The 57,671-nt window shown below is 68.6% G+C and carries 48 protein-coding genes (2 of these 48 cut by a window edge); 41 read left to right on the top strand and 7 right to left on the bottom strand.

Annotated elements, in window-relative coordinates; all coding sequences use genetic code 11:
• The 21 genes from rsmH to sigJ form a co-directional block, all read left to right on the top strand.
• Positions 1–878 carry the 3' portion of a 16S rRNA (cytosine(1402)-N(4))-methyltransferase RsmH gene (rsmH, locus tag GKZ92_RS14520; protein WP_035752675.1) on the top strand. The gene continues 109 nt to the left of window position 1, outside the view, so 878 of the gene's 987 nt are visible here — the last part of the coding sequence; its start codon lies off the left edge, out of view; its stop codon occupies positions 876–878.
• Positions 879–880: 2 nt separating this feature from the next.
• Positions 881–1,789, top strand: a complete 909-nt coding sequence (locus tag GKZ92_RS14515) for a hypothetical protein (protein ID WP_035752672.1) — start codon at positions 881–883, stop codon at positions 1,787–1,789.
• Between the two features lie 103 nt (positions 1,790–1,892).
• Positions 1,893–3,827: a peptidoglycan D,D-transpeptidase FtsI family protein gene (locus GKZ92_RS14510; protein WP_006356871.1), complete on the top strand. Its 1,935-nt coding sequence runs from the start codon at positions 1,893–1,895 to the stop codon at positions 3,825–3,827.
• 170 nt (positions 3,828–3,997) lie between these two features.
• Entirely contained in the window at positions 3,998–5,683 is a 1,686-nt protein-coding gene (locus GKZ92_RS14505; protein WP_035752773.1) for a UDP-N-acetylmuramoyl-L-alanyl-D-glutamate--2,6-diaminopimelate ligase, read from the top strand.
• Positions 5,680–6,204, top strand: a complete 525-nt coding sequence (locus GKZ92_RS14500; RefSeq protein WP_075864063.1) for a UDP-N-acetylmuramoyl-tripeptide--D-alanyl-D-alanine ligase — start codon at positions 5,680–5,682, stop codon at positions 6,202–6,204. The genes GKZ92_RS14505 and GKZ92_RS14500 overlap by 4 nt, the downstream gene beginning before the upstream one ends.
• Before the next feature lie 94 nt (positions 6,205–6,298).
• On the top strand, positions 6,299–7,396 hold the full coding sequence (gene mraY / locus GKZ92_RS14495) for a phospho-N-acetylmuramoyl-pentapeptide-transferase (protein WP_035752668.1): 1,098 nt from the start codon (positions 6,299–6,301) through the stop codon (positions 7,394–7,396).
• A complete protein-coding gene (gene murD / locus GKZ92_RS14490; RefSeq protein WP_035752666.1) occupies positions 7,389–8,975 on the top strand; it encodes a UDP-N-acetylmuramoyl-L-alanine--D-glutamate ligase in 1,587 nt (528 codons plus the stop codon). The genes mraY and murD overlap by 8 nt, the downstream gene beginning before the upstream one ends.
• A 5-nt stretch (positions 8,976–8,980) precedes the next feature.
• Complete coding sequence (ftsW, locus tag GKZ92_RS14485) at positions 8,981–10,843, top strand: putative lipid II flippase FtsW (RefSeq protein ID WP_035752664.1); 1,863 nt, start codon at positions 8,981–8,983, stop codon at positions 10,841–10,843.
• An 18-nt stretch (positions 10,844–10,861) separates the two neighbouring features.
• Complete coding sequence (gene murG / locus GKZ92_RS14480) at positions 10,862–12,124, top strand: undecaprenyldiphospho-muramoylpentapeptide beta-N-acetylglucosaminyltransferase (protein WP_372512875.1); 1,263 nt, start codon at positions 10,862–10,864, stop codon at positions 12,122–12,124.
• 71 nt (positions 12,125–12,195) lie between these two features.
• Positions 12,196–13,806, top strand: coding sequence for a UDP-N-acetylmuramate--L-alanine ligase (murC, locus tag GKZ92_RS14475; protein WP_155225381.1), 1,611 nt, complete (start codon positions 12,196–12,198; stop codon positions 13,804–13,806).
• Positions 13,803–14,504, top strand: a complete 702-nt coding sequence (locus GKZ92_RS14470; RefSeq protein WP_006356879.1) for a cell division protein FtsQ/DivIB — start codon at positions 13,803–13,805, stop codon at positions 14,502–14,504. The genes murC and GKZ92_RS14470 overlap by 4 nt, the downstream gene beginning before the upstream one ends.
• A 293-nt stretch (positions 14,505–14,797) precedes the next feature.
• On the top strand, positions 14,798–15,973 hold the full coding sequence (gene ftsZ, locus GKZ92_RS14465; RefSeq protein WP_006356880.1) for a cell division protein FtsZ: 1,176 nt from the start codon (positions 14,798–14,800) through the stop codon (positions 15,971–15,973).
• A gap of 5 nt (positions 15,974–15,978) precedes the next feature.
• The gene (pgeF, locus tag GKZ92_RS14460) at positions 15,979–16,704 is read left to right on the top strand and encodes a peptidoglycan editing factor PgeF (RefSeq protein WP_155225380.1); all 726 of its coding nucleotides are present in this window, start codon (positions 15,979–15,981) and stop codon (positions 16,702–16,704) included.
• A 26-nt stretch (positions 16,705–16,730) separates the two neighbouring features.
• Positions 16,731–17,495, top strand: a complete 765-nt coding sequence (locus GKZ92_RS14455) for a YggS family pyridoxal phosphate-dependent enzyme (RefSeq protein WP_040003905.1) — start codon at positions 16,731–16,733, stop codon at positions 17,493–17,495.
• Positions 17,496–17,617: 122 nt separating this feature from the next.
• A complete protein-coding gene (locus GKZ92_RS14450) occupies positions 17,618–18,331 on the top strand; it encodes a cell division protein SepF (protein WP_006356883.1) in 714 nt (237 codons plus the stop codon).
• A gap of 56 nt (positions 18,332–18,387) precedes the next feature.
• Positions 18,388–18,729 carry a YggT family protein gene (locus GKZ92_RS14445; RefSeq protein ID WP_006356884.1) on the top strand — a complete coding sequence of 114 codons (342 nt, stop codon included), beginning with the start codon at positions 18,388–18,390 and terminating at the stop codon, positions 18,727–18,729.
• Positions 18,730–19,030: 301 nt separating this feature from the next.
• Positions 19,031–19,840, top strand: coding sequence for a DivIVA-like cell division protein Wag31 (gene wag31 / locus GKZ92_RS14440; protein ID WP_040003893.1), 810 nt, complete (start codon positions 19,031–19,033; stop codon positions 19,838–19,840).
• Positions 19,841–19,874: 34 nt separating this feature from the next.
• Positions 19,875–20,672 carry a hypothetical protein gene (locus GKZ92_RS14435; protein ID WP_006356886.1) on the top strand — a complete coding sequence of 266 codons (798 nt, stop codon included), beginning with the start codon at positions 19,875–19,877 and terminating at the stop codon, positions 20,670–20,672.
• Between the two features lie 307 nt (positions 20,673–20,979).
• Complete coding sequence (gene ileS / locus GKZ92_RS14430) at positions 20,980–24,183, top strand: isoleucine--tRNA ligase (protein WP_155225379.1); 3,204 nt, start codon at positions 20,980–20,982, stop codon at positions 24,181–24,183.
• An 86-nt stretch (positions 24,184–24,269) separates the two neighbouring features.
• The gene (locus tag GKZ92_RS14425) at positions 24,270–25,472 is read left to right on the top strand and encodes an NAD(P)/FAD-dependent oxidoreductase (protein WP_006356888.1); all 1,203 of its coding nucleotides are present in this window, start codon (positions 24,270–24,272) and stop codon (positions 25,470–25,472) included.
• A gap of 29 nt (positions 25,473–25,501) precedes the next feature.
• Complete coding sequence (sigJ, locus tag GKZ92_RS14420) at positions 25,502–26,419, top strand: RNA polymerase sigma factor SigJ (protein ID WP_006356889.1); 918 nt, start codon at positions 25,502–25,504, stop codon at positions 26,417–26,419.
• A 4-nt stretch (positions 26,420–26,423) separates the two neighbouring features.
• Here the strand turns inward: sigJ and GKZ92_RS14415 are convergent, their stop codons facing one another.
• Complete coding sequence (locus GKZ92_RS14415) at positions 26,424–27,116, bottom strand: TetR/AcrR family transcriptional regulator (protein WP_006356890.1); 693 nt, start codon at positions 27,114–27,116, stop codon at positions 26,424–26,426.
• Positions 27,117–27,236: 120 nt separating this feature from the next.
• Between GKZ92_RS14415 and GKZ92_RS14410 the strand changes: the two genes are divergently transcribed.
• Positions 27,237–27,692 (top strand): nitroreductase/quinone reductase family protein, encoded by a 456-nt coding sequence (locus GKZ92_RS14410; protein WP_006356891.1) that lies wholly within the window; start codon positions 27,237–27,239, stop codon positions 27,690–27,692.
• Between the two features lie 39 nt (positions 27,693–27,731).
• Entirely contained in the window at positions 27,732–29,291 is a 1,560-nt protein-coding gene (locus GKZ92_RS14405; protein ID WP_042377403.1) for a DNA polymerase IV, read from the top strand.
• Between the two features lie 25 nt (positions 29,292–29,316).
• Here the strand turns inward: GKZ92_RS14405 and GKZ92_RS14400 are convergent, their stop codons facing one another.
• A complete protein-coding gene (locus GKZ92_RS14400; RefSeq protein WP_006356893.1) occupies positions 29,317–30,291 on the bottom strand; it encodes an asparaginase in 975 nt (324 codons plus the stop codon).
• 238 nt (positions 30,292–30,529) lie between these two features.
• Here GKZ92_RS14400 and GKZ92_RS14395 point away from each other — a divergent pair, with 238 nt between their 5' ends.
• The gene (locus tag GKZ92_RS14395; RefSeq protein ID WP_006356894.1) at positions 30,530–31,021 is read left to right on the top strand and encodes a hypothetical protein; all 492 of its coding nucleotides are present in this window, start codon (positions 30,530–30,532) and stop codon (positions 31,019–31,021) included.
• 38 nt (positions 31,022–31,059) lie between these two features.
• On the opposite strand, the gene GKZ92_RS14390 is transcribed toward GKZ92_RS14395, so the two are convergent.
• Positions 31,060–32,004, bottom strand: coding sequence for a hypothetical protein (locus tag GKZ92_RS14390; RefSeq protein ID WP_196222008.1), 945 nt, complete (start codon positions 32,002–32,004; stop codon positions 31,060–31,062).
• A 40-nt stretch (positions 32,005–32,044) separates the two neighbouring features.
• Here GKZ92_RS14390 and lspA point away from each other — a divergent pair, with 40 nt between their 5' ends.
• From lspA to GKZ92_RS14365, 5 genes are all read left to right on the top strand, one after another.
• Complete coding sequence (gene lspA / locus GKZ92_RS14385; RefSeq protein ID WP_155225378.1) at positions 32,045–32,728, top strand: signal peptidase II; 684 nt, start codon at positions 32,045–32,047, stop codon at positions 32,726–32,728.
• Positions 32,721–33,647 (top strand): RluA family pseudouridine synthase, encoded by a 927-nt coding sequence (locus GKZ92_RS14380; RefSeq protein ID WP_006356897.1) that lies wholly within the window; start codon positions 32,721–32,723, stop codon positions 33,645–33,647. Before lspA ends, GKZ92_RS14380 begins: the two co-directional genes overlap by 8 nt.
• An 88-nt stretch (positions 33,648–33,735) precedes the next feature.
• On the top strand, positions 33,736–35,109 hold the full coding sequence (locus GKZ92_RS14375) for a serine/threonine-protein kinase (protein ID WP_155225377.1): 1,374 nt from the start codon (positions 33,736–33,738) through the stop codon (positions 35,107–35,109).
• 175 nt (positions 35,110–35,284) lie between these two features.
• A complete protein-coding gene (gene dnaE / locus GKZ92_RS14370) occupies positions 35,285–38,827 on the top strand; it encodes a DNA polymerase III subunit alpha (RefSeq protein WP_155225376.1) in 3,543 nt (1,180 codons plus the stop codon).
• Positions 38,828–38,938: 111 nt separating this feature from the next.
• Positions 38,939–39,208 carry a hypothetical protein gene (locus GKZ92_RS14365; protein ID WP_006356900.1) on the top strand — a complete coding sequence of 90 codons (270 nt, stop codon included), beginning with the start codon at positions 38,939–38,941 and terminating at the stop codon, positions 39,206–39,208.
• Here the strand turns inward: GKZ92_RS14365 and GKZ92_RS14360 are convergent.
• Positions 39,151–40,059: an SMP-30/gluconolactonase/LRE family protein gene (locus GKZ92_RS14360; RefSeq protein WP_155225721.1), complete on the bottom strand. Its 909-nt coding sequence runs from the start codon at positions 40,057–40,059 to the stop codon at positions 39,151–39,153. The genes GKZ92_RS14365 and GKZ92_RS14360 overlap by 58 nt on opposite strands.
• Before the next feature lie 112 nt (positions 40,060–40,171).
• Between GKZ92_RS14360 and GKZ92_RS14355 the strand changes: the two genes are divergently transcribed.
• Together GKZ92_RS14355 and ilvA are read left to right on the top strand one after the other, a co-directional pair.
• The gene (locus GKZ92_RS14355; protein WP_155225375.1) at positions 40,172–40,348 is read left to right on the top strand and encodes a hypothetical protein; all 177 of its coding nucleotides are present in this window, start codon (positions 40,172–40,174) and stop codon (positions 40,346–40,348) included.
• Positions 40,349–40,352: 4 nt separating this feature from the next.
• On the top strand, positions 40,353–41,732 hold the full coding sequence (gene ilvA / locus GKZ92_RS14350; protein ID WP_155225374.1) for a threonine ammonia-lyase IlvA: 1,380 nt from the start codon (positions 40,353–40,355) through the stop codon (positions 41,730–41,732).
• 1 nt (position 41,733) lies between these two features.
• Here ilvA and treZ read toward each other — a convergent pair whose 3' ends face one another.
• The gene (gene treZ / locus GKZ92_RS14345; protein ID WP_155225373.1) at positions 41,734–43,458 is read right to left on the bottom strand and encodes a malto-oligosyltrehalose trehalohydrolase; all 1,725 of its coding nucleotides are present in this window, start codon (positions 43,456–43,458) and stop codon (positions 41,734–41,736) included.
• A 350-nt stretch (positions 43,459–43,808) separates the two neighbouring features.
• Between treZ and GKZ92_RS14340 the strand changes: the two genes are divergently transcribed.
• From GKZ92_RS14340 to GKZ92_RS14295, 10 genes are all read left to right on the top strand, one after another.
• On the top strand, positions 43,809–44,666 hold the full coding sequence (locus GKZ92_RS14340) for an MlaE family ABC transporter permease (protein ID WP_035752628.1): 858 nt from the start codon (positions 43,809–43,811) through the stop codon (positions 44,664–44,666).
• A gap of 1 nt (position 44,667) precedes the next feature.
• Positions 44,668–45,534 carry an MlaE family ABC transporter permease gene (locus GKZ92_RS14335; protein WP_035752627.1) on the top strand — a complete coding sequence of 289 codons (867 nt, stop codon included), beginning with the start codon at positions 44,668–44,670 and terminating at the stop codon, positions 45,532–45,534.
• A gap of 10 nt (positions 45,535–45,544) precedes the next feature.
• The gene (locus GKZ92_RS14330) at positions 45,545–46,867 is read left to right on the top strand and encodes an MlaD family protein (RefSeq protein ID WP_035752626.1); all 1,323 of its coding nucleotides are present in this window, start codon (positions 45,545–45,547) and stop codon (positions 46,865–46,867) included.
• On the top strand, positions 46,864–47,898 hold the full coding sequence (locus GKZ92_RS14325; protein WP_042377405.1) for an MCE family protein: 1,035 nt from the start codon (positions 46,864–46,866) through the stop codon (positions 47,896–47,898). Before GKZ92_RS14330 ends, GKZ92_RS14325 begins: the two co-directional genes overlap by 4 nt.
• On the top strand, positions 47,895–48,884 hold the full coding sequence (locus tag GKZ92_RS14320) for an MCE family protein (RefSeq protein ID WP_075864074.1): 990 nt from the start codon (positions 47,895–47,897) through the stop codon (positions 48,882–48,884). Before GKZ92_RS14325 ends, GKZ92_RS14320 begins: the two co-directional genes overlap by 4 nt.
• Entirely contained in the window at positions 48,878–49,981 is a 1,104-nt protein-coding gene (locus GKZ92_RS14315) for an MCE family protein (RefSeq protein WP_155225372.1), read from the top strand. Before GKZ92_RS14320 ends, GKZ92_RS14315 begins: the two co-directional genes overlap by 7 nt.
• Entirely contained in the window at positions 49,978–51,135 is a 1,158-nt protein-coding gene (locus tag GKZ92_RS14310; protein ID WP_442903309.1) for an MlaD family protein, read from the top strand. Before GKZ92_RS14315 ends, GKZ92_RS14310 begins: the two co-directional genes overlap by 4 nt.
• The gene (locus GKZ92_RS14305; protein ID WP_035752767.1) at positions 51,132–52,304 is read left to right on the top strand and encodes an MlaD family protein; all 1,173 of its coding nucleotides are present in this window, start codon (positions 51,132–51,134) and stop codon (positions 52,302–52,304) included. The genes GKZ92_RS14310 and GKZ92_RS14305 overlap by 4 nt, the downstream gene beginning before the upstream one ends.
• 27 nt (positions 52,305–52,331) lie before the next feature.
• Entirely contained in the window at positions 52,332–53,123 is a 792-nt protein-coding gene (locus GKZ92_RS14300) for a hypothetical protein (RefSeq protein WP_155225370.1), read from the top strand.
• A 153-nt stretch (positions 53,124–53,276) separates the two neighbouring features.
• A complete protein-coding gene (locus GKZ92_RS14295; protein WP_006360329.1) occupies positions 53,277–54,665 on the top strand; it encodes an IS1380-like element ISGosp1 family transposase in 1,389 nt (462 codons plus the stop codon).
• A 217-nt stretch (positions 54,666–54,882) separates the two neighbouring features.
• Here GKZ92_RS14295 and treY read toward each other — a convergent pair whose 3' ends face one another.
• Positions 54,883–57,192, bottom strand: coding sequence for a malto-oligosyltrehalose synthase (gene treY, locus GKZ92_RS14290; protein ID WP_155225369.1), 2,310 nt, complete (start codon positions 57,190–57,192; stop codon positions 54,883–54,885).
• Between the two features lie 17 nt (positions 57,193–57,209).
• Positions 57,210–57,671 carry the end of a glycogen debranching protein GlgX gene (gene glgX, locus GKZ92_RS14285; protein ID WP_035752618.1) on the bottom strand. 1,980 nt of this gene lie beyond the right edge of the window, so 462 of the gene's 2,442 nt are visible here — the last part of the coding sequence; the start codon falls outside the window, past its right edge; it ends in the stop codon at positions 57,210–57,212.

The following is a 57,671-nucleotide window of genomic DNA, read 5'->3' as shown; positions in this document are numbered from 1 at the left end:
GGCGGGTGTTCCTGGATGCGACGCTCGGCGCCGGTGGGCACAGCGAACTCATCCTGAACACATTCCCCAACGTGCACCTCGTCGGCATCGACCGCGACGCCTCCGCCCTGGACATCGCGCGACGCAGGCTCGCGCCGCACGCGGACCGGATATCCCTGCACCAGGCCACCTTCCACGAGATCGCCGACGTCCTCGACGACGCCGGTGAGGAATCCATCGACGCCGCGCTGTTCGACCTCGGCGTCTCGTCGATGCAGCTCGACCAGGCCGGCCGGGGATTCGCCTACTCGGTCGACGCGCCCCTGGACATGCGGATGAACTCCGACGACCCCCTCACCGCGGCGGACGTCCTCAACACCTACGGTCACGGCGAGTTGGCCCGTGTGCTCTCCGAGTACGGGGAGGAGCGCTTCGCCGGCAAGATCGCCTCGGCGGTCCTGCGTGAGCGCGAGAAAGAACCCTTCACAACGAGTGCGCGCCTCGTCGAACTGCTCTACGCCACCATCCCGGCGGCGACACGGCGTACCGGCGGCCACCCGGCCAAGCGAACATTTCAGGCCCTGCGTATCGAGGTCAACCACGAACTCGACGTCCTCCGTGAGGCGTTGCCGACCGCGCTGTCGGTGCTCACGGTCGGCGGTCGTGTCGCGGTGATGAGCTACCAGTCGCTCGAGGACCGGATCGTCAAGCGGGAGTTCGCAGCTCGTACGACCTCGACCTCCCCGCCCGGCCTGCCCGTCGAGTTGCCGGGCACCGCCGCGGAGTTCCGCCTCGTGACCCGTGGCGCCGAGCGTCCCGACGACGAGGAACTGTCCATCAATCCGCGATCGGCACCGGTGCGAGTCCGGGCGGTCGAACGAGTCGAGAAGAAGGGCTGATCATGACGATCCTGCACGACGCCCCTCGTCGTCCCGGCTCCGGCCGTTCCGACGACAAGCGTTCCGGCACAGCCCGTTCCGGAGCAACCCGCTCCGACGCCGGGCGGTCGGATGCCGAGCGTGACAGTCGGCGGTCGCGGCGTGCACGCATCGAATCCGAACGCGCGACCCGTTCGCGGGCTGCCCAACGCGCGCTGGACCGGCGCCACAAGCGCATGGCCACCGGTGCGAGCGCACCGCGCGCGGCCCGCGGCGGGTTGTCGATGTCCGGTGTCTCGCTCCGGGAACGGTTGCAGCACACACCTTTCGTGGTCCCGGTCATCGCGCTGCTGGTCCTGGGCCTCGGTCTGAGCCTGTGGCTGTCGACCAAGTCGGCCCAGGACTCCTACAAGCTCGGCATCGAGCGGACGGAGAACCAGTCGCTCATCGACCAGCGCGACGCGCTCAAGCGGACCTACGAATCCGGCAACTCGGCGCCGGAACTGTCCCGTGAGGCAACCCGTCTGGGCATGATCCCGTCGGACAATCCGGCACGGATGATCGTCGACGACCCGCGCCGGCCCCGAATCGTCGGGAAACCCGCACCGGCATCGGGGAAGCCGATGGCCGACCTCAACCCCGAACTGAAGCCCGACCCCACCGAGACCATCGACCCGCGCAAGGTGGACGATTCGATCGGCCTGGGCGGTGGCGCCGTCGGCGCCCCCAACCCGCCGGCCGAGCAGACCCCGGGCCAACAGGCCCCGGCCCCCTCAACCCCGGGACAGTCCGCGCCGTCTCCGCAACCCGTTCCGGCTCAACCCGATCCGGCCCCCGGGCAGGGGGAGGGTTCGTCGGCGCCGACCGAGTCGGGGTCCACACCCCAGCCCTCGACCCCGGTCCCGGCGCCGAATGTCGTGCCCCGGACGTGAGGTGCCCGCGGGTCGTGGGGACTGTCACAGTGCGCCCACCGATCTGCAACCCGCCGACGCCAAATCCCTGTCACGACCTTGAAGCGGTGAACAATTGACGACCATGACACGTGCGACCTTCGAGCGACTCGGCCACGCGCCGTCTCGCCCGGGACGTCGCCCGGGCCAGGGATCCCGCGCGACCGCAGGCGGCCCGGGTGGCCGCGGACCGGGTAAGGGCGGCCCGCGGAACAGCGGGGGACTGCACAGCTTCGGTTTCCGGACCAAGGTGTTCGGTGTCGTCGTGCTGCTCGTGGTCCTCGCGGTCGCGGGGAGGATGATCGTCGTCCACACCATCCAGGCCGGGTCCATCTCGGCCGAGGCCGCCCAGCAGCGCGAGTACACCCAGGTCCTGACGGCCAAGCGTGGTTCCATCCTCGACCGCAACGGTCGCCCGCTGGCCTACACCGACGAAGCCCGGTCACTGACGTTCCTGCCCAAGGCGGTTCGCAAGTCGATCGACGAGGAGCACCGCAAGAACGACGAACTGCCCGGCGTCGACGAGCGGCTCAAGGAGATCGCCAAGGGTGTGTCGGTCGCACTCGGCGGCTCGATCAGCGAAGAAGACCTCCTCGAGAAGATCACCGGTGACGAACCCTTCGTGTACCTCGCCCGGGCGGTCAGCCCCGACGTCGCCAAACGCATCACCGAGGAGTTCCCCGAGGTCGGCGCCGACCCGGAGAGCATCCGGCTCTATCCCGGTGGTTCGCTGGCGGCCAACGTCATCGGCGACGTCAACTACGACGGCAACGGTCTCATCGGTCTGGAGGCCTCGCTCGACGCGATCCTGTCCGGCACCGACGGTTCCCGTACCTACGACCGCGGATCGGACGGCGCGATCATCCCGGGCAGCACCCGCAACGTGCACCCGGCGATCAACGGTTCCACCGTCCGCCTGACCCTCGACTCCGACACCCAGTGGTTCGTCCAGAGCCAGGTCATGAAGGCCAAACAGGCATCCGGCGCGCGGGGCGCCTCGGCAGTGGTACTCGACGCCAGGACCGGCGAGGTACTGGCGATGGCGAACGACGGCACCTTCAACGCCTCGCTCCCACTGTCGGATCAGCCGAAGGCCGAGCTCGGCAATCCGTCGGTCACCTCACCGTTCGAGCCCGGCTCGGTCAACAAGCTCGTCGCGGCGTCCGCCGCCATCGAATACGGCCTCACCCGGCCGGACACGGTCCACCGGGTGCCCGGCAGCATCCAGATGTCCGGCGTCACCGTCCGCGACGCCTGGGAGCACGGCGTCGAGCCGTACACGACCACCGGCATCTTCGGTAAGTCGTCGAACGTGGGCACGCTGATGCTCGCCAAGCGCATCGGCGAGGAACGCTTCGCCGACATGCTCAAGCGTTTCGGGCTCGGCCAGCGCACCGGCGTCGGACTCCCGGCCGAGAGTGCCGGCGAGGTGCCGGCACTGAGCCAGTGGTCGGGCGGTTCATTCGCCAACCTGCCCATCGGACAGGGTCTTTCGATGACGCTGCTGCAGATGACCGCGATGTACCAGGCGATCGCCAATGACGGTCTGCGCATCCCGCCGCGCATCCTCGCCGGCGAGGAGCGCGACGGCAGCACCCCGGAGGGACGCGCTCGTCCCGAACCGGTCCGCGTCGTCAGCGAGGAGACCGCCCGGACGGTCCGCGACATGTTCCGGTCGGTGGTGCAGGACGATCCGATGGGCGTGCAGATGGGTACCGGCACCAAGGCCGCCGTCAGCGGCTACCAGGTCTCCGGAAAGACGGGTACCGCCCAGCAGGTCGACCCGTCGTGTGGCTGCTACTCGAACTCGCGCTACAACATCACCTTCGCCGGGATCGCCCCGGCCGACGCGCCGCGCTACGTCATCGGGATCATGCTCGACAACCCGCGTCGCAGCTCCGACGGCACCGGAGGCCAGTCCGCCGGACCGCTCTTCTCGACCATCGCGTCGTGGATGCTGCAGCGCGCCCAGGTCCCGCTGTCCCCGCCGACGCCGAGGTTGACCCTCACCGCGAACTGATCACGACCGGAGGGGTCGGCGCACCGCATCCCGGACGCCGATCCCGGGGTCGGTATCGTGAGTGCAATTCTGCGCCGAACACGAACCCAGGCCCCGGTAACCAGACCGCAGGTATCCAGACCACCAGCACCACCAGCACACCGACCGAGAACACCCGAGGAGGCGAACACATGACGTCTCGTGGTTCCTCGCACAAGGGATCGGCCGGCAGGCGCAAGGGCAGGAAGGTCGCCGGTCGTCCGCGCGAGATCGCGCCGACGTCCGTGACGGTCCTGTCGACGGCCACCGGCGCCCGGCTCGACCTCGTCGGCGGCGCCGATCGCGACACCAGCGTCCAGGGCGTGACCCTGCGTGCCCAGGACGTACAGCCCGGCGATCTGTTCGCGGCCCTGCCCGGTGCGGCCACCCACGGTGCGCGGTTCGCCGACCAGGCGGTCGCCGCCGGGGCGACCGCGATCCTGACCGATCCGGCCGGCCGCGCCGAACTCAGCCGCGTCCTGCCGCCCGAGACCGCCGTCGCGGTCCTCATCCACCCCGCCCCGCGGACCGTGCTGGGCAGCGTCAGTGCCCGTGTCTACGGCAACCCTTCGCAGCGGCTGAAGCTGATCGGGATCACCGGCACGTCGGGCAAGACCACCACGTCGTATCTCGTCGAGGCCGCCCTGCTCGCCGCCGGGCACTCGGTGGGGCTCATCGGAACCGTCGAGACCCGCGTCAACGGCGTCGCGCAGCCGAGCTCGCTGACGACACCGGAGGCCCCGACCCTGCAGGCGCTGCTGGCGTCGATGCTCGAGGACGGCGTCGACGTCGTCGTCATGGAGGTGTCCAGCCACGCGCTGTCGCTGGGGCGCGTCGACGGCGCGCACTTCGCTATCGGTGCCTTCACGAACCTCTCGCAGGACCATCTGGACTTCCACCAGACGATGCGCGCCTACTTCAACGCCAAAGCGCAGCTGTTCGTGCCGTCGTCGCCGAACCACGCGGTACGCGCCGTGGTGTGCGTCGACGACGAGTGGGGGCAGCGGATGGCCGATCTCGCCCGCCGGCCCGGCGAGGCGGCGCACCTGCAGCCGGTGACGGTGTCGACCGGTCCGACGCCCGCACACTGGCACGCGGGACCGTCGGATCTCACCGGCGAAGGCACCTCCCACACGCCGATCACCGAACCCGACGGCGACCACGTCCTCGTCATGCCTCTCCCGGGCCGCTACAACGTGGCCAACGGCCTGCTGGCGGTCGCCGTGGCCCATGCCGCGGGTGTGCCGATCTCCACCGCACTCGACGCGGTCGCGTCGGTGAGCGTGCCGGGACGTCTGCAGCGGGTCGATCGCGGACAGCCGTTCCTCGCGCTGGTCGACTACGCCCACAAACCCGGTGCCGTCGAGGCCGTGCTCGCGACCCTGCGCGGGCAGCTCGGCGAGGGACCCGGCCGCGTGGCCATCGTGGTCGGTGCCGGCGGCGACCGTGATGCCGGCAAGCGTCCGCTGATGGGGGAGGCCGCCGCACGCGGTGCCGAACTCGTCATCGTCACCGACGACAACCCGAGGTCGGAGGAACCGGCCGCCATCCGGTCCGAGGTTCTCGCCGGCGCCCGCGGCGTCGACGCCGCCGAACGCCCGGCAGGTGCCGAGCCGGTGCGCGAGGTCGGGGACCGCGCGGCCGCGATCGCCGAGGCCGTCGCGTGGGCGCGGCCCGGCGACATCGTGCTGGTCGCGGGCAAGGGACATGAGGCCGGGCAGGAGATCAACGGCGTGAAGCATCCGTTCGACGACCGTGACGTCGTCGCACAAGCGCTGGAGTCGTCGACCCCACAGAGCGCATCCACCGATTCGGTGGCCGCGGAGGGTGATCGATGACCGGACCGTTCGTCACGGTGATCCGCGGGGATGCGCCGGTGACGGTCGACGACGCACGTCTGCTCATCCGCCGACTCGCCGAGCACGCCGGAGCGATGCATGGCAGCGCCGCGGTGGATCGGCCGCGGACCTGGGCCATCATCGCCGAGGTCGCCACCCCCGAGGGGACGCCGGAGAACCAGCGTGTCGTCGAACACGATCTCCTCGGACGTCTGGCCGTCCGGTTGGCCGTCGACAAGACTCTCTGCGTGGGCGACTCCAGATCTGTCCACGCCCTGCACCAGGGCGCCGTCATGGAGGGGTCGTGGGGCGACGAGGCGCGCATCGTCGACTCGGTCGAAGCCGCCGCGGCACTCGTCGACACCGACCCGGACTGGCGGCCCGCCGCCGGCGATGTCATCCTCCTCGCGGCCGCGAGCGCCGACCTCGACTCGGTGGTCACGGCGTGGGGTGCGGGCTGCGGCTGGCAGATCCGCGAGGAGACGGACGCCGGTCCCGGCGACGAGGGGACCGCATCATGAGGGCGCGCGGCGAGGCGCGCCGGCCGAGAACACCGAACAGAGTCGGAGACAAGAGCGTGGCGGGGAACGGACGAGCGAACACGAGGGCAGCACGATGACCCAGATCCTCCTCGCGGGTGCGATCGCGATCGCGGTGTCGATCCTGCTGACCCCCGTGCTCATCAAGGTGTTCTCCCGTCAGGGATTCGGCCAGGAGATCCGGGTCGAGGGCCCCGAGAGCCACCAGACCAAGCGCGGCACACCGTCGATGGGCGGCGTCGCGATCCTCGCCGCACTGTGGGCGGGCTACTTCGGTTCGCACCTGGTCGGCCTGTTCACCGACGGCGGCAACGGACCCACCGCGTCGGGTCTGCTCGTGTTGGGCCTCGCGACGGCGCTCGGCATCGTCGGCTTCCTCGACGACATCATCAAGATCCGCAAGCACCGCAACCTGGGACTGAACAAGACCGCGAAGTCGATCGGGCAGTTCATCGCCGCGATCCTGTTCGGCATCCTCGTGCTGCAGTTCCGCAACGACTACGGCCTCACCCCGGCCAGCACCCACCTCAGCTATGTGCGCGACATCAACGCCATCGGCCTGGGCGCGGTGGTCTTCGTGGTGTTCTGCTGGCTGGTGGTCGCCGCCTGGTCCAACGCGGTGAACTTCACCGACGGACTCGACGGTCTGGCCGCCGGCTCGATGGCGATGGTCCTCGGGTCCTACGTCCTCGTGACGTTCTTCCAGTTCGTCAACGCCTGCGCCGGCGGTGCCAAGCCGCCCAGCGACATCCCGACCGGGTGCTACCAGGTCCGCGATCCCCTCGACCTCGCGATCATCGCGGTGGCCGGCGGCGGTGCCTGCCTCGGCTTCCTGTGGTGGAACGCCGCACCGGCGAAGATCTTCATGGGTGACACCGGCTCGCTGGCGCTCGGCGGCATGCTCGCCGGCCTGTCCATCACGACCCGTACCGAACTCCTCGCGGTCGTCATCGGCGCGCTGTTCGTCGCCGAGATCATGTCGGTGGTCATCCAGATCGCCTTCTTCCGGACCACCGGCCGCCGTGTGTTCCGGATGGCGCCCTTCCACCACCACTTCGAACTGGGCGGGTGGGCCGAGACGACGGTGATCATCAGGTTCTGGCTGCTCACGGCCATCGCCTGTGCGCTGGGACTGTCGCTCTTCTACGGCGAGTTCCTGGCCACCAATGGCTGATCCGCTCGCCGAGAGCCCCGCGTCTGCCGGCGATCCGCTGGGGTTGACCGGGGAGACCGTGGTGATCGGCGGTGCGGGCACCGCCGGGATGTCGGCGGCGCGGTATCTCATCACCCGCGACGTCTGCATCCTGCTGGCCGACGACCGGTTCGCCGCACGCGATGCCGACGCCGCCGGCCGGGAGGCGGCGATCGCCGCCGTCCCCGGGGTCGCGGACCTGATCGCGCAGGGCGCGGAGGCGGTCGCGATCTCCGATCTGCTCGCCGACCCGTCGTGGACCGGCGACACCGCGGTCGTGATCGTCTCGCCCGGATTCGCACCCACCCACGACCTCGTCGCGCAGGCCGCGGCGGGCGGTGTGCCGGTGTGGGGTGAGGTCGAGTTGGCCTGGCGGGTCGACGCCGCTGGTCTGCTCGGTGAGCCGCGCACCTGGCTGGTCGTCACCGGCACCAACGGCAAGACCACGACCACCTCGATGCTCGCCGACATCGTCGAGCGCTCCGGCCGTGCCGGCGCGGCCTGCGGCAACATCGGTCTGCCGGTCCTCGACGCCATGCGCGCGACGCCCCGCGTCGACGTGCTGTGCGCCGAGTTGTCGTCGTTCCAGCTGCACTGGGCGCCGTCGGTCACCCCGGCGGCCGGGGTGGTGCTCAACGTCGCCGAGGACCATCTCGACTGGCACGGCACCTTCGACGCCTATGCGCTGGCCAAGGCGGGTGCGCTGCGCGGCGACATCGCGGTCGTCGGCCTCGACGACGCGGTCGCGTCGGGTCTGCCGGGCGCGGGACGCCGGGTCGGCTTCACGCTGAACCCGCCGCAGGACGGTCAGCTCGGCGTCGAGAACGGGCAACTCGTCGACCGCGCCTTCGGTGCGGGTCGTCTGCTGTCCGCCGGCGTCGTGCATCCGGCCGGTCCGTCGGGTGTCTCCGACGCTCTCGCCGCCGCCGCACTCGCACTGTCGATCGGAGTCGAGCGCGACGCCGTCGACGCCGCGCTCACCGATTTCCGGCCCGCCGCCCACCGCGGCGAGGTCGTGGCGACGCGCGACGGCATCCGCTTCGTCGATGACTCCAAGGCCACCAACCCGCATGCCGCCCAGGCCGCGGTCGCCGCGTACGACCGTGTGGTGCTGATAGCGGGCGGCCTGCTCAAGGGTGCGTCGATGGACGGGATGCTCACCGCGGTCGGCCATCGGCTCGCCGGAGTGGTCGCCATCGGCCGGGATCGGGAACTGGTCGTCGAAGCGATCGCGCGACACGCCCCAGAAGTCCCAACAGTCACAGTATTCACAGGGGACGATGGCACGGTGAACGTGCAACGCCAGGGTCAGACCGCACCCGTCCTCTCGTCGATCCCGAACTCGTCGACTCGAGCCTCGGGATCAGACCCCGCCGTCGCCGTGATGGACCGGGCGGTCGCCGAGGCGTGGGAGCTCGCCGCGGCGAGCGACCCGAAGCCCGACGCGGTGCTCCTCGCACCCGCCGCGGCGTCGCTGGACATGTTCGCCGGTTACGGCCGGCGCGGTGACGCGTTCGCGCACGCCGCACAGGACATCGCCGGCACCTCCACCTCGCGGTGAGTCGCGTGAGCAGCGACAAGACCGCGGCTGACGAGAGCGCGGTCGACGACGAGAACACGTTCGACGACTCGTTGGATGACGTGACGGACGAGCACTCGGACGAGAGCAGGGCGGCCACCGTACGGCGGAAGGCGTCGGAAGGTGCGGCCGCGCTGTCGAAGCCGGCCGCCGAGGTCTCCGCGGCGGCCTCGACCGCCGCGTCGGTGACGGCCTCGCTGCCGGCCCTGCTCGTCGAGGCCGTGCGCAACCTCCTGGCGCGGCCGCTGGCCTCTTACCAGCTGGTCCTCACGATGGCGTTCATGCTGACGGCCTTCGGTCTGGTCATGGTGCTGTCGGCGTCGTCGGTCGAGGGGTACTCGCAAGAGGGATCGGCGTACGGACTGTTCACGACCCAGGTCATCTTCGCCGGACTCGGCCTCATCGTCTTCTACCTGATGCTGCGGGTCCCCATCCGCCTGCTCCGGCGCTTCGCCGCGCCGTCGATGGCCATCGCCATCCTCCTGCTCGGACTGGTGCTCATCCCCGGCATCGGCACGCTCAGCCAGGGCGCGCGACGCTGGTTCGTCATCTCCGGTGTGTCGGTGCAACCCTCGGAGCTGGTCAAGGTGGCGCTCTGTATCTGGGGTGCGCACCTGCTGGCCTCGCGGCGTCGGGACAACGCCTCGATCAAAGAGCTCCTGATCCCGCTGGTCCCGGTCGCGATGCTGGTCTGCGTGCTGATCATCCTCGAGCCCAATCTCTCGACGACGATCACCATCGCGATCATCGTCGGCGCGATGCTCTGGTTCGCCGGGCTGCCGATCAAGGTGTTCTCGGCGTTCGCCGTCTCCGGTGTGGCCCTCGCGGTGATCCTCGCGCTCGCCGAGGGCTACCGCTCACAGCGCGTGATGAGCTTCCTCGGCGGCATCGACGACCCGCAGGGCGCCGGCTACCAGGCGCGCCAGGCGACCTACGCACTGGCCAACGGCGGCGTCTTCGGTGTGGGTCTCGGCCAGTCGAGCGCCAAGTGGAACTATCTGCCCAACGCGCACAACGACTTCATCTTCGCCATCATCGGCGAGGAACTCGGCCTCCTCGGCGGTCTGCTGGTGGTGTTCCTGTTCGTGCTGCTGGGCTACATCGGCTTCCGCATCGCGCACCGTTCCACCGACCCGTTCCTGCGCCTGATGACCGCGACCATCACCGTGCTGATCCTCGCGCAGGCGTTCATCAACATCGGCTACGTCATCGGCCTGCTACCGGTCACCGGTATCCAGCTGCCACTCATCTCGGCGGGCGGTACGTCGACGCTGACCGTGCTCGCGATGCTCGGGCTCCTCGCCAACGCCGCACGACACGAACCCGAGGCCGTCGCGGCCCTCACCACCGGGTCGCAGGGCCGACTGGCCCGGATCCTGCGGCTCCCGACGCCGGTGGCCTACCGGCAGACGCGGGCGGAGACCCTGCGCGATCGGCTCGACCGGCGTCGCTCGGCGGGCGAACGGTCCGGCGGCCGTACGGCCGTACGTGCCGGTGCATCGGGACGGGCGGGAGCGTCCGGTCGGACAGGACCGTCGGGTCGTCGCGGACGACCGGCCGAGCCTGCGCCGAGCCTGGGCCGGTTCACCATGCCGTGGAAACGGGCGAAGGCCGCCGAACCGGCACCTGCTCGTGGTGCGTCCGCACGGCGTCCGGCAACGGCAGGTCGCACCCGACCTGCGCCGTCGACACGAGCAGGCGTCGACTACCGTGGCGGGTATCCCGGCGCCGGCAGTGCACGTCGCTCGGCGTCACCGGGATGGCGGGCGGGCGCGCATCAGCCGCGTACGCCGAGGTCCGCCGACCCCGGGCGCGATCGGCCGACACACGGCCGCGCGGGACGCCGCTGACGGCTCCCGCGGCAGGCGATGCCCCGCGTGGGACAGACGTGCGAAGTGGCTGGAGATGGAGTGACAGAGCCGGTGAGTTCGGGTGCAGCACAATCTGATACGACCGGAGGCCCGGGCGGGCGGCCGTTGTCGGTGGTGGTCGCGGGCGGTGGTACCGCCGGACACATCGAACCCGCGCTCGCCGTGGCCGACGCGATCACCCGCATCGACCCGACGGCCCGCGTCACCGCACTCGGGACCAGCCGCGGCCTGGAGGTCGACCTGGTGCCCGAACGCGGATACGACCTTCGGCTGATCCCGCCGGTCCCGTTGCCGCGGAAACCCGGGATGGACCTCGCCAAGACGCCCGGCCGCCTGGTGTCCTCGGTCGCCGCGACCCGCAAGGTGCTCGCCGACGTGGATGCCGACGTCGTCATCGGCTTCGGCGGGTACGTGTCCGTGCCGGCCTACCTCGCCGCGCAGATGCACCTGCGCGGACGCAACCGCATCCCGATCGTCATCCACGAGGCGAATGCCTCGGCGGGCATCGCCAACAAGGTGGGCGCCCGCTTCGCCGACCGAATCCTGGCCGCCGTCGACGGTTCCGGCCTCGACGCGACCGTCGTCGGCATGCCGGTCCGCGGTGTCCTCACCGAGCTGGACCGGCCTGCTCTGCGGGCCAAGGCGCGACACTACTTCGGTCTCGACGAGGACGCCCCGACCCTGCTCGTCTTCGGTGGATCCCAAGGCGCGCAACGCATCAACGCCGCGGTTTCGGGTGCGGCCGAAGCCCTCGCAAAGGCGGGCATCGGTGTCCTGCACGCCTACGGGCCCAAGAACTCGATCGATCCGGTGATCGTCGAGGGCGCCCCGCCGTACCGCGGCGTCGGCTACCTCAAGCGGATGGATCTCGCCTACGCCGCGGCCGACCTGGTGATGTGCCGGTCCGGTGCGATGACCGTCGCCGAGGTGTCGGCCACCGGTCTGCCCGCCGTCTACGTCCCGCTGCCACACGGCAACGGCGAACAACGCCTCAACGCGCTACCGGTCGTCGAGGCCGGTGGCGGACTCATCGTCGAGGACTCGGCGGTCAGCGCGGAGTGGGTGGCACGCGAGGTGCCGGCCCTCCTGCAGGACGCGGAGCGACTGCAGAAGATGTCCGCGGCGGCCGCGGGCACGGGCCATCGTGACGCCGCGGCGGCCGTCGCCGACGCCGCTCTCGAACTCGCTCGCGGATTCCGCGCGGGCCGGGGCTCGGTCCGCAAGGCGTTTCGTTCCCGCCGATCGGCCGGCGAGCAGTGACAATTGGACGGGACCGGGTCGGACGGGACACGGCCGGCGAAACGACCGGAGAAGGCGTGGGAGGTGACGACATGAGCGAGGGGACGACCGTGGGAACCGGAGGACTGCCGCCGCAGCTGGCCCGCGTGCACATGGTCGGCATCGGCGGCGCCGGCATGTCCGGACTGGCGCGCATCCTGCTCGCCCGCGGCGGCCAGGTGTCCGGATCGGACGCGAAGAACAGCCGCGGCATCCTCGAACTCCGCACGCGTGGCGCCCGTGTCCAGGTGGGACACGATCCGTCGGCGCTCGACCAGATCCCGGGCGGCCCGTCGGTGGTGGTCACCACCCACGCCGCCATCCCCAAGACCAACCCCGAGCTGGTGGCCGCCCGCTCGCGGGGCATCCCGATCCTGCTGCGCCCGCGCGTGCTCGCCCAGCTCATGGAGGGCGACCGGACGATGCTGCTCGCCGGGACCCATGGCAAGACCTCGACCACCTCGATGGCCGTCGTCGCCCTTCAGCACGCCGGCAGCGATCCGTCGTTCGCGATCGGCGGCGAGCTCAACGAATCCGGCACCAACGCCCATCACGGCGGCGACCCGGTCTTCGTGGCCGAGGCCGACGAGAGCGACGGTTCGCTGCTCGAGTACACGCCCGACGTCGTCGCCGTCACCAACATCGACGCCGACCATCTCGACTTCTTCGGCTCGATCGAGGCCTACGTCGACGTGTTCGACAAGTTCACCGAACGCATCCGGACCGGCGGCACCCTCGTGGTCTGCCTCGACGATCCCGGATCGGCCGCACTCGCCGGACGCGTCCGCGGCGATCTCGCCGAGCGCGGGGTCGCGGTCCTCGGCTACGGCCGCGGCACCCATGCGGGCCTCGCGTCCGGCGTGCCCAACGTGGCGACCCTGCTGTCGTGGGAGCCGCGGGCCGCCGGGGGAGCGGCACGGGTCCGCTTCACCGCGCCGGTGACCGGTCCCGCCGACGAGACCGGCACGGTCGTCGAACGTGAACTCATCCTCCCGCTCCCGGGAGAGCACATGGCGCTCAACGCGATCGCCGCGGTGATCGGCGCCGTCCGCGTCAACGCAGCGCAGACCGCCGACGCCGCGGGTGCCCTCGACGGAATCCTCGCGGGCATCGGTGCGTTCGGCGGGGTCCATCGTCGCTTCGAGTTCCGCGGCCGCCGGGGCGGCGTCGAGGTCATCGACGACTACGCCCACCATCCGACCGAGGTGCGCTCGGTGCTGTCCGCGGCGCAGGCCATGATGGCCGCGCGGGCCGGCCCCGACGCGCCGCGCGGTCGCGTCATCGCGGTCTTCCAGCCCCACCTGTACTCGCGCACGGTCGAGTTCGCCGACGAGTTCGCCACCGCCCTCGACCTCGCCGACACCGTGGTCGTCGCCGACGTCTACGGCGCCCGCGAGGCACCGATACCGGGTGTCAGCGGCCGGACGATCGCCGACAAGCTGACCCGCCCGTCGGTGTTCGCGCCGGACCTGTCGCGGCTGGCCGGTCAGGTCGCCGGCCTGGCGCGACCCGGTGACCTCGTGTTGACCCTGGGTGCGGGCGACATCACCATGCAGGGTCCCGAGATCCTCGCCGCGCTCGGTGCGGACACCGGGACCGAGCGCACGACGCACGCGAACGGTGAGGGCCCCGGCGACGGGGGCCTCACGGGACGGGTCTCGTGATCCGCTGGCCGACCCGCCGCCGGTCCCGCCTGATCCTCGGCACCCTGATGGTCGTCGCCGCGGGGGTCGGGCTGGTCCTGATCGCCTATCTGACCCCGCTGATGTCGGTACGCAGCACCGACATCTTGGACAACGGCTCGGTCCCGGCCGACGAGATCCTCCGCGTCGCAGCCGTCCCCCAGGGGACACCGCTTCTCCAGGTGGACACCCGCGCCGTCGCGCAGCGGGTCGCCACCATCCCGTCCGTCGAATCCGTCCGCGTCCAGCGGTCCTACCCCTCGTCGCTGACCATCACCGTCGTCGAGCGGGTGCCGGTGGTGATCGTGACGAGCGGGGACGAGGTCCACGTCCTCGACCGGTCGGGGGTGTCCTTCCTGCACTACGTCCGCGCCCAGGGCGTGCCGCCGGAGGTGCTCAAGCTCCCGGTTCTCGAGACCCCGAACCCGGGCCCGGCCGACCCCACCACCCGGGAGGCGATCACCGCGGTCGCCGGACTCCCGGAATCGCTGGCGCGACAGGTCATCCGGGTGTCGGCGAACTCTCCGGTCGACATCGAGTTCCTCCTCACCGAGGACCGCCGGGTCATCTGGGGCGACAGCGATCGGGGAGCGGAGAAGGCGCGAACCCTCACGTATCTGCTGAGCCGGGACGCCAAGATGTACAACGTCTCGAGCCCTGAGTTCCCGGCCTACAAGTGATGGTGTCGGCCCGCGGCCGCCGGCACGGGCCGGGAACGACGCCAGATTCGTTGAAGATCTGAGAAATTCACCGAATTTCGGCGCGACTTCCCGACACGCCGGGCGCTGTTGTGGATACCGGGGCCCGGGATGCCTAGCGTCATCTCCACAACGAACTACTTGACATAACTCTAAATCTATGGTTCAGGTTTAGGGTTTTGTCAGCACTTAGCCGCTGACACATCAGCACCGGAACGCGCTGAGAGATCAGCAACGGAACATCGAGCACGACCCATTACGAGGAAGGCGAGCGCATGACGCCACCGCACAACTACCTGGCCGTCATCAAGGTCGTCGGCATCGGCGGCGGCGGCGTGAATGCCGTCAACCGCATGATCGAGCAGGGACTCAAGGGAGTCGAGTTCATCGCGATCAACACCGACGCGCAGGCCCTGCTGATGAGCGACGCCGACGTCAAGCTCGATGTCGGTCGCGACTCCACCCGTGGCCTGGGTGCCGGCGCCGACCCCGAGGTCGGCCGCCGTGCCGCCGAGGACGCCCGCGACGAGATCGAGGAGCTCCTCAAGGGTGCCGACATGGTCTTCGTGACCGCGGGCGAGGGTGGCGGCACCGGCACCGGTGGTGCACCGGTCGTCGCCCAGATCGCCCGGAAGCTCGGTGCTCTCACCGTCGGCGTGGTCACCCGCCCGTTCTCCTTCGAGGGCAAGCGTCGCGGCGGACAGGCCGAAGCGGGCATCACCGCGCTGCGGGAGTCCTGCGACACCCTCATCGTGATCCCGAACGACCGCCTGCTCCAGCTCGGCGACGCGCAGGTGAGCCTCATGGACGCGTTCCGCAGCGCCGACGAGGTCCTCCTCAACGGTGTCCAGGGGATCACCGACCTCATCACCACCCCTGGTCTGATCAACGTCGACTTCGCCGACGTCAAGGGCGTCATGAGCGACGCGGGCAGCGCACTCATGGGCATCGGCTCGTCCCGAGGTGAGGACCGTGCCAAGAAGGCGGCCGAGTCGGCGATCAACTCGCCGCTGCTCGAGGCGTCGATGGAAGGCGCTCGGGGCGTGCTGATCTCGATCGCCGGCGGCAGCGACCTCGGTCTCTTCGAGATCCACAACGCGGCCACCCAGGTCCAGGAGGCAGCCCACGAGGACGCCAACATCATCTTCGGCACCGTGATCGACGACAACCTCGGCGACGAGGTCCGCGTGACCGTCATCGCCGCCGGTTTCGACGGCGGCACCCCGAAGAAGCGGTCCGACGTGCCCGCTGCGGCCGCCGGCCGTTCGGCCGTCGGACAGGGACAAGCCGGCGCGGTCTCGGCGCCGCCGAAGAGCGATCCGCTCTTCGGTGACATCCCCAAGGGGTCGGGTGATCCCTTCGGTGGTGAGCGTGAGCCGGAGCCCCCGCGTCGCAACACCGTGCATCTCGACGACGACGACGTCGACGTGCCGTCCTTCATGAAGCGCTGACCCGCATGCGGGTGCGTCGTGTGGTCACCACGCGTGCCGGCGGCGTCTCGGTGGCACCGTATGACTCGTTCAATCTCGGTGACCATGTCGGAGACGACCCGGAAGCGGTGTCCGCCAACAGGAATCGTCTGGCCGAGCAGATCGGGTTGCCCGCGTCCTCGGTCGTCTGGATGGAACAGATCCACAGCCGCAACGTGACGGTCGTCGACGGTCCGGTCCCCGAACCGGTTCCGGCGACCGATGCGCTGGTGACGACCACGCCGGGACTCGCGCTGGCCGTGCTGTCGGCCGACTGCGTGCCGGTGCTCCTCAGCGACGACGAGGCCGGCGTGATCGCCGGTGTCCACGCCGGGCGCGTCGGGGCACGGATCGGCATCGTGCGCGAGACGCTGAAGGTGATGGTCGAACTCGGTGCGCGCATCGAGTCGATCGGTGCGTTCCTCGGCCCGGCCGCCTCCGGCGAACAGTACGAGGTGCCCCCGGCGATGCAGGCCGACGTCGAGAAGCATCTGCCCGGGAGCGCGAGCCGCACCAAGAAGGGCACGACGGGCCTCGACCTGCGTGCAGGTCTGCGCCGTCAGCTCCTCGAGGCCGGGGTCGCCGGGGTCGCCGTCGACCCGCGCTGCACGATCTCGGACCTGAGCCTCTTCAGCCATCGGCGCGGCGCACCGACCGGCCGCCTGGCATCGGTGATCTGGATGGACGACGAGAGTGCGCCGGACGGCGAGTAGACCCCCGGTGCTCCACGCGGAGAATGATGGGGGACATGAGCGATTCTCTCGATGACGCACGCACCGCCGAGCTGTCCGAGCGACTCGAAGCCGTACGCGGGCGGCTCGACGCGGCCGTCGCGGCCGCGGGCCGACCCACCGGGGCGTGTGCGCTCCTGGTGGTGACGAAATACTTCCCGGCCGACGACGTCCGCCGGTTGCTGAACCTGGGCGTCCGATCGTTCGGCGAGTCCCGTGAGCCGGAGGCCGGACGCAAGGTCGCCGAGGTCCTCGCCGATTGGACACCCGAGGATTCCACCGACGTCCCGGTGTTCGACATGATCGGGACCGTCCAGTCGAAGAAGGCCCGTTCCATCGCGCGTTGGGCGCGTGCGGTGCACTCGGTGGATCGTCCGAAGGTGGTCGAGGCCCTGGGCCGGGCCGCGCGAGCCGCGCTCGACGAGGGGGAGCGGACCGCGCGTCTCGGGGTGCTGCTGCAGGTGAGTCTCGACGGGGACCCGCAGCGAGGCGGCGTCGTCGAGGCGGATCTTCCCGCACTCGCCGAGCAGGTGTCGAGCGAGGACTCTCTGCAGTTGCGCGGACTGATGGTCATCGCCCCACTCACCGGTGAGCGGAAGTACTGGATGGCCGAATCCGCTCGTATCCACAACGCTTTTCGCGATCGGTACGCCGACGCCGTCGAACTGTCGGCGGGTATGTCCGGTGACATGGAAGAGGCGGTTGCAGCCGGCTCGACATGTGTGCGTGTCGGAACCGCGATCATGGGCGATCGGCCGCTACTCTCTCAGTAATCACATTGGTAACAACAGAACCAAGTGGCACAACAAGCGCAAATATCTCAACAAGCACAGTGACATCAGATGCACCATCCGGCACGGCTGCACACCGGCGTCGCACGACAGAGAGGCCGACAATGACCACGATGCAGAAGTTCAAGGCTTATTTCGGCATGGTGCCGCCCAGCGAGTACGAGGACGACTACCTCGAGGACGGCTCCGCGCTGCGTGTCCCGTCGCGTGAGCGTGCCTACCGTGACGACTACTACGGTGAGGGCTCCTACGACCCCGGTTACGAGCCCTCCCTGCGTGACCCCGGCTTCCGTGAGGCCGGTTACCGCGACGAGATGGCCTACGACGACCGTCATTTCGACGGCGGATACGAACTCGCCGGTGACTTCGCCCCCGAGTTCGCCTACGCCGGACCGCGTCCGACGCCCGAGGCCCCGATGCGTTCCGCTGCGCGCCTCGAACCGCTGCAGCGTTCGTCGAGTGCCGCCCTGCGTGCCGCCTCGTCGCGCCCGGCCGGCCCCGAGCACCGCGAGCTCGAGCGCGTCTTCGCCGACGGTCCGCTGCAGAAGATCACCACCTTGCGTCCCTCGGACTACAGCGAGGCCCGCACCATCGGTGAGCGTTTCCGCGACGGCAACCCGGTCATCATGGACCTCGTCGACATGACCAACGACGACGCCAAGCGCCTCGTCGACTTCGCCGCGGGCCTGGCCTTCGCTCTGCGCGGCTCCTTCGACAAGGTGGCCACCAAGGTCTTCCTGCTGTCGCCGGCCGACGTCGACGTGTCGCCCGAGGACCGCCGCAAGATCGCCGAGACCGGCTTCTACAACCACTCCTGATGCAGGTGGGCACCCTCGGTTCGCACCGGCCGGTGCTCTTCAGGCAATCTTGACGCGTGGCTGCGATTTTGTTGGGTGTCCTGTACTACATCCTGTTGGTCTTCTGGTTGCTTCTCCTCGGTCGACTCGTCGTCGAGCTGGTGCGGACGTTCGCCCGCGAGTGGCGACCCACCGGGGTGGCGGTCGTGATCATCGAGACGGTGTTCACTCTGACCGATCCGCCGATCAAGGCGCTGCGGCGGGTCCTGCCGCCGATCCCGCTCGGTCCGATCCGCCTGGATCTGTCGCTGATGATCGTCATGCTCGTCGTCATCATCGCCATGAACATCGTGAACGGTCTCCGCGCCGACGCGGTCGCCGATTCGCTGGCCACCGCTCTGGTTCTCACCCGCTCCTGATCCGCCGACGCGTCGCGCACCGGGACCCCTGTGACCCGGGTACCTTGAGGTACGCAGATGGACTACCGTTGGTTGTCGTCTTCGGATGCCCTGCCCGTTCGGAGGAGTTTCGATCGGGCTGAGCATCCAACAGTGCGACCTACGGTTCGCATGTGACAGGATTGGACGCCAGTTACAGTTTTTGACTGGTATGAATAGTTAGTGACAACCTGTATTGGTCGAACGACTCACGTCGCGCGATCGGGGTTGGACGGCACGCCAACTGAACACAAGCTTCACCACAGACACGAGGGGAACCGACATGCGGCTGACTCCAGCTGATGTGCACAACGTCGCGTTCAGCAAACCGCCTATCGGTAAGCGCGGCTACAACGAGGATGAGGTCGATCAGTTCCTCGATTTCGTCGAGGCCGAGCTCGCCCGGCTGATCGAAGAGAACACCGACCTGAAGCAGCGCGTCGAGGAGCTCGAGGGTGAGCTCGCCGACGCCCGCTCGGGTGCCGGCGCCGCCCCCGCAGAGGAGCGGACCCAGATGTTCGCCAAGCCGCCGGTCCAGGAGCAGCCCGCTCCTGTCCAGCAGCCCGCGCCCACCAACGACGACGCCAACGTTCGTGCCGCCCGCGTTCTCGCACTCGCACAGGACACCGCGGACCGTCTGACCGGCAGTGCCCGCGCCGACGCCGACGCGATGCTGGCCGATGCGCAGACCCGCGCCGACACGATGGTCTCCGAGGCCCAGAGCAAGTCCGACGCCATGCTCGCCGACGCGCGCCAGCGGTCGGAGGCCATCCTGGCCGACGCCCAGACGCGTTCCGAGGCGCAGCTGCGCCAGGCACAGGAGCGTGCGGACGCACTCCAGAGCGATGCCGAGCGCAAGCACAGCGAGATCATGGGCACGATCAACCAGCAGCGTGGTGTGCTCGAGGGCCGGATCGAACAGCTCAAGACGTTCGAGCGTGAGTACCGCACCCGTCTGAAGACCTACCTGGAGTCGCAGCTCGAGGAACTGCAGCAGCGGGGCAGCGCCGCACCGGTCGAGGGCGGTCGTCCCGATCAGTCGTTCTCGAACGACCCGGGCAGCGGCGGTTTCAGCAGCTACTCGCCGAGCTGACCTCCGCGCCGGACATGCACCCTAGGCTGGTGATGTGCTGACCTTGGCCCTGGGCGCGACCCTCATCGGGTTCGTGCTGCTCATCCTCGGTCTCATCACCGGGACCGTGTGGCTCGCCGTCGCCTGCATCGTCATCTGTCTCCTCGGCCTGGCCTTCCTGCTCGTCGATGTGTTCTCGGGGCGCAACCGGGATTCCGGCCGATCGCTGGAAGACATGGTCCCCGGAGCCGGACGCGATGAGGACGACGACGATCGCGATGCCGACGAGTCCCGAACACGCCGGTACCCGACGGCGATGCCGTCTGCGCAGGTTTCCGATGCCGACGAAGAGACGGCCGCCTACGAGCGGCCCTCCTTCGAACCCGGTATGGCCGCACCGTCGGGACCGACGCCGTCTCGGCCGACGGTGCCCGAGAGCCGCCCGGCACCAGAGCGTCGCGAGGGCAACCTCGAGGACTACCTGCGGTCGGTCGGCGAGCCGGTCGGCCCGCCGAACGCCGGTCCGACACCCGCACCCGGTCAGGCGCCCCCAGGTCAGACACCGCCCGGTCGGGGTGCGCCGGGCAGGCCGCCTCGCGAGCCGTACCAGGCGCCGGGTCCGCAGCAGACCGGCGGTCAGCCACCGCGGCCGAACCCGCCGAGGTCGCCGCAGTCCGGACCGTTCCAATCAGGTCAGTCCCAGCCGGGTCCGCGTCCTCCGCAGTACGGGAACCCGCCGTCGGATCCCCAGCCGCAGGGGGAGCAGTCCGAGTCCCCGGAACCGAGGCCGGGTCGGCGTCGTGCGCCGGATTTCGATCCGCTCGACCCGAACTGGCGTCCACCGCTCGACTGATCTCCCGTTCTCGACCCCGCACCGCCCGGACAGGCGATACCGATTCGCCTGTCCGGGCGGTGCGTCGTTACACTGGTTGACGCGTTGATCCGGCCATCACCGGGGAGCACCCGGAAGAACAGAGCACGACGCTCCCAGTAGAACCGGGCGGGCGTGGCCCGTCACAGCCACGGGACCGTACGGGGAGACCCGCGCGATCCGATGAGTGGCGCCGGAGTGCCGGCGCAAGCGGGGTGGTACCGCGCAGACCTGACGGTGTGCGTCCCCGTGCCGAGGAGAGACATCACCAGGCACGAGGAGACGAGCCGTGACCGACACGAACGAGACGGGCGCGAACGCGACCGGCCGTGTGTACCCCAAAGTCGACATGACGGGTGGGACGGGCCGCAGCGCCCCCGATTTCCCGTCCGTGGAGCAGCACGTCCTGGAGTACTGGGATGCCGACTCGACCTTCGCCGCGTCCATCGAGAACCGTGCCGATGCCGAGGAGTTCGTCTTCTACGACGGCCCGCCCTTCGCCAACGGCCTCCCGCACTACGGCCATCTCCTGACCGGCTACGTCAAGGATGTGGTCCCCCGGTACCAGACCATGCGTGGCAAGAAGGTCGATCGTCGATTCGGCTGGGACACACACGGTCTGCCCGCCGAACTCGAGGCCGAACGCCAGCTCGGGATCACCGACAAGTCGGAGATCGAGAAGATGGGCATGGAGAAGTTCAACGAGTACTGCCGTGACTCGGTTCTCCGTTACACCGGTGAGTGGCGCGACTACGTGACCCGCCAGGCGCGCTGGGTGGACTTCGACAACGACTACAAGACGCTCGACCTCGACTTCATGGAGTCGGTCATGTGGGCGTTCAAGGCCCTCTACGACAAGGGTCTGATCTACCAGGGCTACCGCGTGCTGCCCTACAGCTGGTACGAGCAGACGCCGCTGAGCAACCAGGAGTCCAAGCTCGACGACGCCTATCGCATGCGCCAGGACCCGGCGGTCACCGTGCGGATGCCGCTGTCGGTGCCCGAGGGTCCGCTGGCCGCACTCGACGGTGTCAACGCGCTGATCTGGACCACCACGCCCTGGACCCTGCCGTCGAACCTCGCGATCGCGGTCAACCCCGAGGTCACCTACGTGCACGTCAAGGCCGCCGACGGGCAGCAGTACCTGCTGGCCGAGGCGCTGCTGGGTGCGTACGCCAAGCAGATCGCCGAACCCGAGGTGATCGGTACCCATCTGGGCAAGGACCTCGAGAACCTCTCCTACACACCGCCGTTCGACTTCTTCGTCGGACACCCGAACGCACACCGAGTGCTGCTCGGCGACTACGTCACCACCGAGAGCGGTACCGGCGTCGTCCACCTCGCACCGGCCTTCGGTGAAGAGGACATGGACCTCGCGACCGCCAACGGCATCGAGGTCGTCCAGCCGCTCGATCCGGGCGGCCGCTTCACCTCGCAGGTCCCGCCGTACGAGGGCCAGATGGTCTTCGACGCCAACCCGGTCATCATCAAGGACCTCAAGGCGGCGGGCCGCATCCTGCGCCACGAGACCATCGAGCACTCCTACCCGCATTCGTGGCGGTCGGGACAGCCGCTGATCTACATGGCGGTGCCGTCGTGGTTCGTCGCCGTCACCCAGTTCCGCGACCGCATGGTGGAGCTGAACAAGCAGATCACCTGGGTGCCCGAGCACATCCGCGACGGCCAGTTCGGCAAGTGGCTCGAGGGTGCGCGCGACTGGAACATCAGTCGCAACCGCTACTGGGGCGCGCCGATCCCGGTGTGGATCTCGGACAACCCGGAGTACCCGCGCATCGACGTCTACGGTTCGCTCGACGAGCTCGAGCGCGACTTCGGCGTGCGCCCGGACAACCTGCACCGGCCCCACATCGACGAGCTGACCCGCCCGAACCCGGACGACCCGACCGGGCAGTCGACCATGCGTCGTGTGCCCGAGGTCCTCGACTGCTGGTTCGAGTCCGGGTCGATGCCGTATGCCCAGGTGCACTACCCGTTCGAGAACCGCGACTGGTTCGACGGCGGCGACTCCGCGTCGGCGCCCGCGCACAACCCGGGCGATTTCATCGTCGAGTACAACGGTCAGACGCGCGGCTGGTTCTACACCATGCACGTGCTGGCGACCGCGCTCTTCGACCGTCCGGCGTTCAAAACCGTTGCTGCACACGGCATCGTGCTGGGTGACGACGGGCAGAAGATGTCCAAGTCCAAGCGCAACTACCCGGATGTCAACGAGGTCTTCGACCGCGACGGCTCCGATGCGATGCGCTGGTTCCTGATGGCCTCGCCGATCCTGCGCGGCGGCAACCTCGTCGTCACCGAGCGCGGCATCCGCGAGGGTGTCCGCCAGGCACTGCTGCCACTGTGGAACGCCTACAGCTTCCTGCAGTTGTACGCAGATCGTCCGGCGACGTGGCGGACCGACTCGCAGAACGTCCTGGATCGCTACATCCTGGCGAAGCTCGCGACCACCCGCGACACGATGACCGAGGCGCTCGACACCTACGACATCGCCGGTGCGTGCGACGCGTTCCGCGAGTTCGTCGAGTCGCTGACCAACTGGTACGTGCGCCGGTCGCGTGCACGGTTCTGGGCCGGTCAGGAAGAGGACACCGACGCCTTCGACACCCTGTACACGGTGCTCGAGGTGGCATCGCGGCTCGCGTCACCGCTGCTGCCGCTGGCGACCGAGGCCATCTGGCGCGGTCTCACCGGTGGCCGTTCGGTGCACCTGACCGACTGGCCGACCGCAGACGAGCTGCCGGCCGACGCCGACCTGGTCGCGGCCATGGACGAGGTGCAGGCGGTCTGCTCGGTCGCGTCGAGCGTGCGCAAGGCCAACAAGCTGCGCGTCCGCCTGCCGCTGCCCGGTCTGACCGTGGCCTCGCCGACCGCGGCCGCACTCGAGCCGTACGTCGACCTGGTCAAGGACGAGATGAACGTCAAGTCCGTCTCGCTGGCCACCGACGCCAGCGAGTACGGCCGCTACGAGATCGCGGTCAACGCACGCGCGGCGGGTCCGCGCCTGGGCAAGGACGTCCAGCGCGCGATCAAGGCCGTGAAGTCCGGCAATTGGTCGGTGGGTACCGGTGCCGACGGCGCCGAGGTCGTCATCGCCGACGGCATCGAGCTCCACGACGGCGAGTACAGCCGCAAGCTGGTGGCGGTCGAACCGGACTCCACCGCCGAGCTGCCCGGGGGCAAGGGCCTCGTCGTGCTCGACACCACGGTGACCCCCGAGCTCGAGGCCGAGGGCTGGGCCAAGGACCGCGTGCGCGAACTGCAGGATGCGCGCCGCAACCTCGACCTGGACGTCTCCGACCGCATCACGGTGCGCCTCGTCGTGCCGGCCGAGCGTCTCGAGTGGGCGCAGACGCACGCGGGCCTCGTCGCCGGTGAGGTCCTCGCCGTGGAGTTCGACGTCACGGCCGACGGTGCGCCGGGCGCCATCGAGCTCGGCGACGGCGTCACCGCCGACGTCGCGAAGGTCGGCTGACCAGCTACTTCGTAGTAGCTGTCACATTTCAGCCGCCGTCGGTGTCTCGAGGATGACCACCTCGAACACCGACGGAAGGCAGAACGATGAGCACCACCGACATTACGCAGGAAATCCAGACGGTCGCACGGACGCATGTGGTCGTGCTCGGCGCCGGCTACGCGGGGGCCATGGCGGCCAACCGGCTGCGGCGCAACCCCGCCGTGGACGTCACGGTCGTGAACCCGCAGCCGTTCTTCGTGCAGCGCATCCGGTTGCACCAGTTCATCGCACGGACCGGTGAGCCGCAGGTCGGATTCGACGACGTGCTCGGTGACGGCCTCGACGTCGTGGTCGACACCGCCACCCGGATCGACGCCGGCGCACGACGCGTACACCTCGCGTCGGGGACCCACCTCGACTACGACTACGTGATCTACGCGATCGGGAGCCGGCTCCACCTGCCGCCGATCCCGGGCGCCGCGGAACATGCGCTGTCGGCCTCGGATTGGGCTGCAGCACAACAACTCCGGGAACGCGTCGATGCGCTGGACGCCGGCGCGCCGGTGGTTGTCGTCGGCGGCGGCCTCACCGGGGTGGAGCTCGCCGGCGAACTCGCCGAACGCGGCTTCGCGGTGACGCTCGCCGGTGGCGGTGTCGTCGCCCCGTCGGTGGGTGAGCGTGGCCACCGGGCCACCCTCCGGCAACTCGAACGACTCGGCGTCGACGTCCTGGAGGATGCGCGGGTCACCGGGGTCGAGGCGTCGCGGGTGATCGTCGAGACCGGCGGGCGTGAGCTGGTGTTGTCCAGTGCGGCAACGGTGTTCGCCACCGGTTTCCAGGCCCCGGAGCTGGCTGCGGACAGTGGCCTGACCACTGACGGAATCGGCCGTCTGCAGACGGATGAGAGCCTGACGAGCGTCGACGACGCCCGGATCGTCGGCGCGGGAGACGCGGTCGCGGTCGAGGGCGTCACACTCCGGATGAGCTGCCAGGCGGCTCAGCCGCTGGGTGCACAGGCCGCCGAGGCCGTCCTCGCCCGGATCGCCGGTGACCGGCCGATCCCGGTCGACCAGGCCTTCGTCGCACAGTGCACGAGCATCGGCCGCCACGCGGCCACCCTCCAGTTCACCCGGCGGGACGACTCGCCCGCGCGAGCGGTGGTGACAGGTCGTCTCGCAGCTCTGGCCAAGGAGCTGGTGTGCCGCGGTACCGTGTGGAACATCCGACGCGAGGCCGCGCATCCCGGCGCATTCGGCTGGCTGCGCGGTCGCGAGGTGACCGCCGAGCGTGAGCCGGTTCTGCAGTGACCGGCTCGCCGACGAGAGGCAGGACCCCGGTGAACAGCAGCGACTCCCAGGCAAGCGAGAGCGACCGGCGGGCAGCGCGTTTCGACGAGTTGCGGCCGCTGCTGTTCACCGTCGCCTACGAGATCGTCGGGACGGCGACCGACTCCGACGACGTACTACAGGACAGTTACCTGCGGTGGGCGGAGGTCGACGACACCGACATCGCGGACGCCAAGGCGTATCTCGCGAAGATCGTCACGCGCCAGGCACTCAACGTGCTGAGGTCACGGTCGCGGCGACGCGAGGAGTACGTCGGACCGTGGCTGCCCGAGCCGATCCTGACCGACGAACGCGACCTCGCCGACGACGTGGTGCTCGCGGAGTCGGTGTCCACGGCGATGCTGATCGTGCTGGAGTCGCTGAGCCCGGATGAGCGCGCGGTGTTCGTCCTCCGCGAGGTGTTCGGCTTCTCCTACAACGAGGTCGGCGACATGCTCGCCAAGCCGGCCGCCACGGTGCGCCAGATCGGGCACCGCGCCCGGAACCACGTCGAGGCGCGTCGCCCCCGGTTCGACCCGGTGGATTCCGAACGTGCGGTCGCGGTGGTGGACGCGTTCCTCTCGGCCGCGCAGTCCGGTGACGTCGAGAGGTTGCTGACGATGCTGGCACCCGAGGTCGAGTTCACCGCGGACAGCGACGGAAAGGTGACCGCGGTGCGTCACCCGATCCACGGCGCGCCGGCCGTGGCGCGTCTGCTGACCGGCTTCGCCCGGCTCGGGAAGGGCATGGACTACCGCCTTGAACCGGCGGTCTTCAACAACCAGTCGGGAGTGGCGATCTACATCGAGGGCGAGTTGGCGGGCACGTTCACCCTGCACATCGTCGACGGCGTCATCGAGCAGATCTACGCCATGCGCAACCCGGACAAGCTGGCCGGCGTGGAGGAGCGGCGGACTGTCGCGCGCTGAGCGCTCAGGCGAACAGGCTCGACAGCGTCAGCTCGATCTGCGACCGGAACAACTCGGCGGGGTGCGCGAAGGTGTCCTTGCCGTACTGGCCGAAGGCCTCCAGGCTGATCGCGCCGACGAGGGCTGCCCAGAGGGTCGTCGACGCGGCCAGCACGGCGTCGGGGGCGTCGATGCCGAACTCGTCGCGGATGGCGGCCATGTCGCCGGCGACCCCGGTTGTGGGAGTGGGCAGGTCGTCGCGGATCAGGCCCTCGGCGTGTGCGGCCGCGCACTCGCGCAGGAGCAGGGCCGGGATGCGCGTGCCCGGCACCATCGTCTCCTCGCCCGGTGCGGCATAACCGGGGACGGGGCTGCCGTAGAGGAGTGCCCAGCGGGCGGGGTCGTCGAGTGCCCAGTCCCGGGCGGCCTCCGCGGCGGCGAGCACGCGTTCGCGACGGCGGCTGGGCTCGATGGCCGAGACCGCCGCGTCGATCGCGTCGCCGACGTCGTTGTAGGCCTCCACGAGCAGCATGGTGAGCAGGTCGTCGCGACTGGGGACGTACCGGTAGACGGCCGATGACACGACGCCCATCTCTCGGGCGATCGCGCGCAGCGACAGTCCGGCTGCGCCGTGGGTGGCCAGGTGCTCGCGCCCGAGTCTGCGGATCTCGTCGGTCATCATCGCGCGGTTCTCCGCGCGGCTTCGTCCGGTCGCCATGGATCGATCCTTCCACATTTCGAGAGCAGTGCTCTTGATTTCTTGCGCTTCCGGGTGCACACTCAAAACCGAGAGCGGTGCTCTCGATAATTTTCCATCCGCCACGAAAGGGTCACGACCATGACCGGTACCACCCACTACCGCGCTCCCGAGGGGTTCGACAACGTCTTCAACCGCACCGTTCGCTGGCTCGCCGACCACGGCGTCAACCTCGCCGGCGCGCAGAACCTCACCGTTCCCGGCCGCCGGACCGGCAAGCTGCAGACCGTCCCCGTCAACGTCCTGCGATTCGACGGCGGGGACTACCTCGTCTCGCCGCGCGGCAACACCCAGTGGGCCCGGAACGCACGCGCCGCCGAGACCGTCGAACTCCGGCGCGGTCGTAGTCGGACCGTGGTGGCCCTCACCGAGGTCGACGCCGACCGGCGCCCGCCGATCATCGGCGAATACCTGCGCAAGTGGGGCTGGGAGGTCGGCCGCTTCCTGCCGGAAGGGCTCGACGCCAAGCCGTCCGACGCCGACCTCGCCGCACACGCCGGATCGATCCCGGTCTTCGCGATCACATCCGCCGACTAGCGGGTTTCGTCGTCACGTCTGCTCACTAGACTCGGACGGGTGGTGCGCCCCGATTCCGACTCGACGATCGCGGACGGATCATCCGTACCCGAACGGTGGGTGACCGGCGGAGGGTCGGGCGGGGCGCCGGCCGGTGCCGATTCCGAACGCGGCGCACGCTGGGTGATGCATCTCGACATGGACGCCTTCTTCGCCTCGGTCGAACAACTCACCCGTCCGACGCTGCGCGGTCGCCCGGTGCTCGTGGGCGGTTCCGGAGGTCGGGGAGTGGTGGCCGGAGCGAGCTACGAGGCCCGGGTGTTCGGTGCCAGGTCGGCGATGCCGATGCATCAGGCCCGACGCCTCATCGGCCCGACCGGCGTCGTGGTGCCCCCTCGCGGCGCGGTCTACGGCAAGGTCAGCAAGCGGGTGTTCCGGCTTGTGCGCGAAGCGGTTCCGGTGATCGAGACGCTCTCCTTCGACGAGGCGTTCGCAGAACCGGCCGAACTCGCCGGGGCCACCGTGGCGCAGGCGCGCGAGTTCGCCGAGCAGGTGCGCGCCCGCATCCGCACCGAGTGCGGGCTCGCCGCGTCGGTCGGCTTCGGCAGCGGCAAGCAGCTCGCCAAGATCGCCTCGGGAATGGCGAAACCCGATGGCGTGATGGTGATCCCGCCGTCGGGCGAGATCGAGTTCCTGCACGGACTGCCGGTGCGCAAGCTGTGGGGGATCGGTCCGGTCTCGGGTGATCGCCTCGCACGCCTGGGAATCGACACCATCGGAGACCTCGCGCGGATGTCGACCGTCGAGGTCGCCTCGGTGCTCGGCGCCACCGTCGGACCTGCACTGCACCGGCTCGCCCAGGGCGTCGACGACCGGCCGGTCGCCGAACGCGCCTCGGCCAAACAGATCAGCGCCGAGTCGACGTTCGCCGAGGACATCGTCGACCTCGACGAACTACGCAAGGCGATCCGCAAGGCCGCCACCGACGCACATCGTCGGCTGCTCAAGGACGGACGCGGCGCGCGCACGGTGGTGCTGAAGCTCAAACGCTCCGACATGTCGATCCTCACCCGGTCGGCGACCACCGCCGCGGCCACCACCGACTTCGACGACCTCGAGCGAACGGCCCAGCGTCTGGCCCTCGACCCGCGCACCGTCGGAGCGATACGTCTTGTGGGCGTGGGGTTCTCCGGTCTCAGTGCGGTGCAGCAGTACGCGCTGTTCGACGACCTGGACGCCTCGCCGGACGAGACGACCCACCACGACACCGCTTCCGCGGGTGGCGCATCGGGATCGTCATCGGAATCCGGCGGCATCGTGGAGGTGTCGGAGACCGTCCACGATCCCACCGCCGACACCGAGTCGCCCGAAGCCGTGCGCTTCGCCCCGGGCGGCAACCCGCTGAGCCGCGCGCCGTTCGCCCCGGGCGCCGACGTGACCCACCCCGAGTTCGGTCACGGCTGGGTGCAGGGGAGTGGGCACGGCGTCGTCACCGTCCGCTTCGAGACCCGCACCACCGGCCCCGGGCGCACCCGCACCTTCGGCGTCGACGATCCCGATCTACGGCCCGCCGACCCGCTCGACAGCCTCGAGTGGGACCTTGGCGCCGACGACGAGTGAACGTCGCGGGAGCGCCAGTGCCACATCACTTCCCGGATGCGGAGAAGAACTCGGCGATCGTCTCGGGACTCGCCTTGGCGGTGAGCAGTGCGATCAGTGCCATGCGGGCCTGCGGCGCACGCAGCCACGGCGACACGATCGCGCCGGCGCGATGCAGATCGACGGCGCCCCCGCCGCCGCCGTAGGTCGCCGACACCTCGCCGTAGGGCACCCGGCTCGTCACCACGACGGTCACGCCGTGGGTGACGGCGAGCGCGACCTCGGCGGTGATGTCCGGGTGGGTGTTCCCCGAGCCCGTCGCGGCGAGCACGATGCCCGCGGCGTTCTGCGCGACCGCCGCCGCTATCAGACCGGGAGACACCCCGGGATACAGCGCGAAGAGGTCGACCCGGGCGGTCCGGCCGAGCGGGATCTCGTCGGTCAGCACCGGACGCGGCAGATCGGTGCGCACCGAGTCGAAGGCGACAGCGTCGGACGTCGACACCTTGAACAGCCCGCGCGCCGGCAGGATGCGACCGCCGGCCGCCACCAGGACGCCGCGGCCCCGATTTTCGGGATCGCCGACCGCGGCCAGTGCGGCGGCCAGGTTGCGCGGACCGTCCGCATCGGGGCGGTCGGCCGGCAACTGGGCGCCGGTGAACACGACCGGCCGCGAGTCGACACAGTAGAGATCGGCGAGGAACGCCGTCTCCTCCATCGTGTCGGTGCCGTGGGTGACCACGACTCCGGCGACCTCCGGGTCGGCGAGGGCGTCGGCGATCCCCCGCACCACCGCGAGTTGGTCGGCCACGGTCATCGCCGAACTGTCCACCGACATCAGATCGACGGTGCGGACGGCTTCCATCCCGGCGTTCCCGGCCCCGGTGTTCGAGGCTGCTGACAGCAGGTCGTCGGCGCCGAGCGCGGGCACGGCACCGTCGGTCGTGGTCTGCGCGGCGATGGTGCCGCCGGTGGTGATCAGCACGGTCGTCGACGGACCGGGCGGGGGAGAAGCGGACATGGTCGTCAAGCCTCACGGCAGGCCGCCGAACCGTCAAGCCTCGAGCGGCGCGGCGTGGAACCGGGATCATCCGCCTGCGTTTGGCATAGTGGTGTGGGTTGTCGCCGGGCCCGACCCGGCAGACCCCATCGGCGAGTCATGGGAGAGCGCCACGGCGCGCCCACGTCCACAGACATAGTGAGGGAGATCGTTGAAGTATCGGAAGTTTCTTGGCGCGACCATGATCGCGGCCGCATTGATGACCGGTGTCGCAGCCTGCGGTGGCGACGACAGCGACGCACCGCCCGCCCCGACCCTGACCAGCACCGCGGATGCCGGTGCCGGTGCCGCCGGTGGTGACACCGAGTCCGAGATCACCAACGACAGCAAGCCGCCGTCGATCGCGGCTCTCAACGAGCTCGTGGACACCGCCGTCGACCCGAAGATCCCGAGCAAGGACAAGATCGTCCTCGTCGAGGGTTCGGAGAAGGACCCGGCCATCTTCGAGGAGCTGGTCAACGCCCGCGCGGAGAACTCCGACGTCGACTGGGTCCTGGTGAACCCGGTCATCAGCGCCGGCCCGAACAAGGCCCGCGTCAAGGTTCGCATCGAGACCGCCGGCAACCCGCCGACCAACGCCGAGTCGACCATCGTCTTCGACGACGGCCGCTGGAAGCTCTCCAACCAGACCGTGTGCAACCTGCTCGGCCTCTACCAGGTCAAGAGCGCGATGTGCACCCCGGCGAGCTAGCCGGACCGTTCGGCTGACCCCGGAGAACCGGGTTGTCCTCACCGCCAGGTGACGGACAACCCGGTTTTCTGTACCAGGGGACGCGACGGGTCGGCCCCGACGAGTTCCCGCGCACCGGTGTAGGTCAGCTGACCGCCGACCGGCAGGCCGCGTGACAGGTCGATCTCGACCGTCCCGCCGCCCTCGGAACTGAAGCGGCTGATGGTGAGGGTGTCGCTGCCGCCCGGGATGGCGAAGACGGAGTTCACCGGGGTCTCCTCGGCGGAGAACTGGATGGTGAGACGGTTGCCGTCCCACGCCGACAGACGCGCGTCGATCGTCTGCGTGACCGTCGCGGCGGCTGAGATGACACGTTCGGTGCGCCATCGCGCACCCACCGCGATCGGTTCGGTCGGCAGTGCGATGGAGGTGTTCAACGCCGTCACCAGGGACTGCTCGACTGCCAGGCGCGCTTCCTGGCCCGCCTGCTCGGGCGGGGCGAGACGCAACGCGACCGGCGCGAGTCCGGGCCCGGTGGTCAGGCCGGCCTTCGTGCCCGCCATCGCCGGCAGTTGTCCGTTGAGGGACGCGTCCGGAGACGTCACGGTGCCCAGTTCGAGTTCCAGCTCCGATTTCTCGGCGCACGAGAACCGGGCGGTCATCGGGGTCTCGACGGTCTCGGCGTCCGTCGACCCCGGTGAGGCGACGTCGGAGGTCGTCACGAGCGTCACCGTCTGAGCCGACGTGGTGTCGGGAGCGGGAGCGGCCACCCGACGCTCGCCCTCACCCGGGTCGACCAGGGTGACCGTGGCCCCCGCGATCGGCACCGGCGCCGCTCCGGCCGCACGGGAGGGCGATTCGTTCGCGCAACCGGCAGCCGTCGCCGAACTGGCGCCCGGGGCGTCGTCGGACTCCGACGAGCACCCCGCGACCAGCACGGATACCGCCGCGATGACGGTGCACGAGGACACAACGGACCGGAGGAGACGACGATGCGAGGACACGGGTAGCCAGCGTATTCGACCGGTCGTGGACAATGAGGCTGTGGATGACCAACCCCTGACGGATTCCGGCAACGCGGATCCGCACGGCGCCGATTCTCCGGACGCCGACCGCGATCGAGTCCCGTCGGACGACGCGACCCCCGCACGACGCTTCTCCAAGGTGACCGCAGCGGTCCTCGGCGTCGCGCTCGTCGTCATCGGGCTGGACCTGCTGACCAAGATCATCGCCGTCGCGGCGCTCGACCCGCAGCGCCCGGTCCAGATCATCGGCGACGTCGTCACCCTGCGACTCGTACGCAACAGCGGGGCCGCCTTCTCGCTGGCCTCGGGATACACGTGGGTCCTGACGATCATCGCGCTCGTCGTCGTGGTGGTCATCGTCCGCTACAGCAGCAGGCTGAAGTCCTGGGGATGGGCGATCGGTCTGGCTCTCGTGCTCGGCGGGGCGATCGGCAACCTGATCGACCGCATCTTCCGCGCCCCGGCACCGCTCCAGGGTCACGTCGTCGACTTCGTCTCGGTCGGCTGGTGGCCGGTGTTCAACGTGGCGGATTCCGCCGTGGTCTGCGGGGCGATCCTGCTGGTGGCACTGTCGGCGCTGGGCTTCGACTACGACGGCAGCCGGACCGGTTGGGCCGCCCGCCGTGACCGGCACGCGGCCGAGCGCACCGGCCCCGAGAACGACGGCCCCGACAACAACCAGAACGGGGACACCAATGCGTGAATCGCGTGTCGTACCGGTACCCGACGGGCTCGACGGCATGCGCGTCGACGCCGGTGTCTCCCGGATGCTGGGCCTGTCGCGGACCGTCGTGGCCACCCTGGCCGAGGAGGGCGACGTCATGGTCGACGGCGTCGTCGTCGGCAAGTCACACAAGCTCGCCGCGGGTACCCTCCTGCACGTCACGCTGCCCGAGCCCGACGAGCCGCTGCGGATCGAACCGACCCCGGTGGAGGACCTCGAGGTCATCTATCACGACTCCGACATCGTCGTCGTCGACAAGCCGGTCGGCGTGGCCGCGCATCCCTCGCTCGGCTGGAGCGGTCCCACCGTCATCGGCGCGCTGGCCGCCGCCGGATTCCGCATCTCGACCTCCGGCGCGCACGAACGCCAGGGGATCGTCCACCGGCTCGACGTCGGGACCTCCGGCGTCATGGTCGTCGCCGTGTCCGAACGCGCCTACACGCTGCTGAAGCGGGCGTTCAAGCAGCGGACCGTCCACAAGGGCTACCACGCTCTCGTCCAGGGGCATCTCGACCCGCCGTCGGGCACCATCGACGCACCGATCGGCCGTCACCGGGGCAACGACTGGAAGTTCGCGGTGACCGCGAACGGCAAGCCGAGCATCACCCACTACGACACCCTCGAGATGTTCGCCGCGGCGTCGTTGATCGACGTCCACCTCGAAACCGGTCGCACACATCAGATCCGCGTCCACTTCTCGGCGCTGCACCATCCGTGCTGCGGTGATCCGACCTACGGTGCCGATCCGGTCCTGGCCAAAAAGCTCGGTCTCGAACGGCAGTGGCTGCACGCGCGGACGCTGCGTTTCGCCCACCCCGCGGACGGCCGCACGGTCGAGTTCAGCTCGGAGTACCCCGAGGACCTCCAGCACGCGCTCGACGTGCTGCGCGACTCCTGACCGACTTGCCGGATCCGGGCGGGCGAGGACGGCATTCGTTCGGTCGTCAACCGGCGACATCACCGGACAACTCGCCTAGATTGAGAGGGTGTTCGAGCCTGGAACGGTGATCGCCGGGTACCGCGTCGAGCGACTGCTCGGCAGCGGTGGAATGGGCGCTGTCTTCCTCGCCCGGCACCCCGAGCTCCCCAGGTACGACGCCCTGAAGGTGCTGAAGGACTCGGCGGGCCTGACCGACAACAACTTCCGTCGCCGCTTCCTCCGTGAGGCCGAGGTGGCGGCGACGCTGGACCACCCCAACATCGTCACCGTCTTCAACCGTGGCCGGGCAACGGTCCCCAGCGCGTCGAGGTCCGGCCAGTCGGACCTGCTCTGGATCGCGATGCAGTACGTGCCGGGTACCGACTGTGCCCGCGAACTGAACGCCATCGGACGGTTCACGCCGCCGCGGGTCGCCCACATCGTGTCGCAGGTCGCGCGCGGTATCGACCACGCCAACCGGCGCGGCCTCACACACCGCGACGTCAAACCCGGCAACATCCTCCTCGCCGAGGTCGACGAGGACTCGACGGTCGACGAGCAGCGGGTGCTGCTGACCGACTTCGGCGTCGCCAAGATCTCCGACGAGACCGAGGCCCTCACATCTGTCGGCACCGTGCTCGCGACCCTGTCCTACGCCTCACCCGAACAGCTCATGGGACGGACGCTCGACGGCCGCAGCGACCAGTACTCGCTGGCGGCGTCCACCTTCCACCTGCTCACCGGTCGCGTCCCGTTCGACGACCGGGACACCGGAGCGGTCATCGGCGCACACCTCAAGGAACCGGTGCCGCGCGCATCCGAACTCGTCCCCGGCCTGCCGCCGGCGGTCGACGCCGTGATCTCGAGGGCGATGGCGAAGACGCCCGAGGAACGGTTCGCGAACTGTCGCGAGTTCGCCGAGGCGCTGACGGTGAGTGTTCGGCCCGCGCAACCGCCGTCGGTGTCCGACGCCGAGGCCGTCACCGTGCGCGGACTCTCGCCCCGACCGGTCTCGCGGAACCATCCCGTCCCGATGCCGGCGACACGTCGCCCGGGTCCGCCCCCGGCTCCGGGACGTCCGGCGTACCGCGGTCCGTCGCCGGCCCCGCCCGGCGGAGAGGCCACCCGGCGGGCCGCACCCCGGCCGAACCCGAACCGACAGCGACAGGAGCGTCCGACGCCGTCCCGTCCGGCCACCGGCGCGGACCCCGCCGTGTGGCAGCACCCGCCGTCCGGCCCGCACCGCCAGACCAACGATCACCTCCGGGCCGCCGGGTCGGGGCCGATGGACCGGCCCCCGGGCGGTCCGCCGTTCCCGGGCGCGACGATGTCCTCCGGCGGTCCGAGCCGGTCGAATCCGAACCGCCTGCCCCTGGTGCTGGCCGGGGTCGCGGCGGTGCTGCTGATCCTGATCGTTCTCGTGTTCGTCGTGGCGTTGTAACCCCGACGTGTCGGCGTGTGCGAGGCGGACATGGTGTCACAGCCGCCCCATTCGTCACGGCCCGGAGTGCCTTCCGGTGGGTGTCGGTGCGCGCGCCTAAAGTAGACCCGGACTCGGCGACCGGCGAGTACGAAGACCGGCGAGCACAGCAACCAGCGAGCACAGAAGAGGCACCGTGACGGACTCGTTTGTTCACCTGCACAACCACACCGAGTACTCGATGCTCGATGGTGCGGCCAAGGTGTCACCGTTGTTCGCCGAGGCCAAGCGGCTGGGCATGACTGCCATCGGCATGACCGACCACGGAAACATGTTCGGTGCCAGCGAGTTCTACAACACCGCGATCAAGAACGACATCAAGCCGATCATCGGCATCGAGGCCTACATCGCGCCCGGTTCGCGGTTCGACACCAAACGTGTCCAGTGGGGTTCACGCGAGCAGAAGAGCGACGACGTCTCGGGTTCGGGTGCTTACACGCACATGACCATGGTCGCCGAGAACGCGACCGGTCTGCGCAACCTGTTCAAGCTGTCCTCGCTCGCCTCCATCGAGGGGCAGCTCGGCAAGTGGGCGCGTATGGACGCCGACCTGATCGCCGAGTACGCCGAGGGCATCATCGCGACCACCGGTTGCCCGTCGGGTGAGGTGCAGACCCGGCTTCGCCTGGGCCACGACCGCGAGGCCCTCGAGGCCGCGGCGAAGTGGCAGGAGATCTTCGGCAAGGAGAACTTCTACCTCGAGCTGATGGAGCACGGCCTCGAGATCGAGCGCCGCGTGCGCGACGGTCTCCTCGACATCGGCCGCAAACTCGGTATCAAGCCGATCGTCACCAACGACTGCCACTACGTCACCAAGGAGCATGCCGCCGCCCACGAGGCGCTGCTGTGCGTGCAGACCGGCAAGACGCTGTCCGATCCGACCCGCTTCAAGTTCGACGGCGACGGCTACTACCTGAAGTCGGCCGCGGAGATGCGCGAGCAGTGGGACTCGGTGGTGCCGGGCGCATGCGACAACACGCTCGAGATCGGCGAGCGCGTCCAGTCCTACAAGGAGGTCTTCACCCACCGCGACCGCATGCCGGTCTTCCCGGTGCCCGATGGCGAGACCCAGCAGACCTTCCTGCGCAAGGAGGTGGCGAAGGGACTCCGCGAGCGTCGTTTCGCCGGGACCGAGGTGCCGCAGGAGTACCTCGACCGGGCCAACTACGAGCTCGACGTCATCATCCAGATGGGTTTCCCGGCCTACTTCCTGGTGGTCGGAGACCTGATCCGCCACGCCCTCGAGGTCGGTATCCGCGTCGGCCCGGGCCGTGGTTCGGCGGCCGGCTCGCTGGTCGCGTGGGCGCTGGGAATCACCAACATCGACCCGATCCCGCACGGGCTGCTGTTCGAGCGATTCCTCAACCCCGAGCGCGTGTCGATGCCCGATATCGACATCGACTTCGACGATCGTCGCCGTGGCGAGATGGTGCGCTATGCGACCGACCGGTGGGGTAACGACAAGGTCGCCCAGGTCATCACCTTCGGAACGATCAAGACCAAGGCCGCCATCAAGGACTCCGCACGAGTCCAGTTCGGTCAGCCGGGTTTCGCGATCGCCGACCGCATCACCAAGGCGCTGCCGCCGCCCATCATGGCCAAGGACATCCCGGTCTGGGGCATCACGAACCCCGAGCACGAGCGCTACGGCGAGGCCACCGAGGTCCGCACGCTCATCGAGACCGACCCGGACGTCAAGAAGATCTACGACACCGCGCTCGGCCTCGAGGGCCTGATCCGCAACGCCGGTGTGCACGCCTGTGCGGTGATCATGTCGTCGGAGCCGCTGACCGACGCGATCCCGGTCTGGAAGCGCGCACAGGACGGCGCGATCATCACCGGCTGGGACTACCCGTCGTGTGAGGCCATCGGCCTGCTGAAGATGGACTTCCTGGGTCTGCGCAACCTCACCGTCATCGGTGACGCCCTGGAGAACATCAAGCTCAACCGCGGGATCGATCTGGACCTCGACGCGCTGCCGCTCGAGGACGAGAAGACCTACGAGCTGCTCGCCCGCGGCGACACGCTCGGCGTGTTCCAGCTCGACGGCGCGGCCATGCGCGAACTCCTGAAGATGATGCAGCCCACCGGGTTCGAGGACATTGTGGCCGTCCTGGCGCTGTACCGACCCGGTCCGATGGGTGTGAACGCCCACACCGACTACGCCAAGCGCAAGAACGGTCTCCAGGAGATCCGGCCGATCCACCCGGAGCTCGAGGAGCCGCTGAAGGAGATCCTCTCCGAGACCTACGGTCTGATCGTCTACCAAGAGCAGATCATGCAGATCGCGCAGAAGGTCGCCGGCTACTCGCTCGGACAAGCAGACCTGCTCCGTCGCGCGATGGGCAAGAAGAAGAAGGAGATCCTCGACGAGGCCTATGACGGCTTCGCGGAGGGCATGCGCAACAACGGTTTCTCGCAGGCGGCGATCACCGCACTGTGGGACACGGTGTTGCCGTTCGCCGGCTACGCGTTCAACAAATCGCACGCCGCGGGCTACGGTCTCGTCTCCTTCTGGACCGCCTACCTCAAGGCGAACTACCCCGCCGAGTACATGGCCGGTCTGCTCACCTCCGTCGGCGACGACAAGGACAAGGCGGCGATCTACCTCGCCGACTGCCGCAAGCTCGGCATCACCGTGCTCCCGCCGGACGTCAACGAGTCGCAGCGCAACTTCGCGGCCGTCGGCGCCGACATCCGCTTCGGTCTCGCCGCCATCCGCAACGTCGGTTCGGGCGTCGTGGGCTCGATCATCAACGCCCGCGAGGAGAAAGGGAAGTTCACCAGCTTCTCCGACTACCTCGGCAAGATCGACGTCACCGCCTGCAACAAGAAGGTGACGGAATCGCTGATCAAGGCGGGCGCCTTCGACTCCCTCGGTCATCCGCGCAAGGGCCTGTTCCTGGTGCACGCCGAGGCCGTCGAATCGGTCATCGGCACCAAGAAGGCCGAGGCGATCGGACAGTTCGACCTCTTCGGCGACGCCGGTGGGGCCGACGACTCGATGGCCGAGGTCTTCGCGGTCAAGGTCCCCGAGGAGGAGTGGGACACCAAGCACAAGCTCGCGATCGAGCGGGAGATGCTGGGTCTCTACGTCTCCGGGCATCCGCTGGCCGGCGTCGAACACGCCATCGCCGCGCACACCGACACCTCGATCACGTCGCTGCTGGAGGGCAACATCTCCGACGGTGCGCAGATCACGATCGGCGGCATCATCTCGTCGGTGACGCGCCGGGTGAACAAGAAGGGCGAGCCGTGGGCCGCGGTCACCCTCGAGGACATGGTCGGTGGTGTCGAGGTCTATTTCTTCCCCCGCGCCTACGTGGCGTACGGGATGGACATCGTGGCCGACAACATCGTGCTGATCAAGGCCCGCGTGAACCTGCGCGAGGACAGCATGATGATCAGCGCCAACGACCTCGCCGTCCCGGACCTCGAGACCGCCGGCGCGACCAAGCCGGTGGCCCTCACGCTGTCCGCCCGGCTGTGCACCCCGGATCGGGTCCAGGCGCTCAAGCAGGTGCTGACCCGGCATCCGGGCATGGCCGACGTGCACGTGACGCTCGTCAGCGACAAGCGGCAGACACAGCTCAAGCTGACCGAGTCCCTGCGGGTGGCGCCGAGTTCCGCGCTGATGGGCGACCTGAAAGCACTGCTCGGACCCAGCTGCCTGGGCTGACACCGGGGCGCCCGACACCATAGTTTCGGCCCGCCGAACATTTCTCTTCGACAGGCGCTATACTCGACGGCACGTCCAGTCACGCCCAGCCGTCGAGGGGAGTGTTCGCAGATGACCACGATGATCGGCATCAACGCGCACCGTCCGGTTCGGCGTGCGCACCGCACGGTCGAGGTCTTCGGTGTCGACTGGCCCGCTCACAAAGCCCATGCCGTTCTCGCGGGAGTCGCCACCGCCGTCGTGACCCTGCTGATCTTCGGATCGTTGCAGGCCACTGCGTGGGTGACGGCGGTGGCGGTCCTCGCGGTGTGGTGGGGTGGGCGCTACCTGCCCGGGAACGCGGCCGTCGCACCCCGGTCGAATCCGCCGGGGATCTCGTAGATCCGTCCGTCGAATCCGGCCCGGTACAGACGTCCGGTCGAGAAGCCGCGGTCGCCGCGGCCGTAGGAGAGCACGCTCGACGTCGGCAGTCCGCTCGCCAGCACGCAGTAGCGTCCGGGCGAGGTGATCCGGACGATCTCACCGGTCGCGTTGAACGGCACGACCGGCCGGTCGCGGGAATCGAGCGTCAGTCCATCCGGAGTAGACGGTGCACCCACACCGAGCAGGCTCTGCACCACCCGCGGGTTCGTCGTCGAGATGCGGCTGACGCCCGGGTTCACGAAGGTGCGCGAGACGTAGAGCCAGCGGTCGTCGCGGCTCAGGACCGCGCCGTTGGCGCTCGGCAGTGCACCCCACGCGGCGTTCACCGCGCCGCCCGGTGAGACCCGTCCGATGAGATTGCCGAAGTCGTTGGTGGCGTAGACGTTTCCGCTCGCCGCCACATCCATCCCGTTCGCTGCGGACAGTCCGGTCACCCAGGGCCGGAACGCGCGGGTGTTGACATCCAGGCGGCCGATGGACGCATGGCGCAGGGCGTCGCCGACGATGACGCGGGGGTCGGCGCCGTAACCGACCAGCAGGGTTCCGCCGGGAGTCCAGGCGAGCGCACCCGCACCGTTACCGCCGGGCACTCGCGCGATCGGGACCGCAGGCGCACCCGGCCCGTTCAACCGGAAGACGCGACCGGAGATGAGGTCGGTGGTGTAGAGCCGTCCACCGGCGTCGACCGTGAGACCTTCGAGCGCGGCGCCGGGAACGACACCGACGAGTCGGGCGGGAGCGGCTCCCGGGCACTGCGGCGCCGCGGAGGCGGGGGCGGGACCGACCGCCGTGGCGAGACCCAGCGCCATGGCCGCGGACGCCGCGCCGGCGGCGATCCGGGTGAGGCGTGAGGTACGCCGGGATCGGCGCGGAGAGGGCTGGCGAGATGTCATTGACTGCTCCCTGATCAGGTGGCGGGTCGTGCTGCCGCTGTCCATCGCCAGTCTTGCGCAGGGGCTCGGGACGACGAGCGGTTTCGCCGATATACCCACCTCTCCGGCCGCGCAACCCCGGTATGCGGGCGACAGCGGTCGCCCGTGCATACCGGCCCTGCCGACATCGATGTACCCGGGCGCCTCGAACTATCCCGCGCAGTGAGAACATGGCAGTCGTGAGTACGCACCACGTCCCTGTTCACCAGCACGGTCCGGCACTGAGCCTCGACGCCATCGAGGCGGCGTCGGAGCGAATCGCCGACGCGGTGGCGCGTACCCCGCTCGAGGCCTGCCCGCGACTGTCGGGGACGGGTGCCCAGATCTACCTCAAGCGCGAAGACCTGCAGACGGTTCGCTCCTACAAGATCCGCGGCGCGTACAACGTGATGGCCCAGCTCTCGGCCGACGAGCTGTCCCGCGGTGTGGTCGCGGCCAGCGCCGGAAACCACGCCCAGGGTGTCGCTTTTGCGTGCAAGAGCATGAAGGTGCCCGGACGGATCTACGTCCCGACCACCACCCCGAAGCAGAAGCGCGACCGGATCGCCTGGCACGGTGGCGATTTCGTCGAGCTGAAGGCCATCGGGGAAACCTACGACGCGGCTGCCGCCGCCGCTCAGGCCGATGTGATGAGCACCGGCTCCGCGTGGATCCACGCCTTCGACGACCCGCGGACCGCGGCCGGGCAGGGCACCATCGCGCGCGAGATCGTCGAGCAGCTGGGCCGCGTGCCCGACGTCGTCGTCGCACCCGTCGGTGGCGGCGGATGTCTGGCCGGCATGGCCACCTACCTCCGTGGACTCTCCGGCGACGTGACGATCATCGGCGTCGAGCCGACCGGGGCCGTCTCGTTGAGTGCGGCACTGGTCAACGGCGGGCCGGTCACCCTCGACGAGATCGATCCCTTCGTCGACGGCGCGGCCGTGAAGCGAATCGGCAGCATCGGGCACCGGGTGATGTCCGAGCTCGGTGCGAGCGTCAGCGATCACCCGATCCTCGCCGGCATCTCCGCGACCCCGGCGACGCAGATCATCCCGGACGGTCCGCTCTCGCCGACCCCCGGCACGGCGCACATCACGCACGTCGACGAGGGCGCCATCTGCTCGGCGATGCTGGAGCTCTACCAGAACGAGGGCATCATCGCCGAACCCGCCGGTGCCCTTGCGGTGGCCGCCTTGGGCAAGCTGCGGCTACCCGCCGACGCGGTCGTCGTGTGCCTGGTGTCCGGTGGCAACAACGACGTCTCCCGCTACGGCGAGATCATCGAACGCTCACTGGTGCACCGCGGTCTGAAGCACTATTTCCTGGTCGACTTCCCGCAGGAGCCGGGTGCACTGCGGCGCTTCCTCGACGAGGTCCTGGGGCCCGACGACGACATCACGCTCTTCGAGTACGTCAAACGCAACAATCGCGAGACCGGTGCCGCCCTGGTGGGCGTCGAACTCGGCAGCCCGGACGGCCTCGGCGCTCTGATGGACCGGATGGCGCGCTCGCGCCTGCACTGTGAGCGCCTCGAGCCGGGATCGCCGGCCTACGAGTACCTGACCTGAGCTACCGCAGTCCGACGATCACGTTGTGCCCGGCTGACACTCCGTCGGCCGGTTGCTCCCAGGCCAGCCGGATGTCGAGCGGCCAGGGGAGTGCCACGGGCGCATCACCGGGAACGCACACCACCGACCATTGGCCGCGGTGCATCGCGAACCAGCCTGCCGCCTCGTCGAATTCGGCGTCGACGGAGGCGAATGCCGGATCATGCAGGGCTGCTTCGGCTTTCCGGAGTGCGATCACAGACCGGTAGAACTCGAGCACGCGGGCGTGGTCGGGCCGGGTCGGCTCCGACCAGTCCAGCTTCGACCGCTCGAAGGTCTCCGGGTCCTGTGGGTCGGGCACATCGTCGCTGTCCCAGCCGTGTTCGGCGAACTCCGACTTCCGGCCCTCCGCGGTCGCCCGGCCCAGTTCCGGTTCGGGGTGGGAGGTGAAGAACTGGAACGGGGTGGCCGCGGCCCATTCCTCACCCATGAAGAGCATCGGCGTGAAGGGGGACAACAGGACCAGGGCGGCCTTGATCGCGAGCTGCCCGCCGTCCAGGTAAGCGCTCGGCCGGTCGCCGATCGCCCGGTTGCCTACTTGATCGTGGGTGCAGGTATAGGCCAGCAACGACGACGCGGGCACCCGATCGGTCGGGATCGGCCGGCCGTGGCAGCGGCGTCGGAACGACGAGTAGGTGCCGTCGTGGAAGAAGCCTCCGGTCAGGACCTTTGCGAGACAGTCGAAACCGCCGAAGTCTGCGTAGTAGCCCTGTCGCTCACCGGAGACGAGGGCGTGGACGGCGTGATGGATGTCGTCGTCCCACTGGGCGGCCAGACCGAGACCGCCGGCCGATCGCGGGAGGAACATCCGTGGATCGTTGAGATCGCTCTCCGCGATCAGCGACAGCGGACGCCCGAGTTCGGCCGACAACGCGTCCGTCGCGGCGGCCAGTTCCTCGAGGAGGTGGACCGCACGATGGTCGGTGAGCGCGTGGACGGCGTCGAGTCGTAGTCCGTCGACGTGGAATTCGGTGAACCAGCGCAGCGCGGTGCCGGCGATGAAGGCGCGAACCTCGTCGGAGTCGGGTCCGGACAGGTTGACCGACGATCCCCACGACGTCGTGCCCTCGCTGAGATACGGCCCGAAGTCCGGCAGATAGTTGCCCGACGGCCCCAGGTGGTTGTAGACGACGTCGAGGACGACACCGAGTCCCTTGGCGTGACAGGCGTCGACGAAACGGGCGAGTGCCGCCGGGCCGCCGTAGGTTTCCTGCACGGCGTACCAGCCGACCCCGTCGTAACCCCAGTTGTGGGTGCCGTTGAAGGCGTTCACCGGCATCAGTTCGACGAGATCGACGCCGAGTTCGACGAGGTGGTCGAGCCTTTCGATCGCGGAGTCGAGAGTGCCTGCCGGGGTGAAGGTCCCGAGGTGGAGTTCGTAGATCACCGCGCCGTGCACATCGCGGCCGGCCCAGCCGGCGTCGCTCCACGACGACGCGTCGACGGTGAACAGCGCCGACATCTCGTGGACGCCTTCGGGTTGACGGACCGAGCGCGGATCGGGACGCACCGGCCCGCCGTCGATCGAGAACCCGTAGCGGAGGTCCGGGCCGGTCTCGATCGCGGAGTCCGCGGGGACCCGCCACCACCCTCCCGCGTCGGCGGACATCGGTACCGATCGGGTGGGGGAGCCGGGACCTCCGGATCGGACGACGAGGTCCACCCTGTCCGCCTCTGGGGCCCACACTCGTATCTCGTTCACCGAGGTCGGCGGTTGAAACGGAGCTGCATTGGAACGAAGTGGGGGGTTCTGTTCCCGTTGGTCGGCCGACCAAGTTGTGGTGCTCTGGTCGGTCGCGGACATCGTCGGGGAATTGCTCACATCATGCAAGGTATGTCGGGGTCACCGAAGTCGCACCGCGCGATACTGTGAGGCCGCACACACTCGAAGATGAGAGTGGGGTATATTACGGCGACGCTCATGCCCATGGGGGCACCTCGAGCAGATCAGCCTAGCGGTTCGGGAGTTTGAGACAACACCGACGCACGGCGACCTGACGGCCGGTGAACGGGTAAGCCGAGACGCAAGGGTAGGGATTGAGCACAGACGCAGTCACCTCGGATGACGAGGAGGTCGGTCGGAAGAGACCGGGTGCGGTTCGGTCGTGGTTCGACAAACATGTCGTCGCGTCCTTCGACACCTTCGGACGCCAGCTGGGCATGTTCGTCGAGGTGTTCCGTACGCTCTTCGTCGACCTCTTCAAGCGGCGTTTCCCGTTCGGGGAGTTCATCCGCCAGTGCGCTTTCATGGCGAGCACCTCGGTGTTCCCGACCCTGCTCGTCGCCATCCCGATCGGCGTCATCGTGTCGATCCAGGTGTCCAACATCGCCGGCCAGGTCGGCGCGACGTCGTTCTCCGGCGCGGCCACCGGCCTCGGCGTCATCCGTCAGGGTGCGCCCCTGGTCACCTCGCTGCTCCTCGCGGGCGCGGTCGGTTCGGCCATCGCGGCCGACCTCGGTTCCCGCACCATCCGCGACGAGATCGACGCCATGAAGGTGATGGGCGTCAACCCCATCGAGCGTCTGATCTCGCCGCGTCTGCTCGCCACGATGGTGGTCAGTTTCCTGCTCTGCGGCTTCGTCTGCTTCGTCGGCTTCATCACCGGTTACGTCTTCAACGTGTACTTCCAGGGCGGTACGCCAGGCAGTTACACGGGCACCTTTGCGTCCTTTGCGACGACCGCGGACCTGATGTTCGCGTTGGCCAAGGCCGTCATATTCGGCGCGATCGTGGCGATCGTCGCCTGCGATCGCGGCCTCTCGACAAAGGGTGGTCCCGCCGGCGTCGCCAACTCGGTGAACGCCGCGGTGGTCAACTCCGTCCTGCTCCTGTTCACCGTGAACGTGATCCTCACGCAGCTGTTCGCGATCCTCTTCCCGGCGAAGGTGGTGTGAGATGACCGCGTCACGGTATGTGCCACCCGCGCTGAAACCCCTGGAGGCCGCCAAGGCCGTCTATCGCGGTCCGCGCGACGCCCTCGCGGCGATGGGGCATCTCATCACCTTCCTCGTCCGCTCGATCGGCGCGGTCCCGCTGGCCTTCCGGCACTACAGCAAAGAAGTCTGGCGCCTGCTCGCCGACGTCGCGTGGGGCAACGGCGCGATCGTCGTGGGCGGCGGCACGGTCGGCGTCATGGTGATCCTCGGGATCATGGGCGGTGCGACCGTCGGCATCGAGGGTTACACCGCGCTGAACCTGCTCGGCATGTCGCCGGTGACCGGTGGTCTGTCGGCGTTCGCGACGACGCGTGAGATCGCCCCGCTGCTCGCGGCGACGGCGTTCACCGCGCAATCGGGTTGCCGCTTCACGGCCCAGCTCGGTTCGATGCGCATCGCCGAGGAGATCGACGCCCTCGAGGCGATCGCCATCCGGCCGCTGCCGTACCTGGTCACCACCCGCATGCTGGCCGCGGTCATCGCGATCGTCCCGCTGTACTCGGTGTCGCTGGCCGCCAACTACCTTGCGTGCCAGTTCATGTTCATGCTCCAGAGCGGCCAGGGCGAGGGCACCTACCTCTACTACTTCAACCAGTTCATCGTGTCCTGGGACATGGTGTTCTCGTTCATCAAGGTGATCGTCTTCGTGCTGCTGACGACGTTCATCCAGTGCTACTACGGATACTTCGCCGCTGGGGGACCCGAAGGTGTGGGAATTGCTGCCGGACATGCCATCCGGCTCGCGATCATCGTGATCGTGTTCGCGAACCTGGTCATGACACTCGTGTTCTGGGGCACCTCGCCCGGAATCAAGATCTCGGGCTGAGGGAGCGCCGGTGAACATCGCAACCGACGGGCGTAACCCCTCGCTGATGCAATTCGTGCTGCGCGGCATCGCCTTCCTGCTGGTGCTGCTGGTGATCTTCGTGCTGCTGTTCATGCGGTACCAGGGAACCTTCAGCAAAACGGTGGGTGTGACCGCCGACCTCGTCGACATCGGTGACGGTCTGACGTCGGGCGCCGACGTCCGGTACAACGGCCTCATCGTCGGCTCGGTGAAGTCCATCTCGGTCGGCGATTCCGGCGACCGGGTCGACGCCGCGAAGGTGATCAAGAAGGTCGAGATCGACATCGTGCCCGCGCAGGCCGAGGGCATCCCGGCGTCGGTGACCGCACGGACCGTGCCGTCGAACCTCTTCGGCGTCAACTCCGTCGAACTCGTCCGACCCGCCGAGCCGGGTACCGAACGACTGTCGTCGGGTGACTCCATCCCCGCCGACACGTCGCTCGAGACGATCAAGCTGCAGGACGCGCAGAACGAGTTGAATGCCATCCTCGACGCGGTGCCGCCGGAGGAACTCGCCCAGGTACTCGGCGTCGTCGCCGACGCCCTCAAGGGCGGCGGATCGGTGTTCGGCTCGTTCGTCGGCGTGCTGCGGACCTACTTCGACGCGATCAACGCACAGTTCCCGCCGGGTGCACCCCCGGGATTCGACAACTTCGACGCCGCGATCAGCGGTCTCGCGGAGTCCTCGCCGGAACTGCTCGACGCCCTGGGGCGCAGCGTGATCCCGGCGGTGACCATCGCCGAGAAGCAGCGTGACCTCGCGGCGCTGCTGTCCGGCAACCAGGGACTGCTCGACCAGCTACAGCTGATGTTCGCCCGCAACGGCAACGGCGGTCAGCGACTCGTCACCGACCTGAACCGCATGCTCGGCGCCACCGTGCTCGAACCGAACTCGTTGCCGCAGGCGGTCATCGCGCTGAACAACCTGGCGGCTCGGGTGCTCACGGTCTTCACCGGGACGAACGGACACGTCCAGCTCAACATCGGCGTCAGCTTCGGTGCCTTCGTCCGCTACACGCGTCAGAACTGTCCGGTGTACAACGGCGGCCCGTACGGCACGCTGCGCGGGCCGGGTTGCGTGGGGCCGGGAACCGGTACCGGACCGACGATGTCGGGTCCGCTGCGGATCTATCCGTCCGACGGCATGCGCAAGAACCGTCCGGTGGGCATGGTGACCACCGACGCCGACAACAAGACCCTCGGCGCAGTGCTGCGCCGGGCGCCGTCGGCCGCCGACACGATCATGCTCGGACCGCTGGTCCAGTCCATCGACGCACGTGACGCTGCCACTGATCAGGGAGGGGGACGATGAGCGCGGCCTCGGATTCGATCCGCAAACCGTTGATCGGCTTCACGATCTTCGGTCTCGTCGCGTTGCTCGTGACGTATGTGATCTTCTCGACCCTAGAACGATCGGTGTCGGGATCGACCAACAACTACACGACGTTCTTCACCGACGCCTCGGGACTCGCCGCCGGCGACGACGTCCGCATGGCGGGCGTCCGCGTCGGGCGCGTCGACAAGATCGAACTCGACAACGGGCGCGCCCGAGTCGAATTCGAGGTGCAGAACGACCAACAGGTCTACACCAACACGCGCGGTGCGATCCGCTATCAGAACCTCATCGGTCAGCGGTATCTCAATCTGACCCTGGTCGAGGGCCGCGACAGCAAGCCGCTGGCGCCCGGGTCGACGCTGGAGTTGCCGTCCGAGGACTCCTTCGACGTCACCAAGCTCCTCGCCGGATTCCAGCCGGTGTTCGAGACCCTCGACGCCGAGCAGGTCAACGCATTGTCGCAGGGTCTCCTCGAGGCTTTCCAGGGCAATTCGGTCTCGTTGAGCTACACCGTCGCCGAGGTGGGCCGGCTGGCCGAGGACACCGCCAACCGCGACATCGTGATCGGCGCGATCATCAACAACCTGAGCACCGTCATGCGTGACCTGTCCCGTCAGGGCGGTCAGCTCGGCACCGTGATCGAGTCGATGTCCGATCTGATCGCGAACCTCAACTCGAACTCGGCGGCGTTCGGCAGCGCGGTCTCCGACATCGGCCGCACGGCAGACGGTTTCGCCGACGTCCTGAGCCGCAGCCGGGGCAGCCTCGCCGCCGCCGCGACCAACGGGCGGATTGCCACCAGGACGCTCATCGAGAACGGCTCCAAGCTCGACCGGATGGCCGTCGACGCGCCGATCTTCCTCGGCCACTTCCCGCTGGTACTCGGAGAGGGTGCATACCTGAACATCTATGCCTGCGACCTCGACGTCGCGATCGGTGATGTCCTGCTGCCGCCGGGGATCTTCAACAAGATCGGTGGCACTAATCATTCGGTGGTGTGCCGATGAGCTGGTTCCGCAAGAAGTTCCGCAGCAACACCCGCGTCTGGTACGGCGTGATCGGGGCGGTCGTCATCGTCGCACTTCTGCTGGGCGTGACGGCGCTGGCCGGTGCGCATCTCGGGAAGAAGACGCTCACCGCCGACTTCGCCCAGGCCGGCGGAATCCGGCCGGGGGACAAGGTGCGCGTCGCCGGCATCGACGTCGGGGAGGTCACCGAAACCGAACTCGCCGGCCAGCACGTCGCGCTCACCATGAAGGTCGACACCGACGTCAAGGTGACGAAGAACGGCATGGCCGAGATCAAGATGTCGACGCTGCTCGGTCAGCGCTACGTCGATGTGTCGCTGGGCGATTCGCCCGAGGAAGCACCCGACGGCCACATCGAGCGGACCGCGGTGCCCTACGACCTGAACCGCACCATCGAAGCGGGTGCACCGATCCTGACCGGTATCGACGACCAGACCCTCTCGCAGAGCATCCGCACACTCAATCGTCAGCTCGCCGGTGTCCCCGCGATCACCGAGCCGACGTTCGAGGCCCTGACGCAGATGTCGGAGGTCATCACCAACCGCAAGGACCAGATCAATCAATTGATCGCCGACACCAAGACGATCACGAACATCGTCAACGACAACCAGGCGCAACTGGCGGTGATCGTCGGCCAGGGACGCGACCTGACCCAGAAGATCGTGGCCCGTGAGGAACTGGTGACACGCCTGCTCGACGGCATCGCCGAACTCACCGAACAGGCCAGTGCGGTGGCAGGGGAGAACGCCAACCAGTTCGCCCCGATCATGGCGAACCTCAACACCATCACGCAGGGGCTGGAGAAGAACCGCAACAACCTGCGCAAGCTACTGGAAATCCTCCCCGTGACGGCTCGTCTGACCAACAACGTCATCGGCGACGGCCCCTACGCGAACAGTTACCTGCCCTGGGGCATCTTCCCCGACAACTGGCTGTGCCTCGCCCGGGTGGTGGACGGATGCTGAATCCGCAGAAGCTGCGTCGTTCGACGCTCCTCGTGTGCATCTCCCTGCTCGGCATCGTGGGACTCTCGGGGTGTTCGATGATCCCGGGCAGCTGGAAGGCCGCCTTCGGGCAGGCGATCGAGGTCACCGCCTACTTCGACAACGTCGCCGGCCTCTACGTCAGCAACGACGTCGCGGTCCTCGGCATGCCGGTCGGTCAGGTGACCGCCGTTGAGCCGCAGGGCGACCGGGTCAAGGTCACCGTGACCATCGACAACGATGTGCCGGTGCCTGCCGACGCGACGGCGGCCATCGTCAACACCTCCATCGTGACCACGCGCCATGTCGAGCTGACCCCGGCCTACGAGGGCGGACCCAAGCTCGAGGACGGCTCGGTGCTCAAGGAGACGAAGGCCCCGGTCTCGGTCGGTGAACTGTTCGACGCCATCGACGGTCTCGTCGTGGGCCTGAAGGGGGAGGGCCCGGGTCCGGGACCTCTCGCGGACATGATCGACATCACCTCGGGCATCGCCACGGGCAACGGCGAGGAGATCCGTGCCGCCCTCGATCAGCTCGGCCAGGCGTCGAACGTGATCTCGGGCAACAGCGACGCGCTCGTCGACATCATCGAGACCATCGAGGGACTCACCACCACGCTGGTGAAGAACTACCCGAAGATGACGGCCTTCTCGAAGTCGGTCAACGAGGTGTCCCAGCTGCTCGGCGCGCAGTCGCCCGGTCTCGTGGCGACCATGCGCAACCTGAACCAGAGCCTGCAGAACACGACGGCGTTCCTGCAGAACAACACCAACACGATCTCGGTCTCCTTCGACCGCCTCGCCGCGCTGACCGCCAACCTGAGCGACTACTCGCGGCAGGTTGTGGAGACCATCGACGTCGGTCCGCTGCTGTTCCAGAACCTGAGCAATTCGATCTCCGCCGAGCAGGGCGCCTGGCGTGCACAGGTGCTGCTCGACAAGTCGCTCCTCGACAACGAGTTGCTCGCCGAGTTCTGCGACGCGATCAACCTGCAGAAGGACGGCTGTCGCACCGGCAAGCTGAAGGACTTCGGTCCGGACATGGGCATCTACTCCGCGATGCTGGAGCTGACGAAATGAGAGCGGTGACAAGCGCTTCCCTGGGTCGCACGGTCGCTGAACGGACACGTGGCCGTTCCCGCATGCGACGCGGCGCGGTGACGGCGGTGCTGCTCAGCGCTCTGATGGGGCTCACCGGCTGTGGCCTGTTGCCCGGCCTCACCGTCGAGCAGATCCCGCTGCCGGCCCCCGGTGGCATCGGTGACTCCATCCGGCTGACGGCGAATTTCGACAACGCCCTGAATCTGCCGACACGCGCCAAGGTGAAGCTCAACGGCACCGACGTGGGGCAGGTCGACACCATTGTCGCCAAGGACTACTCGGCGATCGTCACCATGGACGTCAGCAAGAAGACCGAACTGCCCGTGGGCACGGGTGCCGAACTCCGGCAGGCGACTCCGCTGGGCGACGTGTTCGTGGCGTTGCTGCCGCCGCCCACTGCCACGAAGGGCTTCATGGTCGATGGAGACACCCTGACCGGTCCCACCTCCGCGGCGTCGACCGTCGAGGATCTGCTCATCAGCATGAGCGGCGTGGTCGACAGCGGATCGCTGAACTCGCTCACGGTCATCCTCACCGAACTGAGCGCGGCCGTCGCGACCAATCCGACGGACCTCAACGGTGCGATCCGCGGTCTGACGACCGGCATCCGCAAACTCAATCAGAGTTCGGCGCAGGTCGACAGGTCGCTGGAGAACACCCGAATCCTGACCGGTCAGCTGGCGGACGGCCGAGCACAGATCATGGCCTCGATCAACAAACTGGGCCCCGCGCTTCAGTCGCTGAACGGCCAGATCGGCTCCATCCTGACCTCGCTGGACAAGGCCCAGCAGGTGACCGCGGCAACCAACGACTTCCTGCGCACCGATCAGGACAACCTCGTGGAGATGCTCGGGCATCTGTCGACGGTGCTGGCCGGTCTGCGGCAGGCCGCCGGCCCGCTTGGGTCGCTGGCCGACAACCTGCACACGTTGACCCCCAAGTGGATCAAGTCCACGCCGGGTAGCGCGGCTGCGGTGTCGGCAAAGGTGTACTGGCTGAACCCGGGCGTCGGGTTCGACTCGGCGAGCAGGCTTCCCGAGCTCGAGGACGTCGATTCGGGCTCGGCAGCGCTCCAGCAGACGCTCACGCGGCTGCTCGCCCGACTCACCGGAACCAAGGGGTGCTGCGGATGAGCGGCGTATTCGGTTTCCTCCGCAAGCATTCCGTACTCGCCGGCAACATCGGGCTCGTCCTGGTCATGGTCGTCGGGCTCGGCTACCTGTCGCTCGGCACGTTGCGGTGGGAGCCGTTGGCGGGCAAGTACAAGCTGACCATCGAGTTCCCGATCTCCGGCGGCCTGCAGGAGACCTCGGGGGTCACCCTTCGCGGGGCGCGTATCGGCGAGGTCGACACCATTCGCGTGGAGCCGGATTCGGTGACGGTGAAGGTCTCGGTCGACGACCGGTACAAGATCAACCGCAACACCCAGGTCTCCGCGCTGGGGTTGTCGGCGGCCGGCGAGCAGTACGTCGACTTCCAACCGACCACCACCGACGGCCCGTACCTCGAAGACGGTGACGTGATCGAGGCCGGGCAGACCAAGGTCACCGTGCCGTTCTCCGATCTCCTCGAGTCCTCGCTGGAACTCATCCAGCAGATCGATCCGGCGCAACTGCGCTCGGCCGTGGACAACCTGAAGATCGCGCTGTACTCCGAGGACGGCTCCAACGATCTCGAGGTGCTGTTCGACTCGGGCGGAACGATCTTCGCCCGGCTCTACACCGCATTGCCCGAGACGACGAAGCTGATCCAGAATGCGGGCACCATCTTCAAGACGACCGCCGACATCCAGCCCGACTTCGGGACCACGGTGTCGGGGCTGAGCGACCTGATCAACGCCGCCGCGGCCTCCGACAAGGAGCTGCGCACGCTGCTCGACCGCGGCCCGTCGCAGATGACCAGCCTCGCCGGTTCGATCAACCAGCTGACCGACCCGGTGACCGACGTGATGAAGCAGTTCCTCGACATCGCCGAGCAGGGCGCGCTGCGTGCACCGGCCCTCGCGACGCTGATGCCATCGATCCGGGATGCGAGCATCAAGAGCCTCACCATGTTCCACGACGGCGCGTGGTGGACGTTCGGTTCGGTGTATCCGCGACCGAGCTGCAACTACCCGGTCACCCCGCGTCGGCCGACCCAAGTCCTCGAGCTGACCATCCCGACCAATCTGTACTGTGTGACCGAGGATCCGAACCAGCAGATCCGTGGTTCGGCCAACGCACCACGACCGCCGGGCGACGACACCGCAGGGCCCCCACCGGGTTACGACCCGAACGCCCGCACGGTGCCGCTCGACAAATGACGACCAGACAAGTTGCGTGACCTGTAGATGACAGACCCTGAGAAGCCAGATCACGAGAAGCACGTGTCCGACGAGGAGACCAGCACCGAGAAGGTCGGCACCGAGAAACCCGTTGCGGATGCCACTGCCACTCCGCGCGGAAAGTCGGCGCGTCGCAGCGGTTCCGGTCCTGTGGGGCCCGAGCCTGCGACCGCGCCCGAGCCGCAGCCCGCGACCGGTAAGGAGTTCTCGCTGACGGTCACCGCGAGCGGGATCAAGCGCGCACTCGGTGCGTTCCTGGTCATCGCCCTGATCGCGGCTGTCGGGTTCCTCGGCTGGCGGACGTACACCTTGCAGAGCGAGGCGACCGCCTTCGCCGACGCCAAGACCGCCTCGGCGGATTTCGTCACCAAGCTGGTGACGACCCTCAACGCCGACAATGCGGGCAACTCCAAGGAACTGCTCGGTCCGCTGTCGACCGGGGAGCTGCGCAAGCGTCTCGAGCAGGAGCGCGCCGACACCGAGCAGAATGTCGAGGCCCTCAAGATCGAGGTGTCCTCGAAGATCAGTGTCGTCGCGGTCGAGACGGTGGAGACCGACTCCGCCAAGACGGTCGTGATGGCCGAGGTGACCGGCCGAAGCGTCAAACTACCCACCGGCGGAACCAGTCTCATGGTGTTCCGGCTCGACCTGGACAAGGAGGACGGCAAGTGGCTGGTCTCCAAGGTCGACGGCCCGCCCGGTAGCCCCAGCGGTCAGATCGACCCGTCGCAGTCGTTGCCGGGTGCCGGTGGCGCACCCGCGCCGCAGCCGAGCCCCGCACCCGCGCCGGCAGGCTAGTCGGCCGCTTCGCCTATCGGCGCCGCGACCCCCTGCTCCCTGAGCCTGGATCCGTGGAGGGGTGTGGGGTGTCGGTGATATAAAAATGCCCTCTGAGCTGGGATGATTGGTGGTGTTGAGACACTAAACATCCCAGCTCAGAAGGCACTTTCAGTGAAAGTATCACACAGCTTCTCGGCCACGTCGGCACTCTTTGACGATGACAATCTGGTGTCGCATGCCGGGTTGGTGCCGGTGATGGAATTGGCTCACTCGACCGGGGTGGCCGCATTGCTGGCCGAACGGGTCGATCTGGGCACCACCCGGGTCGCTTCCGCCGGAGCCAACCTGGAAGCGAAACTGCTGACCGTGATCGCCGGGTTATGTTGCGGCGCTGACAGTATCGACGACCTCGACATCGTCCGGGCCGGTGGGCACACCCGCCTGTTCGACCGCGTATACGCCCCGGCCACGATCGGACAAACCCTGCGGGAGTTCACCCCCGGGCACACCCGACAACTCAACGCCGTGATGACGCGCTCGCTGCCGGCGATGTGTGCCCGGGCAGGATTGTTACCCACCGACGGTGCCCGCGTGTTCCTCGATATCGATTCCCTGCTGCGCCCGGTCTATGGCTACCAGAAGACCGGCGCCTCCTACGGACACGCCAAGATCGCCGGACGTGAACTGCTGCGTCGGGGCCTCTCACCGCTGATCGCCACCCTCAGTGCACCCGAGCACCCACCGGTGATCGCCAACGCCTGGCTGCGCGCCGGGCGCGCCGCCTCCGGCGCCGGAGCAGCAACGATGCTCGCCGAAACCATCGCCACCGCCCGCCGCGCCGGAGCCGCCGGTGAGATCACCGTGCGCGCGGATGCCGCCTACGGGTCGGCCGAGGTGATGGCTACCTGCCAACGCCTGGGCGCCACGTTCTCGCTGGTCCTGCGGACCAACACCGCGATCACCCGCGCAATCACCGCCATCGGCGACGACGCCTGGACACCGGTGTCCTATCCCGGGGCGGTCACCGACCCCGACACCGGCGAGTTGATCTCTGATGCCGAAGTCGCCGAAACCACCTACACGGTCAAACCACTCTCACCGCACCCGATCACCGCCCGACTCATCGTGCGGCGAGTCAAAGCCCATCACCCCGCCGACACCGACACCCTGATGCCGGCCTGGCGGTATCACTCGTTTTTCACCAACACCACCGACGACACCGTTACCGCCGACATCAACCACCGCGGCCACGCCGTCATCGAGACCGTGTTCGCCGACCTCATCGACGGACCGCTGGCGCATCTTCCCTCCGGCGTTTTCGGCGCCAACGCCGCCTGGCTGGCCCTGACCGCCATCAGCCACAACCTCATGCGCACCCTCGCCGCGCTCAGCGCGGCCCCCAGACTACGAGCCGCGCGCGGAGCGACGCTGCGCCGCACGCTCATCGCCGTGCCCGCCCGACTGGCCCGACCAGCACGAACACCCATCCTGCACCTGCCCCGACACTGGCCATCCCAACACGCATTCACCACCCTGTGGGCCGCGGTGAACACCACCTGACCCAACACCCCAACACGCCCACCCACGACCAGGAAACCCAGTGAAAAAGCTGACGCAAGATCAGCGAATACCCGACGCCCACAACACGATCAACCACTCACGCACACCCCACCACCACTCACCCACACCCCTCCACGGATCCAGGCTGAGGTGCGAAGACGTAAGCGACGAGCCACGACGGGCCGGTGAGCCGAATGCATCGGCCGTCCAACGACCTTCAGTGGTCCGAGACGAGTATCGCCACCGGATGGTCGGCGCGCACGGTGTGCAGATCGACCGTCGAGTCGTAGACCGCGCCGCTCCGGACATCACGCCAGCGAGCGCCGCGCGGCAGCCCGATGACGGTGTCGGCCGCCGATTCGGGTTTGAGGCTGTGGGTGAACCGCGCGGCGATCACGACGACCTCGGGTGCGTCGTCGGAGCCGCGGCCGAAGGCGATGGCGTGATCGGAGGCCGGACCGTCGACCGGCAGGCGGTGGTACGTGCTCGATGCACCGAATGCCTCCGGGTGCCCGGCGCGGACACCGAGCGCGGTACGCACGAGTTCGGCCTTCGGATGTTCCAGGGACCGAGCGAAATCCACCGGCCGTCGGTTGTCCGGGTCGACGAGTGAGTCGTCCCACCATTCGGTGCCCTGATAGATGTCGGGGACGCCGGGTCCGAGGAGTGCGATCGCCTTGCGGGCGAAGGTCTCCTGCCGCCAGGCGGAGGAGGTCCGGGCGACCAGATCGCTGACCGCGGTCGCGATCGGATCGGTGGTCACCTGGTGGATCCAGCGCTCGATCGCCGTTTCGAAGTCCTCGTCGATCTCGGTCCACGTGGTGCGGAGTCCGGCCTCACGCGAGGCCTTGCGGGCGTACTCGACGAGGCGCGCACGCAACTCATCCGTGACCTCGCCATCGGCCGGCCAGACACCGAAGATGTTCTGCAGCAGGAAGTAGCACGTCAGGTTGTCCGGGATCTCGGTCCCCAGCCAGACGCGTTCGATGACCAGCGACCATCGTTCGGGCACCTGCGAGAGGAGTGCGATCCGGGCGCGGACGTCCTCGCCCCGCTTGGTGTCGTGCGTCGACGTCGCGGTCATCGCCAGCGGCCAGCGACGGGCGCGTTGGGCGTTGTGATCGTGGAATTCGTTGAGCGACACCGCCGGATTCGCCGGATCGCCGCCCACCTCCTGAGCCGACACCAACCGCGCGGTGCGGTAGAAGAGGCTGTCCTCGACGCTCTTCGCCGTCACCGCGCCACAGGTCTGCGCCAGGCGTGAGGTCGCGGCACCGGGACTCCGGGTGGCGCGCATGATGGCATCGAGTGCTCGTGTCAGCGAGGGGTTCGCGGCGGCGATCCGTACGGCGGTCGTTTCCAGGCGCGGCCGCAGGGACGGATAGTCGGCGCGGTACACCCCGAGGGCGGCGATGAGTTCGGCGCAGGCGTCGGCGATGGATTCGGAGTCGGCGGCCGGGTCGGAATGGGTGATCGTCCGGACGAGTCGTCGCAGTTCGGTGGGGAAGGACTCGCGCAGCGTCGTCAGCTTGCGCTGGTGCTCCACCGACGCGAACCACTGCGCGTCGCCGGTGTCGCCGGTGAGGTGCTCGTTGAGTTCGGTGAGTTGCACGACGCCCGACGGTGCGACGAACAGCCCGTCGATGATCCGCATCTGGTCGTAGCCGGTGGTGCCCTCGACGGGCAGCGTCGGTTCGAGGGGCTCGTCCGGGGCGAGGATCTTCTCGATGTAGATCAGCCGGTCGTCGCCGACGTCGTGGCGGAGATTGCGGAGGTACTGCTGGGGGTCCCAGAGTCCGTCCGGATGATCGACGCGCACGCCGTCGATGAGGTCCTCGGCGATGAGCTCCCGCAGCCACCCGTGGGTGGCGTCGTAGACCGCGGGGTCCTCCTGCCGGAGGCCGGCGAGTTCGTTGACGGTGAAGAACCGGCGGTACCCGATCAGCCCGCTGTTCCACGGCACGAGCTTGTAGTGCTGGCGCGCATGGACTTCCGCGGCGGTCCCGTCCGCGGTCCCGGGGGCGATCGGGAAGGCGTGGTCGTAGTACCGCAGGTTGCCCTGCTCGTCGATCTCGAGCGGACTCAGGTCGCCGTCGGCGGCGACGACCGGCAGCGCGATCTTCCCGTCGGCGCCGTTGTCGTCGCTGAGGTCGACGTCGAAGTACGAGGCGTATTGCGACCGGTGGCCGTGACGGAGCAGGTCGGCGAACCACGGGTTGGCGAGCGCATCCGCCACACCGGTGTGGTTGGGGACGATGTCGATGATGATGCCGAGCCCGCGATCGGTTGCCGCGCGGCGGAGTTCACGCAGACCGTCGATGCCCCCGAGGACATCGGACACGGCGGGCGGCGGAAGCCAGTCGTAGCCGTGGGTGGACCCGGCCGCGGCCGTGCCGATGGGGGACAGGTAGACGTGACTGACCCCCAGGTCGACGAGGTGATCCAGCGTCGCGGTGACATCGGCGAACCCGAAGTCGCCGTTGAGTTGGAACCTGTAGGTGGCCCGCGGTGTCGGTCGTGTGCTCATCGAGGCGGTGCCCAAGGTCAGGACGTCTTCCGCAGGACGAGCACGGACCGGCCGCCGACCGTCACCGAATCTCGGCAGGCGGCGGTCAGATCCGAGTCGCCGGTCGGATGGGTGGTGTCGAGTTCACCGACCCACTCGAGGCCGTATTGTTCCGGCGGTAGATGGAAGTCGATGGGTTCGTAGTGGGCGTTGAAGCAGATGAAGAACGAGTCGTCGACGACCCATTCACCCCGTTCGTCCTTCTCGCCGAGCCCCTTTCCGTTCAGGAACACCGCGAGACTCTTGCCGAAGCCGCTGTCCCAGTCCGCGGACGTCATCTCCACACCGGCGGGTGTGAGCCACGCGATGTCGAGGGACTGATCGCCCCACCGGATCGGCTTGCCGCCGAAGAAGCGTCGACGGCGGAACACCGGATGCGCGGTCCGCAGCGCGATGGCCTTGCGGGTGAACTCCAGCAGATCGGCGTTCTCCTCGGCGAG

Origin of the sequence: Gordonia sp. 135, from assembly GCF_009720185.1 — a bacterium.
In the GTDB taxonomy this organism is placed as follows: domain Bacteria; phylum Actinomycetota; class Actinomycetes; order Mycobacteriales; family Mycobacteriaceae; genus Gordonia; species Gordonia alkanivorans.
This window is presented reverse-complemented; position numbering and strand designations above follow the sequence as displayed.

Coding starts and splice junctions, on each gene's coding strand:
- GKZ92_RS14410 (WP_006356891.1), top strand. CDS start 27,237: ATGACCGGTACCACCCACTACCGCGCTCCCGAGGGGTTCGACAACGTC.
- GKZ92_RS14305 (WP_035752767.1), top strand. CDS start 51,132: ATGAGCGGCGTATTCGGTTTCCTCCGCAAGCATTCCGTACTCGCCGGC.
- GKZ92_RS14320 (WP_075864074.1), top strand. CDS start 47,895: ATGAGCTGGTTCCGCAAGAAGTTCCGCAGCAACACCCGCGTCTGGTAC.
- GKZ92_RS14395 (WP_006356894.1), top strand. CDS start 30,530: ATGACCGGTGTCGCAGCCTGCGGTGGCGACGACAGCGACGCACCGCCC.
- ftsZ (WP_006356880.1), top strand. CDS start 14,798: ATGACGCCACCGCACAACTACCTGGCCGTCATCAAGGTCGTCGGCATC.
- GKZ92_RS14365 (WP_006356900.1), top strand. CDS start 38,939: ATGACCACGATGATCGGCATCAACGCGCACCGTCCGGTTCGGCGTGCG.
- GKZ92_RS14425 (WP_006356888.1), top strand. CDS start 24,270: ATGAGCACCACCGACATTACGCAGGAAATCCAGACGGTCGCACGGACG.
- GKZ92_RS14500 (WP_075864063.1), top strand. CDS start 5,680: ATGACCGGACCGTTCGTCACGGTGATCCGCGGGGATGCGCCGGTGACG.
- GKZ92_RS14380 (WP_006356897.1), top strand. CDS start 32,721: ATGCGTGAATCGCGTGTCGTACCGGTACCCGACGGGCTCGACGGCATG.
- murG (WP_372512875.1), top strand. CDS start 10,862: ATGCCCCGCGTGGGACAGACGTGCGAAGTGGCTGGAGATGGAGTGACA.
- ilvA (WP_155225374.1), top strand. CDS start 40,353: ATGGCAGTCGTGAGTACGCACCACGTCCCTGTTCACCAGCACGGTCCG.
- mraY (WP_035752668.1), top strand. CDS start 6,299: ATGACCCAGATCCTCCTCGCGGGTGCGATCGCGATCGCGGTGTCGATC.
- GKZ92_RS14450 (WP_006356883.1), top strand. CDS start 17,618: ATGACCACGATGCAGAAGTTCAAGGCTTATTTCGGCATGGTGCCGCCC.
- GKZ92_RS14315 (WP_155225372.1), top strand. CDS start 48,878: ATGCTGAATCCGCAGAAGCTGCGTCGTTCGACGCTCCTCGTGTGCATC.
- GKZ92_RS14455 (WP_040003905.1), top strand. CDS start 16,731: ATGGGGGACATGAGCGATTCTCTCGATGACGCACGCACCGCCGAGCTG.
- GKZ92_RS14515 (WP_035752672.1), top strand. CDS start 881: ATGACGATCCTGCACGACGCCCCTCGTCGTCCCGGCTCCGGCCGTTCC.
- treY (WP_155225369.1), bottom strand. CDS start 57,192: ATGAGCACACGACCGACACCGCGGGCCACCTACAGGTTCCAACTCAAC.
- GKZ92_RS14335 (WP_035752627.1), top strand. CDS start 44,668: ATGACCGCGTCACGGTATGTGCCACCCGCGCTGAAACCCCTGGAGGCC.
- GKZ92_RS14325 (WP_042377405.1), top strand. CDS start 46,864: ATGAGCGCGGCCTCGGATTCGATCCGCAAACCGTTGATCGGCTTCACG.
- GKZ92_RS14360 (WP_155225721.1), bottom strand. CDS start 40,059: ATGGCGCTGGGTCTCGCCACGGCGGTCGGTCCCGCCCCCGCCTCCGCG.
- GKZ92_RS14400 (WP_006356893.1), bottom strand. CDS start 30,291: ATGTCCGCTTCTCCCCCGCCCGGTCCGTCGACGACCGTGCTGATCACC.
- GKZ92_RS14415 (WP_006356890.1), bottom strand. CDS start 27,116: ATGGCGACCGGACGAAGCCGCGCGGAGAACCGCGCGATGATGACCGAC.
- GKZ92_RS14510 (WP_006356871.1), top strand. CDS start 1,893: ATGACACGTGCGACCTTCGAGCGACTCGGCCACGCGCCGTCTCGCCCG.
- GKZ92_RS14505 (WP_035752773.1), top strand. CDS start 3,998: ATGACGTCTCGTGGTTCCTCGCACAAGGGATCGGCCGGCAGGCGCAAG.
- GKZ92_RS14300 (WP_155225370.1), top strand. CDS start 52,332: ATGACAGACCCTGAGAAGCCAGATCACGAGAAGCACGTGTCCGACGAG.
- wag31 (WP_040003893.1), top strand. CDS start 19,031: ATGCGGCTGACTCCAGCTGATGTGCACAACGTCGCGTTCAGCAAACCG.
- murD (WP_035752666.1), top strand. CDS start 7,389: ATGGCTGATCCGCTCGCCGAGAGCCCCGCGTCTGCCGGCGATCCGCTG.
- pgeF (WP_155225380.1), top strand. CDS start 15,979: ATGCGGGTGCGTCGTGTGGTCACCACGCGTGCCGGCGGCGTCTCGGTG.
- murC (WP_155225381.1), top strand. CDS start 12,196: ATGAGCGAGGGGACGACCGTGGGAACCGGAGGACTGCCGCCGCAGCTG.
- GKZ92_RS14310 (WP_442903309.1), top strand. CDS start 49,978: ATGAGAGCGGTGACAAGCGCTTCCCTGGGTCGCACGGTCGCTGAACGG.